This window comes from Mycobacterium sp. 134 (assembly GCF_048282715.1).
GTDB classification, from domain to species: domain Bacteria; phylum Actinomycetota; class Actinomycetes; order Mycobacteriales; family Mycobacteriaceae; genus Mycobacterium; species Mycobacterium septicum.
Genome location: NZ_JBLVUN010000008.1, coordinates 3,912,108 through 3,966,817, shown reverse-complemented (window position 1 = coordinate 3,966,817; position 54,710 = coordinate 3,912,108). Strand labels below are relative to the sequence as shown.

Genomic DNA, 54,710 nt, shown 5'->3' with positions numbered 1-54,710 from the left:
TTGACCGTCGCGGCCAGATCATCGGGAGTGGCCAGGGGATAGGGCACCGACTCGATCTGGTCGCACAGATCGATCGCGATGATGTCGGCCCCGTCGGTGGCCAGTCGCAGGGCCTCGGCCCGACCCTGGCCGCGAGCGGCGCCGGTGATGAAGGCGACCTTCCCGGCCAGGGGAGCTTCGGCCGCCATCAGGATATTTTCTTCGCGCAAGCGCTCATCAGCCGGCCCGCAGCTGTCCCTTGGCGGGGTCACCCGCGACAACGGGCTGCAACATTTTGATATCGGGGGCGCCGTCGAGCAGTTCGCCGATCGAGCCGAACAGGGTGCCGATCGCCGGGGCGGTGCTGTGGGCCTTGAGCGCGTCGGCGTCGGCCCACTGCTCGACGAAGACGAAGGTGCCGTCGGCCTCATGCAGCGAATACAGCTGGCAGCCTGGCTCCTCGTGGACGGCTGCGACCGCGTTGGTGCAGGCCTCTCGCACGGCATCGACGGATTCGGGCTTGGCCTTCATGGTGGCGACGACGACAACAGGCATAGGTGCAGAACTCCTCGATGAGTGCCGAAACTGGACGAGCGTCCACCCTAGGCGATAAGCCGCTGAATTTGGTTCGTATGGCTAAGTGTCATTTGATACCGCTTTGTGACCCGTGTGGCAGATGGTGAATATGGGGCAAATGCGACTAGGCTTGCGGACATGGCTAACAAGACCGCCGGCCGATCCGGAGCGCGTTCGAGCAGGTCGAATGCCAGCTCGCGGGGCGGTTCGCGGCGCCAGGCGCCGGCCCGCAAGGGACGCCCGGCCGCGCCACGGCGCAAGCCCGCGCGCCGGCCTCAGGCCTCGCCCGTCTCCGCTGCCGGCCAGAAGCTCGGCCAGGGGGCCCGCGCCGGCTGGCTGATGCTCGCCAAGGGGGCCGGCTCGACCGCCCGCTCGGTGGGCCGGGCCCGCGACATCGAACCCGGCCATCGTCGTGACGGACTGGCACTCGCCCTCCTGGGCATCGCCGTCGTCGTGGCCGCCAGTTCCTGGTTCCATGCTGCCGGCCCGGTGGGGCAGTGGATCGACACCGCGGTCCGCACCCTCATCGGAGGCCCGGTGGTCCTGGTGCCCGTCGTCCTGGGGGCCGTCGCCGTCGTATTGATGCGCACCGAACCCGATCCGGAAGCGCGCCCCCGGCTGATCCTGGGATCCGCCATGATCGCGTTGCCGATGCTCGGCCTGTGGCACCTGTGGTCGGGCTCGCCGCAGGATCCGATCGCCCGGCAGCATTCCGCCGGATTCGTCGGCTTCGCCATCGGCGGACCCCTGTCGGACGGCCTGACCGAGTGGATCGCCGCGCCGCTGCTGTTCATGGGCGTGCTGTTCGGTCTGTTGCTGGTCACCGGCACGACGATCCGCGAGGTGCCCTCGACCCTGCAGCACATGTTCAGTACGCGGGCATTCCACGACGATGAATATGACGACGAGTACGACTACGACGGCGAGTACGACGGGTCCGATGTCGACGACGACTACGACGACCTGTCCGACGGCTATTACGACGACGACACGTCACGCGGTGACACGAAGGCCCAGACCTGGCCGACAGCCGCGATCGAGGCTCCCAAGGCGCCGACCGGCACCCCGATGGAGAACTACCCGCTGTCCGCCGACGACGCCGACGCACCGACCGTCCCCGAACCCGCGGTCAAGCCGCGCCGCAAGAAGGGCGAAGCCAAATCCGGGTCGAAGCCGGCCAAGGAGACCGACGACACCCTGGTGATCGACCGGGTGATCGAGGGTGATTACACCCTGCCGCCGCTGGACTTGCTGGCCGACGGTGACCCACCGAAACGGGTCGGCCGGGACAACGACCGCATCGTGCACGCCATCACCGAGGTGATGGAGCAGTTCAAGGTCGACGCCACGGTCACCGGTTTCCAGCGCGGCCCGACCGTCACCCGGTACGAGATTGAGCTTGGGCCCGGCGTCCGCGTCGAGCGATTCACCCAGTTGCAGCGCAACCTGGCCTACGCGGTGGCCAACGAGCACATCCGCCTGCTGGCACCGATCCCGGGCAAGTCCGCCGTCGGTGTCGAGGTGCCGAACAGCGACCGCGAGATGGTCCGGCTCAAGGACGTGCTGAGCGCACCGACCACCCGCAAGGACCACCATCCGATGGTGTTCGGCATCGGCAAGGACGTCGAAGGCCACTTCATCAGCTACAACCTGGCCAAGATGCCGCACCTGCTGGTGGCCGGCTCCACCGGTTCGGGTAAGTCGAGCTTCATCAACTCGATGCTTGTGTCGCTGCTGCAGCGGGCCACGCCGGACGAGGTCCGGATGATCCTGGTCGACCCGAAGATGGTGGAGTTCCCGCCCTACCAAGGCATTCCGCACCTGATCACGCCCGTGATCATCGACCCGAAGAAGGCCGCCGCCGCGCTGGCCTGGCTGGTCGAGGAGATGGAGCAGCGCTACCAGGATATGAGCGCCAGCGGTGTCCGGCACATCGACGACTTCAACAAGAAGGTGCGCTCGGGCGAGATTACCGCGCCGCTGGGCAGCGAGCGGGTGTACAAGACCTACCCGTACATCCTGTGCGTCGTCGACGAGCTGGCGGACCTGATGATGCAGGCCCCGCGCGACGTCGAAGACGCGATCGTCCGGATCACCCAGAAGGCCCGCGCCGCGGGTATCCACCTGGTGCTGGCCACCCAGCAGCCGGTGGTGTCGGTGGTCACCGGCCTGATCAAGGCCAACGTGCCGTCCCGCATGGCGTTCGGCGTCACCAACGCCACCAACTCGCGCGTCATCCTCGACCAGATCGGCGCCGAAAAACTCACCGGTAAGGGTGACGGGCTGTTCCAGCCGTCCGAGGCGCCCAAGCCCATCCGCGTGCAGGGTGCCTTCGTCAGCGACGAGGAAATCCAAGCCGTCGTCGCCTACACCAAGGAGCAGGCCCAGCCCGAGTTCATCGACGGCGTCACGGTCAAGACCGTCGAGAAGCGCGACATCGACAGCGACATCGGCGACGACATGGACGTCTTCCTGCAGGCCGTGGAACTGGTCGTGTCGAGCCAGTTCGGGTCGACCTCGATGCTGCAGCGCAAGCTGCGAGTCGGTTTCGCCAAGGCCGGCCGCCTGATGGACCTGATGGAGACCCGGGGCATCGTCGGGCCGTCCGAGGGCTCCAAGGCCCGCGAGGTACTCGTCAAGCCCGATGAGCTGGCCGGCACGCTGATGCTGATCCAGGGCGGCTCGGACGCCAACGGTGCCGACGCCCCCGATGGTCCCGACGAGTTCTGAACCCGCGATTGGTGGAGTCCCACCCGTGACCGGCACGGGTGTGACTCCACAAATCACTCAGAGCGTCAACAACATCCGGGTGTTGCCCAAGGTGTTGGGCTTGACGTAGGACAGGTCGAGGAACTCCGCCACACCGGTGTCGTACGAGCGGCACATCTCCTCGTAGACCTCGGCGGTCACCGGGGTGCCCTCGATCTCCTCGAAACCGTGCTTGCCGAAGAAGTCGATCTCGAAGGTCAGCACGAAGATCCGCCGTAGGTGCAGATCCCTGGCGACATCGAGCAATTGCTCGACCAACACATGACCGACGCCGGTCCCGCGGACCTTCGGATGCACGGCCACCGTGCGTACCTCACCGAGATCGGCCCACAGCACGTGGAGCGCGCCACAACCGACCAGTTCGCCGTCGAGTTCGACCACCCAGAATTCCTGGACTGCCTCGTACAGCGTCACCAGGTTTTTCTCCAGCAGGATCTTGCCCGCATAGACGTCGACCAGGCTCTTGATCGCCGGGACATCGGACGTGCGGGCGCGCCGCACCACAGGGTGTTTGCGCGACTCGACACTGCCTGGGTTCACAGGCGCAAGAGTATCGGTTACGGCAACCGATATTCTGTTGCGGTGCCGGGCCAACCTTCTACCGATCCGGTGGTCCCGCGTGCGCGCGTGGCCAACCTCGCCAACGTGCTCACGGGTGTGCGGATGGTGCTTGTTCCGGTCTTCCTTGTCTTCCTGTTCGCCGGCGACGGCCATGAAACCGGCTGGCGGATCGCCGCTTTCACGGTGTTCGCGGTCGCGGTGATCACCGACCACTTCGACGGGGCCTTGGCCCGCAGCTACGGGATGATCACCGAGTTCGGCACTCTGGCCGATCCGATCGCCGACAAGGCGCTGATCGGAGCCGCTCTGATCGGCCTGTCGATGCTCGGCGATCTGCCGTGGTGGATCACCGTGGTGGTGCTGGTGCGTGAGATCGGGATCACGGTGTTGCGGTTCGCGGTGCTGCGCCACGGTGTGATCCCGGCCAGCCGTGGCGGCAAGCTCAAGACACTGGTGCAGGCCGTGGCCATCGGGCTGTTCGTGCTGCCGCTGCATGCGTGGCCGCCCATCTGGCTCAATGTCGCCTGGGTGATCATGTGGGCCGCCGTGGTCCTGACCGTGCTCACCGGTGCCGACTACGTCATATCTGCGATCAGGGATTCGCGTGGACGATCCGCTGCTCACTGACGACGCCAGGGCCCTGGTCGCCGACCTGACGGTGCGCTCACAGAGCGTGGCCACCGCCGAGTCGCTCACCGGCGGCCTGCTCGCGGCGACGCTGGCCGGGGTGTCCGGGGCCAGCGCCGTCCTACAGGGCGGCCTGGTCACCTACAACGAAGACACCAAGATCTGGCTGGCCGGAGTGGCTCCGCAGGTGCTCGACGCGGTCGGCCCGGTCGCGGCTCCCACCGCACGGGCGCTCGCGGTCGGCGCCCGGCAGCGTTGCGCAGCTACCTGGGGTGTTGGCCTGACCGGTGTGGCCGGGCCGGAACCGCACGGTGGGCACCCGGTGGGCACCGTGTTCATCGGTCTGGCCGGGCCGGTCGACACCGACGTCATCGAGTTGTCGCTGTCCGGCTCACGCTGGGACATCCGCCGCGCCGCCGTCGACGAGGCGATCGCCCGATTGCGCTTCCTGGTCGAGAACCAGTAACCGAAATCTGGTCGACGGTTTCCCTCGGGAACCTTGCGGTCATCCGCGGCGTTGGTCTTTTTAGCGAACCTGTGACAGGCGAGGCGAAGGAGAGCGCGATGACGACATTGCTGCGTGAGGTGATCGGCGACGTGCTGCGTAACGCCCGCACCGAGCAGGGGCGCACGTTGCGCGAAGTGTCCGACGCGGCGCGGGTGAGCCTCGGATACCTCTCGGAGGTGGAGCGGGGCCGCAAGGAGGCTTCCAGCGAACTGCTCAGCGCCATCTGCGACGCCCTGGACGTCCCGCTGTCGCGGGTACTCACCGATGCCGGGGAGAACATGGCCGAGCGTGAACACGCCAGCGCTGCGGCCGCGGTGCCGGCGCACGCCAATGTCGCCCGCATCGACGTGTCGACCAAGGTGGTCATTCCACAGGTCGTGTCGATGGCCGTCGCCTGACATGTGCACGGTTCCGACGCCTGCCTGATTGCGCTGGTCGTGCCTGGCGCGCGAATTTTCGCAAAACACCCATACGAACAGCCTGCGGGGCTGTGGCTGCATGTCCGGAACCGATAAGTTGGCATCAGAGGAAATTGCGGCAACCTGAACGACAAGGCCCCATCAAGGGCCTGACAAGCCCGACAGATAAGGCGGAACGAACTCATGGCCAATCCGTTCGTCAAGGCGTGGAAGTACCTGATGGCGCTGTTCAGCTCCAAGGTCGACGAATACGCCGATCCGAAGGTGCAGATCCAGCAGGCCATCGAGGACGCGCAGCGCCAGCACCAGGCACTCACGCAGCAGGCCGCCCAGGTCATCGGCAACCAGCGCCAGCTGGAGATGCGGCTGAGCCGCCAGCTCGCCGACATCGAGAAGCTGCAGGTCAACGTCCGTCAGGCACTGACGCTGGCTGACCAGGCCACCGCCGCCGGTGACGCGGCCAAGGCCACCGAGTACAACAACGCCGCCGAGGCGTTCGCGGCGCAACTCGTCACCGCCGAGCAGAGCGTCGAGGACCTCAAGGGGCTGCACGACCAGGCCCTCGGGGCGGCCGCGCAAGCCAAGAAGGCAGTCGAGCAGAACGCCATGATGCTGCAGCAGAAGATCGCCGAGCGCACCAAGCTGCTGTCGCAGCTGGAGCAGGCCAAGATGCAGGAGCAGGTCAGTGCCTCGCTCCGGTCGATGAGCGAGGTCGCCGCGCCGGGGAACACCCCGAGTCTCGACGAGGTCCGGGACAAGATCGAGCGCCGCTACGCCAACGCGATCGGCCAGGCCGAGCTGGCCCAGAACTCTGTGCAGGGCCGCATGATGGAGGTGCAGCAGGCCAGCGTCCAGATGGCCGGCCACTCCCGGCTGGAACAGATCCGCGCCTCGATGCGCGGCGACGCCCTGCCCAGCGGTGACGCCGCTCCGGCGACGCCAGCCGCCCCGGCGACCAACCAAACCCCGGCCACTCCCGAAAACCCGCTCGGCCAATAGTGATTCGAGTGTTGTAGATCATGGCTACCAAGACCGGTCGACTGGACGCCTGGAGATCGCTGGCGCAGCGGGTTATCGACACCGCGGCCGATCTGTCCGGTGCTCTGACCGAAAAGCTCAGTGCGGCTGCCGATCCGCGCGCCAAGCTGTTGCGCAAGCGGCGGTGGGCGGTGCGCTTCGGGGTGTTCTTCACCCTGTCCAGCGTGTTCTGGGTTTTGGTCACGGCGCTGTTGGCGTCGTGGAGCACACCGGTCTGGGGCCTGATCATCAGCGGGGCGATCGCAGCCGGCGCGGCTTTCCCCGCGACGTTGTTCTGGCTGCGGTACCGGTGGCTGCGCGCGGAACCGCTTCCGGCGCAGCGACCGGTCTCCGGGCGCCGGTTACCGCCGTGGGGGTCGGCTGCCCGTCAACCCATGGCGGCTCTGGTGGCCTCCGAGCGTGGCATGTTCTCGTTGCTCGGTGTGTTGGAGCGCGGGCGGATGCTTCCGGCCGACGAACTGCGCGAGCTGGCCGCGGTGGCCAACCACACGGCGCGGACCATGGCGGCCACCGCGACCGAGGTGGTCTCGATGGAGCGGGCGATCAGCAACGCCCCGCAGTCGCGCCAGTATCTCGTGCCGACCATCAACGCGTTCACCGCTCAGCTCGGTCAGGGCGTGCGGCAGTACAACGAGATGGTCACTGCCGCAGCACAACTGGTATCGACGGTGAACAGCGGCCAGGGTGCGGCATCGCCGTTGTCCCAGCAGCGCTACCGCAGCGAGCTGACCGGTGCCACCGATCGCCTGGTGGGCTGGGCGCAGGCGTTCGACGAACTCGGCCAGCTGCGCCGCGCCTGAATCGCGGTTACAGCGACGTGCGCAGCGACGGCACGACCACGCCGACCAGGCCACGCACTGTCGCCTTGGTGAAGTCGAACAAGTCGAAATAGTCCCGCCACAGGGTGATTCGGCCCTCATAGACCTCGAACACCCCGCACACCCAGAACTGCACGCGCAGCGGCCCGAACGTCAGGGCATCCGTGCGCTCGGTGATCACCGAGGCACCGTCGGCGGCGATCCGGTGGATCTTCACCTCGAAGCCCATCCGGCTCGGCATCGAGCGGAAGAGTTTGATCGCACGGTTGCGCCCATAGATGGTCGGAAAACCGACGTTCTGATAGACGAGGTTCTGCGCCAGCGCGTTCTCGGCTGTGTCGTAGTCCTGCTCCTGCAACGCGTTGAGGAAGGTCTCGACCGTGCCGGTCTGGGTCGCGGCAGCGGTCGTGGATTGGTCAGCCATGCCCGCAGCCTAATGGTGCAGCGCTGTGGCAGGGTAGGCCGGTGCGCGTAGCTGTGGTCGCCGGACCCGATCCCGGACATGCCTTCCCGGCCCTGGCGTTGTGCCTGAAGTTCCTGGCCGCGGGTGATGTCCCGACGCTGCTGACCGGGGTGCAGTGGCTCGACACCGCGCGGGCGGCCGGCGTCGACGCCGTCGAACTCGTCGGCCTCGATCCGACCGATGTCGACGACGACGCCGATGCCGGGGCCAAGATCCACCAGCGTGCCGGGCGGATGGCGCAGCTCAACGTGCCCGTCCTGAGTGAATTGCGGCCGGATCTCGTGGTCTCCGACGTGATCACGGCCTGTGGCGGGCTGGCTGCCGAGCTGCTGGGGTTGCCGTGGGTCGAGCTCAGTCCGCATCCGCTGTATCTGCCGTCGAAGGGGTTGCCGCCGTTGGGCAGCGGGCTGGCCCCCGGTGTCGGCCTGCGCGGACGGCTGCGCGACACCGTCATGCGGGCGCTGACCGCGAGGTCTGTGCGGTCCGGCGCCGCCGAGCGGGCCGCCGTACGGGTGGACATCGGCCTGTCGGCGCAGGACCCCGGCCCGTTGCGGCGGTTGATCGCCACCCTGCCGGCGTTGGAGGTGCCCCGCCCGGATTGGCCTGCCGAGGCGGTGGTGGTGGGTCCGCTGCATTTCGAGCCCACCGACGCGGTGCTCGCCGTGCCACCGGGTTCGGGGCCGGTGGTGATGGTGGCGCCGTCCACCGCGACCACCGGGACGCAGGGGATGGCCGAACTCGCCCTGGAGTCGCTGCGCCCGGGCGAGACGTTGCCCGAGGGTGCCCGTGTGGTGGTATCGCGACTGGGCGGAGCCGATGTAGAGGTACCACCGTGGGCGGCGGTGGGCCTCGGCCGCCAGGACGAGCTGTTGTCGCACTCCGATCTGGTGATCTGTGGCGGTGGACACGGCTTGGTGTCCAAGGCGCTGCTGGCCGGCGTGCCGATGGTGGTGGTGCCGGGCGGCGGAGATCAGTGGGAGATCGCCAATCGTGTTGTGCGCCAGGGTAGTGCGCAACTGGTGCGGCCGTTATCCGGAGAGGCGCTGACCGCTGCGGTCGGCACCGTGCTCGGGTCTTCGTCCTACCGTGCGGCCGCGCAGCGCGCCGGCTCCTCGCTGGCCGAGGTGGCAGATCCGGTACGGGTGTGCCATGACGCACTTGCCGGCACTCGGTAGGTTGGGCCCGTGCGGTTGACCGAATTCAATGAGCTCGTCGAAGGCCAGTTCGGCGCGATGCGGGGTCGTTCGCTGCTCGTCGACCACGTGCTCAGTGCTCTCGACGGCCGTACGGCCGCACAGGCCATCGAGGATGGGGTGGAGCCGCGCAGTGTGTGGCGGGCGCTGTGCGCGGACTTCGACGTCCCGCGCGATCAGTGGTGAACGGTCACGGGTGACGATGCGCTGAGCCTCACCGGCCGGCCGGGGCTTTTCCCGCCCGTACTTTCGGCGTATACCGGACTTATGGGTCTCGGTGATCATCCGATGCGGACGCCGCTCTACGGCGTTCTGCTGGTGATCGCAGCGGTGCTGCTGTGTTGGCTGGTGGCGTCGACCTTGGCCGGATGGCAGGCGGCGCTGGGATATTTCCTGGCCGTCGCCGTCGGCGCATTCGGGTTCGTGTTGACGCTGCGGGATCTCGACAACTTTCCGAACTGGCGTCGTTGATCCCGTATCGCTAATGCCGCAGCAACAGCTGCGCGGTTTCGCGATGCAATCTGCCGAAGTTGTAGTAGGCCGCGCAGGCGCCCTCGGGGGACACCATGCAGGTACCGATCGGGGTTTCCGGCGTGCAGGCCGTCCCGAACACCTTGCACTCCCACGGTTTGATGACGCCCTTGAGCACCTCACCGCACTGGCAGGCCTTGGGATCGGCCACCCGCACCCCGGGCATCTCGAAGATCAGCTCGGCGTCGTAGCCGGCGTAGTCGGGATGGATCTTGAGCGCGCTCTGCGAGATGAAGCCGAGCCCGCGCCATTCGAAGTGCGGCCGTAGTTCGAAGGTCTCGGCCATCAGTTTCAGTGCCGCCGTGTTGCCTTCCGGCCGGACCACACGGGTGTACTGGTTTTCCACCTCGCAGCGGCCGTCGCGGATCTGGCGCAGCAGCATGTGTACCGAGGCCAGGATGTCGAGCGGTTCGAAGCCCGCCACCACGATCGGCTTGTGGTAGACGGCTGGGACGAAGCGGTAGGGGCGCAAACCCACCACGGTCGAGACGTGACCTGGCCCCAGGAAGCCTGAAAGCCGCAGGTCGGGTGACTCCAGGATGGCCTTGATCGGCGGGACGATCGTGACGTGGTTGCAGAACACGCTGAAGTTGTCGACGCCGAGTGCACGGGCGCGCACCAGCGTGACGGCGGTGGACGGCGCCGTCGTCTCGAACCCGACCGCGAAGAACACCACATGGCGTTCGGGGTTGTCACGGGCGATCTTGAGCGCGTCGAGCGGTGAGTAGACGAACCGGATGTCGGCGCCGCGGGCCTTGGCCTCGATGAGGTTGCCGTTGGACCCGGGCACCCGCATCATGTCGCCGAACGTGGTGAAGATGACGCCGGGCCGTTCGGCCAGCCACATCGCGTCGTCCACCCGGCCCATGGGGATCACGCACACCGGGCATCCGGGCCCGTGGACCAGTTCGATCGATTCCGGGAGCAGATGCTCGATGCCGTGCCGGTAGATGGTGTGGGTGTGGCCGCCGCAGACCTCCATGAACTTGAACTCGTCGCCGTCGGCGAGTTCGGTGATCGCTTTCACCAGGGCACGGGCGGCCGCCGGGTCCCGGAATTCGTCGACGAACTTCATGCGGACACCTCTTTGCGTCAGGCGATTTCGGAGGAATTGAAGGCGTCGATCTCCGTCGTGTAGTCGGCGCCCATTTTCTGGACCTGATCGAGCGTCAGCGTCGCTTCGCGCTCGTCGATCTTGGCCATCGCGAACCCGACGTGCACCAGTACCCAGTCACCGACCCGCAGGTTGTCGTCGGCGAGCAGACGCACGCTGATGACCCGGCGTACCCCGTTGACATCGACCTTGGCGAGGTGGGCCTCGGCGTCGACGATGTCGACGACCTGGCCGGGAATGCCCAGACACATGGGACTGCTCCTTTCACCTAGCAGATCCGGGGGAGCGGATCGCCCACGAGCATGTCGACGATCCGGCTGCCGCCGAAAGCGGTACGCAGCGCGACGATCCCGGGCGGCTCGGCGACGATCTCGCCGACCACCGTGGCCCGGGCGCCCTGTGGATGCGCGCGCAGCGCGGTGACCGCGGCGTCAGCCTCGTCGGCCGGGACGATCGCGAGGAATTTTCCTTCGTTCGCGACGTAGAGGGGGTCGATGCCCAGTAGGTCACAGGCACCCGCGACCTGCGGCTCGATGGGAATGCGGTCCTCGTCGAGGATCACCGCGAACGGTGAGTCCTTGGCCAGCTCGTTGCACACCGTGCCGACACCTCCGCGCGTGGCGTCGCGCATCCAGCGGGTGGATGGCGCGGCGGCCAGCAGGATCTCGACGAGTTCGTGCAGAGGTGCGGTGTCAGAGGCGATGTCGGCGTCGATGGCCAGGTCACCGCGGGCGAGCATGACCGCCATTCCGTGGTCGCCGATCGTGCCCGAGAGCAGGACCCGGTCCCCGGTGCGGACGTGATCCCGCGACAACCGTCTGCCCGCCGGCACGATTCCGACTCCGGCGGTGCAGATGTACATGCCATCGGCGGCGCCCTTACCGACGACTTTCGTGTCCCCCGCGACGATCTGGACTCCGGCCCGCGCGGCGGCCTCGCTCATGTCGGCGACGATCTCACGCAACTCCGCGATGGCGAAGCCCTCCTCGATGACGAAGCCTGCCGAGAGCCATTGCGGGCGGGCGCCGGAGACCGCCAGGTCGTTGATGGTTCCGTGTACGGCGACGTGCCCGATCGAACCGCCCGGGAAGCGATGGGGCGCAACCACATACGAATCGGTGGAGAACGCCAGCGTGTCACCGGACGGGGTGCGCAGCAGGGCGGCGTCCCCGAGCTGTTCGAGCTCGGGGTTGCGGAACGCCTCGACGAAGACCGCATCGACCAGTGCTGCCGACGATTTCCCGCCGGCGCCGTGCGCCAGGGTCACGACCTCGTCGATCAGGCGCGGGCGCCGCTGCCGGAACTTCTCGATTCGGTCCAGCACGCGGTCCTCGCGTTGGGCTGCGGTCGAGGCGGCGACGGTGCTCATGATGCGTACGCCCGTGCCATGTGGTCCTGCACCACTGTCCACAGCCGATAACCGAGCATCGCGTGGCTCTCCTGGATACGGTGAATGCTCTGGCTGTGCACGGTGAAACAGAAGTCCAGATCCCCGGACTCCCCGGCCACGATCGCCATCCGTCCGCCGTCGTGCCCCGAGAATCCGATGGTCAGCACGCCGCGCAACTTGGCCTCGTCGATGGCCGTCATGAGGTCTTCGGAGTTACCCGACGTCGAGAGTGCGATGGCGATGTCGCGATCGCGGGCGTGAGCGATGATCTGGCGTTTGAAGATCAGGTCGAAACCCACGTCGTTGCCCAGCGCGGTGACCACCGCCTCGTCGGCGGCGAGTGACCAGGCCGCCACCGGTCTTCCCCTTGCTGGCCGGCTGAACAGGGAGGCCAGGGTGGCCGCGTCGGTGGAGCTGCCACCGTTTCCCAGGGTGTACAGGCGGCCCCCGCGCAGGAAGCGGTCGGCCATGGCGGCCCCGGCCGCGTTCAGGCCTTCGGTGTACTCCTGTAGTGATTCCTGTTGCAGCCGTGCGCTTTCGGTGGCCTTGCCGCGTGCCGAGGTTGCCAGGTCGTCGAGCAGCGCTCGGACGTCGGTCTCTTCGGATTCGATGAACGGATAGAGGAAGCCGGTGCTCTCGGTGTCGGTCATGACTTCACCTGCCTTCCGGTGGCAGGGCGATCGCTGTCCCCGCGTGTATCAGGATCAGGTCGTTGACGGTGACCTGTTCGAGCATGGCGCTGTCCACCCATTCCTCGCCGGCAGCACTACGGACCAGTGCCCGCCCGCCGGCTTCGGCAGGGGCGATCACGACTTCGGCCAGACGGCCTTCGTCACCGCAGGTGACGCAGGCCGGACCGGTATCCTCGGGCGCGGGCGTCAACAGGCCGGGATGTTCGAAGCACACATGGGTGAGCTCCCACAACAGGTGGTAGATCAGGACGAACCGGCCGGTGGCCGGGACCATCGGGTCGTCGGAATCGACCCACAGGACGTGGTGGGCGGCACCGGCGGGAGGGCGTGGGCCGCAGCCGATCCACACTGTCGTGACACCCCATGCGGCGGCCCGCCGCATGGCATCGACCGCCGCCGGCTGGTCGGCCGAGGCCACCGCCAGGAGCAGATCTCCGGGCTGGCCGGCGACCCTGGCCTGGGCCACCGGATCGGGTTCGACCAGCGCGACCGAGGGCAGCGCGCGCTTGCCGACGATGACCGGGTGGACGAACTCGACGGCCACGTGATGGGCGTGGGGTTCCCATTGGGGCGCAATGACCCAGAGCGTGGCGCCGTCGTGGAACTTTCGGGCCACATCCAGTGCTGCCGCGGCCAGATCGGCGGCCAGGTCCGCGTCCACGAAGGGCGCACCCGGAGGCCCGGTGACGGTCGGTGTGCTGACGGCCGGTGTCGTGGTACTCATGGTCGACCTCCTGTGTTGACCAGGTCGAGGGTGGCCCGGGTGGCGTCGGCCAGCGCCGTGGCCTCGCCGGGCGTCAGCGTGTCGCACACCCAATCCCAGTGCGCGGACACGGTGTCACCCGGTGCGGGCATGTTCGTCAGGGATTTTCCGTCCCGGCTCCACCGGACCCGTTCGGTGACGGGCGCACCGATCGTGAGGCGACCGTCGTCCAGCACCAACGGGCAGGACTCGACGACGACATGCTCATTCTCGATCGCTGCGACTGTGCCCCAACGAATCCGGCAGTTCTGGAGAACCTTCAACGCGGTGCCCGGATCCCGGTCCAGGAACCGGATCCACGGGTACACCACGAACACGTGGAAGCTGTGGTGGGCCAGTACCGCGCCGGCAGTCGTCCCGTCAGCGGACACGCTGTCGAGCCCTCCGGTCACCTGACCCTGGAACGCCGCGTGCAACTGGGTCAGCAGGATGCCCGGATCCACCCGGTCCAGGAGCGCTCCGCCGACCCAATAGCCCCGAACCACCTCGGCGTCCAGCGGGTCGGCCCCGATCGCCTCGGCGATGGCGTGCAGATAGGGCCATGCGCCGTCGAATTCCCTTGCATGTGAGGAAAACTCGGCCGGGTTGTCCCCGGGCTGCGCTTCCGGACCCGCGGGACCGCAGTACCCGAGTTCGTTGGGCGGGAAGGCGTATCGGGCGAACAGCCGGTATCCGGCGGGCAGTTGCTGTGTCGGCAGTGCGGTCATGGCTTCACCCCGCATTCCCGACCAGCAGCTGGCCCAGGGCGATGCCGCCGTCGTTCGGGGGCACCCGGTGATGGGTGATCACTTCCAGGCCATGTCGACGCAGTCCTGCCAAGGTCAGGCGCAGCAGCAGGAGGTTCTGGAAAACCCCGCCGGACAATGCCACGGGCTGCCCCGCGCAGCCGTTCGCATCCACCAGTGCGAGCGCCAGGTCGACGATGAGGCCGGCGACAGCGTGGTGGAATCGGGCACCGATCACCGCCGGTGTCACGCCGGCGCCCAGGTCGGCGATGATCGCCGCCAGCACGGGCGCCGGGTCGATGCCGACGGGTGATGCGCCGGAGTCCACCTCGAACGCATACCGGCGAGCGCCCGCCGCTGCGCCACGCGAGATGCCTTCCAGCTCGATGGCGGCCTGAGCCTCGTAGGCAACCGTCTGTCGCACCCCGATCAACGCCGACACCGCGTCGAACAACCGGCCCATGCTCGACGTCGCGACGCAGCCGGAACCGGTCGCCAGTTGATGCGTCAGGGTCCGGAGTTCGTCGTCGGGACATGCGCGGACCGGCGGCAGGTCGGGATCCCACGGCAGCCCGGCGGCCCACAGGTGGGACAGTGCCATCCGGTAGGGGCGCAGCACGCTGATGTCACCGCCGGCCATCGGGACCTGCGTGAGATGGGCAACCCGCCGAAAGCCCTTGTAGTCGGCGACCAGCACCTCGCCACCCCACACTGTGCCGTCGGGACCGTATCCCGTTCCGTCGAAGGCGAATCCGAGCACCTGCCGCGTGCCGTCCAGGCCGTGTTCGGCCATCACCGAGGCGATATGGGCGTGGTGATGCTGGACCGTCCGCACCGGGTGGGACCCGGCGTTGCGATGCGCCCAGTTGCTGGACCGGTATCCCGGATGCGCGTCGCAGACCAGGGTTTCGGGTTCGACGCCGGCCAGTGCCTCCAGGTGGTGGACTGCGCGCTCGAACGCCGACAACGTGGCCAGACTGTCCATGTCGCCGATGTAGGCGCTCAGCCAGGCGTACCGGTGGTCGGCCACCGCGACGGTGTTCTTGAGGTCGGCGCCGACCGCCAGGGTCGGCGGCACCGCGACCGGCAGGGCGACCGGCAGCGGCGCGTACCCCCGGGATCTGCGGATGGCCAGCTCGTCGCCGTCGGCGACCCGGACCACCGAATCGTCGCAGGGCACCAGGATCTCGCGGTCGTGCATCAGCCGGCCGTCAGCGATGTGTGACAGCCGGCGCCGCGCGTCGTCATCGGAGAAACAGATCGGTTCGCCACTGAGATTGGCCGACGTCATCACCAGAACCCTCGGGCCGGGCGGATCGCCGGGGAGCCCGAACAGCAGGGTGTGCAGTGGCGTGTAGGCGAGCAGGATGCCCAGGTCGGGGTTGCGGGGCGCCACCGATTCGGCGACCGGTGCACCGGTCGCGCGGGGCAGCAGAACGATCGGCCGCTGCGGTCCGCGCAGCACCCGGGCCGCGGTGTCGTCGACCTCGGCGATCTGGCGGGCGGTGGGCAGGTCGGGAACCATCACCGCGAACGGCTTGTCGCCCCGGCGTTTACGCCGGCGAAGTTCAATGACCGTGGCGGCGTTCGCGGCGTCGCAGGCGAGGTGGTAGCCGCCGATGCCCTTGACCGCGAGGATCGCTCCGTCGGTCAGCAGGCGCCTGGCCCGCCGCAGCGCGGCTTCGCCGGTGAGCGCACCGGATTCGTCGTCCCACTGCAACGTCGGGCCGCAGTTCGGGCAGCACACCGGCTGCGCGTGGAAGCGGCGGTCGGCCGGATCGGCATACTCACGGGCACATTCGGCACACATGGCGAAGCGCGCCATCGTGGTGGCACCGCGGTCATACGGCAGTGAGGCGATGATAGTGAACCTGGGCCCGCAGTTGGTGCAGTTGATGAAGGCGTGGCGGTACCGGCGATTGGACGGATCACGTTGCTCGTCAGTACATTCCGGGCACATTGCCACGTCTGGGGAGGCCAGGGTGCGACCGCCGCCGGCCCTGAAGGTATCGGCGATCGTGAATCCGGTGCCGCCGCGGACGGGTATCGGCCGGGTCTCTGTCGACTCGATCACCGCCAGGACGGGCGGGTCGTGGCGCAGCCGGTGCAGGAACGCCTCGAGATCGCCGGGGGCACCTTCGATCTCGATGACGGCGCCGGAACTGTCGTTGCGGACGCACCCGGTCAGCCCGAGCGCGGCCGCCGTGGTGTAGACGAACGGCCGGAAGCCCACGCCCTGCACGACTCCGTGTACGCCGATCCGCAGCCGGCGCCGCGCGGTCACGGTGGTACCTCGGTGGTGCGGCCGCGCCCCAGCAGCTCCAGGCCCTGCATCGCTGCCTCGGCGCCGGCGTGGTCGGTCTTCTCGACCGCGAAACCCATGTGGATGATCACCCAGTCGCCGGGGGAGAAGGTCTCGTCGGGCAGCATGCCGATGTTGACCTTGCGGTGCTCGCCCGCGACGTCGACGAGGGCGAGTTGGTCGCCGTATCCCGGGAGCATCCGGACCACCTGGCCGGGGATTCCGAGGCACATGACTCAACCCTCCCTGACCGGGGCCGACAACCGTGCCACGGCGGCTTCCACCGCCGTCACGGCACCGGGAACCGCGTCCGCGACGGGCTGCGAGAGCCCGATACCGTCAGCTACGGTGGCCACCTCGCAACCGACCACGACGGTGTACGGCGGGCTGCCGCCGAGCGCCCGCATGCTGGCGAACACCGCCGCTGGGTCCATCGCGTGTGCGTCCAGACCCGGAGCGCCCGAGAAGCTTTCACGATCAGCCTCGAACACGTGCAGCGTGCCCGGGCGGCCCCGGCACGGCAACGCGTCGACCAGTACGAGGGCATCCCAGCCGTCGAGCAGATCGTAGGCCAGGTGCACGCCTCGAATCCCGTAGTCGCACAGCCGAATACCCGGACCTGCGAGGCCAGGCGGCACATGCCGCATCACCTCGGGACCGAATCCGTCGTCACCGAGAAAGATATTGCCGATGCCGGCTACCAGAACTGAAGACGTGATCGCACCTCGCCCGTCACATCCGCCGCATCTTCAGGTAACGCCGGGCGTCGGGGATCGACCGGACTCCGACCAGTACCCCTGCGGCCACGACGGCCCCGACGGCGATGACAGCGATCCAACCCACAACTTCCATCTCGAACTCCTCTCACTGCGCCAATGGCTCTACTTCGTCGGCGGCGAAGTACAGATAGCGGCCGTACCACGCGTGCAGATCCGCGGCCGGGTCGTCGTCGAGCACGACGCCGATGTGCCGCTCGCCCTCGACGTCCTCGTGGACCGAGGCCACCTGTGCGATGCGGCCGGCGAAGAAGATGTCCTGAGCGTCGGCGCGCCGCGACGGGTGCAACCGCACCCGGCTGCCGCGGCAGACGCGCACCCCGTTGATCAGGACCGCATCCACGGTGGGATCGACGGCGTTGTCGGCCCGGGGGTCCCACCAGTCGATACCGTCGGGAATCTGCGGAATCAGGCCCTCAGTGGCGGCGTGCGGATCGCGTAGGACACCGTGCAGGTCGAGCATCGCCTCGGGGGACATCGAGTCACAGCGGTCGATGATCGCGGCCGCCCGGGGATCGGTGGCGCGGGCGCTGGCTTTCTCCTCGTCGGTCATCGTCATCACCCTCAGCGTCAGGATCTCGTCGATCTCGCACGAGTCGAAGAGATCGCCCTGGCTCTGTTCGGCGATCTCGGGGTGGTCGTAAAGGATGATCGGCGAAACCAGCATCGTGTCGCGCGTGCCAGGCGGCCCGGCGAGTACCGGGAAGCAGCGGTGCCGCCTGCATCGCGAGACCGGAGCGACGGCCGACTCATCGGGCTCCAGCAATGAGACGAAGTCACCATCGGTCACCTCTGCGATCAGGTGCGTGCCGATCAGCGAGACCGCGATCGCATCGTCCTTGTCCAGCGCCGCTGCGGCACAGTTGCGTACCGTCATCGTGAGCCAGGGCCAAGCCCGCGTCGGCTTCGGCGGCGATGGCGAACTCACCGTGCAACTCGCGACGGCGGCGGACAATCCGGCCACCGTCGACGTTCTCGACATCGGTACCCGGTCGCACCACCATGGGAAGCGTCCGCGGCGCCTCCAGATCGGCGACATCGAAGGGTCCGAAGGTGATCTGGTGTTCTACCGCCTCGTCCCAGCTGAGCCAGGACTGGTCTGCGGTGGTGAGTTGACCGACCGGCTCGAAGCTGCCGTCGTCACGGAGGCGTTCGGCGGTTCGGCGTTGCAGCTGCAGGAACCGGACCATGACCGAGACCGTCGGGCGCCCGTGGCCGCGCACCAGAAGCTGGGCGGACAGCGAGCTGTCTTCTCCGATACCGGTGCGTTCGGCGTCGGTCGGGCCGAGTACGCCGAACTGCCAGCGGGACTGGTTCTTACGCGAGTCGGCACGGTACGGATAGAGCAGGTAGCCCTCGTACAGCACGGCATCGGCGACCGCGAGGACCTGATCCAGATTGCCGCTCATCGGATTTCCTGCCGTGTCAGCAGATTGTCGATCGCTTCCTCGAACGACAACATGCCCCAGCGTGCCTTGTAATTGGCCAGCTCGGTGAGCGTGTCGTGGCGAAGCCGTAGCCAGCCGGTGTCGGGAAAATGCTGCGCCATCAGCTGTTGCCACACCGCAACAGGCATGTCGAAATGGTCTTCGCGGTCCCACGGCACCTGCTGCACCGCGAAGCCGCGCGTACCGCGGGTGAAAACGGTTCCGCTGAACAGGAACTGCAGCGGAACCATGCCGTCATCGAGTGCGTGCAGGTACTTGGCGCCCACCACCTCCAGGTCGTAGGTGCATTCCAGCGGCAGCTCGACCTGGGTGCTGCCGGTGAACCCGGGAATCATGGCGGTGCTGTGCTGCCAGAGGAAGTTGCGCTGCGTGGTGCCCCAGCGTTCGCGGGGGCCGAACAGGTCCAGTACGCCGGCCGCCTCCGCTTCGGTGTAGCTGCGTCGCAGCGGTTCGATGCGCACCTGGCAGCGCAGCGCGATGGCGTGCACCGGATCCTCGCCCACCGCGGCCACACCCACCCTCGCCGTCAAGATCGGCGTCACCGCATACGGTTCCGGCGCGATGTCCAGAACGGCGAACGTCACCGCCGTCGTCGCGGGCCCGGTCATCGTGGCACCAGCTTGCCGCGGCCGTCGAGAATGCCGAAGAACTCGTCGACATAGCTGCGCACATCCTGTCCGCCGTCGAAACCGCGCCACAGTGTTCGCAGCCGGCCGACGAACTCGTAGCAGGCGTCGACCGGCACCAGATGACACGACAGCGACCAGTTTCGGTCGTCCGGGACCCGGACCATCAACGCCTCGGTGTCCTCGGCCAGCAGATCGACCCTGGGGTCGGTGTCGCGGACGGAATTCCAGGTGTCGAGGTCGAGTTCGGATTCGGTGGCTCCCGCCGGACCCGGGTAGAACGCGACCACGCGGCCCAGTGCCGAGTTCCGGAAGAAGAATGCCAGCCCGACCGGGATCTGCAGCGACTCCCATTCCCGTCGTCCCACTGCGAAGTCGGGAAACCTCAGGTAGCGATCGGGGACCGCGCGGTAGCGCAACTCGGCCTGAGTGTCGGTGAACAGGAGATAGCAGCCGCGGCACACGCACAGCAACTGGCGGTCTTCGACATTGACCACGTGCTGGTGTTCGTCGGCGATCGGTTCCGAACACATCTCACACTGCTCGCCGATCGGCTGCGGCGCATCCCGGTTCGCCCGGATGCGGGCCAGCACGTCCAGCGGGCCGGTCACGATGCGACCTCCTCCGCAACCGCCATCGCCGGCACGCCGTCACGGAGCAGCACGGGAACCGGTTCCAGGTGAGGGCCGGTCGCGTCGCCGACCGCCATACCCGCGTGCACCACGTCGAAACCCGAACCGCAATGCGGACAATGCAACACGGTGCCGGTCAGTGTGGCGCCGGCGAACTCGCGGGTGCAATCCGGGCAGCCGTCCCGGTAGGCGAGGATCTCGTCGCCGACCCGGCAGGCCAGCACCGCGGCACCGGCGACAGAGAAACCCCCGACCTCCCCGGGCGCGAGCTCGGCAAGGGTGGGAACGGGTTGCCAGGTGGCGTGCCGACGGCTGTCGTCGTGCAGCCGGGCCAACAACGACTCGGCGGGGATCACATGCGTCGCCGGATCATCGGTGACGACGTCGATCGTCGAGATCTCGGGCGCGGCCGCCATGATCGCGTCCTCGATGGTCAATTCGAGGGTGATCGCCGAGGAAGGGCAGCTCTTACAGCTTCCGGCGAACCGCAGCCGGACGACCGGCGGTGCGACTTCCAGGAGATGGACATCGCCCCCGTGCGATCCGAGATACGGGCGTACGCCGTCGAGCGCATCGGCGATGCGCCGCTCGACCGGATGCGGATGCAGACCGTGCACCAGCAGCAGACTGGCCACCAGATCATCAGCGGCGACGGCATCGGCCACTGCGGGATCGGTGGATGCGGCGATCTGCAGCATCCGGGCCAGGGCGGCGCCGTAGAGATCGGTCACCTCCCGGACAAGTTGTTCGGCGCGATCCAGGGCCACCGAACCGCCTGCGGCGCAGGCCTGCAGCAGGTTCTCGATGCGATCGCCCGCCGTGCGCCATCGTGCGTCTTGCTCGGGGAGGTCCGGGACTGGATCGGCGGCGGGCGTCATATGTCATTCCCCGGTGGCGGATTGAGTGGGGGAGTGCATCAGCTCCAACGACTTTCCGTTGCCCAGGTACATGTGCACCCCACAGGGCAGACACGGATCGAAACTGCGCACCGTCCGCATGACGTCGATGCCCTTGAAATGCTCCCGATCGTTCTCCTCGAAAATCGGCTGGCCCTGCACCGCGTCCTCGTACGGGCCGGGGGTGCCGTAGCTGTCGCGCGGATTGGCGTTCCACGGTGTCGGCGGATACGGGTGGTAGTTCGCGATCTTGCCGTCGCGGATGACCATGTGATGGCTCAGCACCCCGCGCACCGCTTCGGTGAAGCCGCACCCGATGGCCTCGTCGGGAACCTCGAAGGGCTCCCAGGTCTTGGTGCGGCCGGCACGGATCTCGACGAGCGCCTTCTCGCAGAAGTGCAGCGCGCAGGCGGCGGCGTACGCCTGGAAGTACGTGCGGGCCCGATTGCGTTCGATTGTGTTGCTGCCCTTGGCGGGGATCTTCCACTCCAGCTCGACCGGGCCCTTGAGCGCGGTCTTGGGCAGGTTGATCTGGACACTGCTGCCCGTGGCCTTGACGTAGTCGATGTCGACGATGCCCGCCAGCGCGGTGGACCACAGCCGCGCGAGTGGGCCGCCGCCGGTGTCGAGGGCGAGATGGTCCTTGCCGTCGAACCACCGTGGCGACATGACCCAGCTGTAGTTCTCGTCGAAGTCGCGCTTCTGCGGCTTGGGATTGGTGTGCTGGTTCCACGGGTGGCGCCGGTCGATCGGATTGCCGAGCGGATCGGTCTTGACGAACATCTCCTGGTCGGTCCAGTCATCGTAGTAGCTGTGGCCCAACAGAATTCGTATCCCGAGGTTGATGTCGACCAGCGAATGCGTCAGCAACTTGCCATCCACCACCACACCGGGGGTGACGAACATGGCGTCGCCCCAGCGCTCCATGTCCTTGTAGGCGAAGTTGCAGACCTCGGGATCCTGGAAGGATCCCCAGCATCCCAGCAGGGTGCGCCGGAGGCCGACCTTGTCGTAGCCGGGCAGGGCTTCGTAGAAGAAGTCGAAGAGATCGTCGTGCATCGGCACGACCTTCTTCATGAACTCGACATAGCGCATCAGCCGCGTCATGTAGTCGGTCATCAGCTGAATCGTCGCGGTCGTCCCGATGCCGCCCGGGTAGAGCGTCGACGGGTGCACGTGGCGGCCTTCCATCAGGCAGAACATCTCCCGGGTCCACCGGCTGACCTGCAGTGCCTCTCGGTAGAACTCACCGGTGAACGGGTTGAGCGCGCGCATGATGTCGGCGATCGTGCGGTGGCCGTGCGCGTCGGCATGTGGTGCCGCGGTGTTCTCCGCCTTGGCCAGCACGCTCGGGTTGGTCTCGGACACCATCTTCTCGCAGTAGTCCACGCCGACCAGGTTCTCCTGGAAGATGTTGTGGTCGAACATGTATTCCGCGGCCTCGCCGAGGTTGACCAGCCATTCGCCCAGATGCGGGGGTTTGACCCCGTAGGCCATGTTCTGGCAGTAGCACGAACAGGTCGCGTGATTGTCCCCGCAGATACCGCAGATGCGGCTGGTGATGAAGTGCGCGTCGCGAGGGTCCTTGCCCTTCATGAAGATCGAATAACCGCGGAAGATCGACGAGGTGCTGTGGCACTCGACCACCTCGCGGTTCTCGAAGTCGATCTTGGTGTAGATGCCGAGGCTGCCGACGATGCGCGTGATCGGATCCCAGGCCATCTCCACCAGTTGACCGGGCTCGCGCTTCACTTGGGACGGCTCGGGAATTATTGTTCCGGTCATCGAACTTCACTTTCGTGTAAACGTCTGTAAGACAACGGGCTCCGACGTACGCGATGGCGTCGCGGTCGGGTGCTGACGAACCGGCGGTCCGCCCGGTCTACCAGGTGCGGGTGGCTCCGGTTTCGAGCTTCGTACCGCGATGCCGCCACTTGGGCTCTTTGTCGACGGTGTGGCCCGTGACGTGCCGCAGGCTGCGGATGACCGAGCCGTAGAGGCCCGACGCCGCGGTCGACACCTTGCCGCCCGGCGGCTCGTCCATGAACGGCATGAACTTGTCCGGGAATCCCGGCATCGTGCACCCGATGCAGATGCCACCGACATTCGGGCAACCGCCGATGCCGTTGATCCAGCCGCGCTTTGGGACGTTGCATTTGACCACAGGTCCCCAGCAGCCCAGTTTCACAATGCATTTCGGCGATCCGTATTCGGTCGCGAAGTCGCCCTGCTCGTAATAGCCGGCCCGGTCGCATCCCTCGTGGACTGTCTTGCCGAACAGCCACGTAGGGCGTAGCTCTTCGTCCAACGGGATCATCGGGGCCTGGTCGGTGGCCATGTACAGCAGGTAGGTCAGCGTCTCGGCCAGATTGTCCGGCTGGATCGGGCAGCCGGGAACACAGACGATCGGAATGCCCGCCTTGCTCTTCCAGTCCCAACCGAGATAGTCGGGCACGCCCATCGCGCCGGTCGGGTTACCGGCCATCGCGTGGATGCCGCCGTAGGTGGCGCAGGTACCGACCGCGACGACGGCCGTGGCCTTGGGTGTGAGCCGGTCCAGCCATTCGCTGGTGGTCATCGGCTGGTTGGTCGCGGGATTGTTGCCGAACCCGCACCAATAACCCTCTTCTTTGACCTGCTCGTTGGGGATCGATCCCTCGACGACCAGGACGAAGGGCTCCAGTTCATCTCGTTCGGCCTTGAAGAACCACGACAGGAAATCGTCGGCGCCCCCGCTCGGTCCGCACTCGAAGTCGATCAGGGGCCAATGGACGGCGATCTTGGGCAGACCGGGAAGCGCCCCGAGGGCGATCTCCTCGATGCTCGGCTGGGTGGCGGCAGTCAACGCCACCGAATCGCCATCACAACTCAGACCGGCGTTGATCCACAGCACGTGGATCAGTGCCTCTTCTGCTTTGACTGCTGCCTCGGTTGGCATAGGTCACAGCTTTCCGGGGCCAGGGCTGACGGCCCCAATGGCTCGAGCTTAGCCGCGCGCAGCCTGCTTGAGACCTCAAACTCCGGGATAGTTTCCTGGGTGGTTGTCTTGTCAACGGGTTAGCCCGGTGCGGCAGTGTTTACCTGTGCGTCAACCCAGGCATACCAGGCGTCGAGGCCGTCGCCGCGGGTCGCCGACGTCGGCAGGATCGTGACGTCGGGATTGACGGATCGTGCATGGCGGCAACAGATTTCGACGTCGAAGTCGATGTAGGGGAGCAGGTCGATCTTGTTGATGATCACCAGGCCCGCCGCGGCGAACATGTGCGGATACTTCAAGGGTTTGTCGGTGCCTTCGGTGGCCGATACGACTACGACCTTGCTGTGTTCGCCGAGATCGAACAATGCCGGGCAGACCAGGTTGCCGACGTTCTCGATGAACAGCACCGACCCCGGGGTGGGGTCGAGGCTTTCGAGCGCCCGGCGGGTCATCGCCGCGTCCAGGTGGCACCCCGCGCCGGTGTTGACCTGAACCGCGCGTGCTCCCGCGGCCCGGATCCGGTCGGCATCGAGCAGCGTCTCCTGGTCTCCTTCGATCACCGTCACCGTGCGGGTCGCGCCGAGCTCACGGATGGTCCGTTCGAGCAGCGTCGTCTTGCCCGCTCCCGGCGAGCTGGTGACGTTGAGCGCCAGGATGCCGCGTTCGGCCAGCCACTGCCGGTTCTGCTCGGCGATGAGGTCGTTCTTGGCCAGCACCTTCTGTTCCAGCGAGATGGTCTCGGTGTGCTGGTGGTCGCCGTGGTCGTGGTTGCCGTGGTCGTGGTCGCCGTGGGAATGGTCGTGGGGATGCTCGTGATCGTGGGGATGGTCATGACCGGCCAGGGTGATGACGGCTCCGTCCTGACCGCAGCCGCAGGTTGCGCACATGTCAGCTCACTTCCATCGAGAGAATCCGCAGTTCCCGGCCGGCGGTCACCTCGACGTCGGCGCTTCCGCACGGGCACAACAGGATCAGATCGGGCAGGTCGAACTGCGCTCCGCAGCTGCGGCAGTGTGCCGCTCCCGGGTGGATGTCGAGGTCGAGGCGGGCGCCATCGGCCACCGTGCCCTGGGTGACCAGGTCGAAGCAGAAGAGCATGGAGTCCGGGACGACCGCGCACAACGCGCCCACCTCGAGCTTCACGCTGTGCACACGGCGACCTGCGGCGTGCTCACACACCGCGTCGACAACACTCTGGGTGATCGCCATCTCGTGCATCGCTGCCCCGTCTCCGGGCCGGATGCTCCCACGATAGGCCGGTTTGAGTGCACGTACGGCGTGTCTACTTGAATCGAACACGTGTTCGTCTACTGTGGTCGACATGCGATGGCGAGATGCTGGTCAAGCCGACTTGTCAGTGGCTGCCTCTAGCGTCACGGCCAACTGATCGAAACCGATCACCGAACATCACTAGGACGGAGACCCTCATGGCGCCCCAGGCCCCGGATCGCGAAAAAGCGCTCGAACTGGCGATGGCCCAGATCGACAAGAACTTCGGTAAAGGCTCGGTGATGCGCCTCGGCGAGGAGGTGCGCCAGCCGATCTCGGTGATCCCCACCGGTTCGATTTCCCTGGATGTGGCACTCGGCATCGGCGGCCTGCCGCGCGGCCGCGTGGTCGAGATCTACGGCCCGGAATCCTCGGGTAAGACCACTGTGGCGCTGCACGCGGTGGCCAACGCCCAGGCCGCCGGCGGCATCGCGGCGTTCATCGACGCCGAGCATGCCCTGGATCCCGAGTACGCCAAGAAGCTCGGGGTGGACACCGATTCACTGCTGGTTAGCCAGCCCGACACCGGCGAGCAGGCGCTGGAGATCGCCGACATGCTGGTGCGCTCGGGCGCGCTGGACATCCTGGTGATCGACTCGGTGGCAGCCCTGGTGCCCCGCGCCGAGATCGAGGGTGAGATGGGTGACAGCCACGTGGGTCTGCAGGCCCGCCTGATGAGCCAGGCGCTGCGCAAGATGACCGGTGCGCTGAACAACTCGGGCACCACCGCGATCTTCATCAACCAGCTCCGCGAGAAGATCGGCGTGATGTTCGGTTCGCCCGAAACCACCACGGGTGGTAAGGCTTTGAAGTTCTACGCCTCGGTCCGTCTGGACGTCCGGCGCATCGAGACGCTCAAGGACGGCACCGACGCGGTCGGTAACCGGACCCGCGTCAAGGTCGTCAAGAACAAGGTCTCGCCGCCGTTCAAGCAGGCCGAGTTCGACATCCTGTACGGCCACGGCATCAGCCGTGAAGGCTCGCTCATCGACATGGGCGTCGAGCACGGCTTCATCCGCAAGTCCGGGTCCTGGTTCACCTATGAGGGTGAGCAGCTGGGCCAGGGCAAGGAGAACGCCCGCAAGTTCCTGCTGGAGAACATCGATGTCGCCAATGAGATCGAGAAGAAGATCAAGGAAAAGCTCGGCATCGGTGCTGTCGTGACGGCCGAGGCGAAGGCAGATGAAGTCCTTCCCGCCCCGGTTGATTTCTGAGCCGTCGGGTCCGCCCGAGGGGGAGCAGGCGCAAGATCCTCGCAAACGTGAGGAGCAGGCCAAGAATGTCTGCCTGCGCCTGCTCACCGTACGGGCCCGCACCCGCGCCGAGTTGACCGAACAGCTCACCAAACGGGGTTACGAAGAGGACCTCAGTGCCAAGGTGCTCGACCGGCTCACCCAGGTCGGCCTGATCGATGACGAGGACTTCGCCGAGCAGTGGGTGCGGTCCCGGCACGCCAACGCGGGAAAAGGTAAGCGCGCCTTGGCTGTTGAGCTTCGCAAGAAGGGCGTGGACAACGACGTCATCGACGCGGCGCTGGCCGACCTGGACCCGGCTGCCGAACGGCAACGGGCCGAGCAGTTGGTCCGTGACAAACTACGCCGCGAGCGGCTCGACGACGATGACGGCGACGTGAAGGTGACCCGCAGGCTGGTCGGCATGCTGGCTCGCCGCGGCTACAACCAGTCGATGGCCTTCGACGTCGTCAGCGTCGAGCTGGCCGGCGAACGCGAGCGCCGCCGGGTGTGATCAGTCGCGTTGGGTGTGCAACACCTGTGCGCCCGGTGCGCCTTCCTGCTCGACGGCCTCGGCCTCCAGCGGTGCGGGTCCGCGGCTGGAACGACGCAGGCGCCGCTCGATCCTGGTGGCCAACGACGACAACGCCATGTTGACGCTGATCATCAGGATCGCGATGACGATCAGAGCGGGCAGGATGTTGCCGTAGGCCGATCCGATGTTCGTACCCTGACGCACCATCTCCACGAAGGTGATCTGGTAACCGATGGCGGTGTCCTTGAGCACCACGACCAGTTGCGAAACCAGTACCGGCAGCATCGCGGTGATCGCCTGTGGCAACAGGATCAGGCGCATGGTCTGCGTCCACGTCATTCCCAGCGACCACGCGGCCTCCTGCTGCCCACGGGGAAGGGAGTGGACGCCGGCTCGAACGATTTCGGCGATCACCGCCCCGTTGTAGAGCGTCAGTCCGGTGACCACTCCGGCCAGCGCGATGTACTTGGACGGGAACACGTCGTACATGCCGAAGAGGAAGAACGCGAACAGCATCATGATCAGCACCGGCACCGCGCGGAAGAACTCCACGATGACACTGCTGACCCATCGGATCGGAGGAACAGGGGACAGCCGGCCGACGCCGAGCACCATGCCCAGTATCAGGGCAAAAACGATCGACACCGCCGCCGCGGTCAGCGTTCCCTGCACACCGGGCAGGACGTAGGTGATCCACAGATCCGAGGTGAGGAACGGTTTCCACTTCTCGGGCTGGAGTTGATCTCTTTCCCAGAGCCGGTACAGCACGAACACGATCAGTGCGATTGCGCCGAACGCGGCCAGCACAGCCAGGACGAAGTTGCGTGCCCGGGCCCGCGGCCCCGGGGCGTCGAACAGGACCGATGCGTTCATCGTGCTCGTCCGTTCTTCGCGCAAGCGCTCATCACCGCGCCACCGCCAGTCGCTTACCCAACCACCCGAACAGCAGCCCCAGGGGCAATGTCAGCAGGATGAAACCGGCGGCCATGATGGCACCGACGGTGAGCACGGCGGCGGTCGACTCGATCATCTCCTTCATCAACAATGCGGCTTCCGCCACGCCGATCGCCGACGCGATTGTGGTGTTCTTCGTCAACGCGATCAATACCGATCCGAGCGGGATGATCACAGCGCGAAATGCCTGCGGCAGCAGGATCAATCGCAGGTTCTGCCCGAAGGACAAACCCAGCGACCGGGCCGCCTCGGCCTGACCCATCGGCACCGTGTTGACCCCGGAGCGCACCGTCTCGCAAACGAAAGACGCGGTATAGACCGTCAATCCGAGCACCGCCAGGCGAAAGTTGCTGTCGGCGATCGATGTCGGTGAATGCGGGTCGACCAGGGTGATCCGCAGTGTCTGCCCGACCCCGAGTGCACAGAACACGATGATCAGGGTCAGGGGAGTGTTGCGGATGACGTTCACGTACGCGGCGCCGAGCCAGTTGAGCACCGGCACCGGCGCCAGGCGCATGGCGGCCAGCGCCGTGCCCAGGATCAGCGCACCGATCGCGGAGTACACCGTGAGCTGGATGGTGGTCCAGAACGCCGCGAATATCTGATCGCGGTATGCGTCGAATATCTCCACAGTCGGTGCGCTGTCTCCGGATCAGTTGCGGTCGACGGCGGGCGGTGCCGGGGTGGGGATACCGGCGGGGCCGAGGTTGCGCTCGAACGCTTCCTTCCAGGCGCCGCTGGACTCCATCTTCTCGAGCGCGGTATTGATCTTGTTGCGCAACTCGGTGTCGCCCTTCTTCAGGCCGATGCCGTAGCGCTCCTCGGAGAAGGTGTCACCGGCGATCTTGAAGGTGCCCGGGCTCTGCGCGGCGTACCCGGCCAGGATCACCTCATCGGTGGTCAACGCGTCGACGGCACCGCTCTTGAGCGCATCCAGGCACAGCGTGTACGTGTCGTACTGCTGCAACTGCACCTTCGGGTACTCGTCCTTGATCCGCTGGGCCGGGGTCGAACCCGACACCGAGCACAGCTTCTTGTTGTTCTCCAGCGAAGCTGCCCCGGTGATGTCCGTGTTGTCCGCGCGGACCAGCAGGCTCTGCCCGGTGAGCAGGTACGGGCCGGCGAAGTCGACCTTCTCCTTGCGTGCGTCCGTGATGGAGTAGGTCCCCACGATGTACTCGACCTGACCGTTCTGGATCAGCGTCTCGCGCTGCGGCGAGGGGGCTTCTTTCCACTCGATCTTGTCCTCGGGGTAGCCGAGTTCATTGGCCACGTACTTGGCCACGTCGACGTCGAAGCCGGACATCGTGCCGTCGGGCTTCTTCAAGCCGAGCCCGGGCTGGTCGTACTTGGTGCCGATGACAATCTTGCTGGAGTCACCGCCGCCGCCGCCGCAGGCCGTCGCGGCGAAGGGGAGGGCGATCGCGAGCGCGAGGGTACCGACCAACTTGAACGGCACGAATGGCATGTTCGGGTTCCTTTCGGGTGCAGCGTCAGTGCGGAGCGTCAGTGATGGAGAATCTTGCCGAGAAAATCTTTGGCGCGATCGGATTTCGGGTTGTCGAAGAACTCGGCCGGTGGTGCGTCTTCGACGATGGCGCCGTCGGCCATGAACACCACCCGGTCGGATGCCCGGCGGGCGAAGCCCATCTCGTGGGTGATCACCACCATCGTCATGCCCTCGCCGGCCAGCGAGGTCATCACGGCCAGAACCTCGTTGATCATCTCGGGGTCCAGGGCGCTGGTGGGCTCGTCGAACAGCATGACCTTCGGGTTCATGGCCAGTGAGCGCGCGATGGCCACGCGTTGCTGCTGACCACCCGACAGCTGGGCCGGGTACTTGTCGGCCTGATTGGCCACCCCGACGCGATCCAGCAGGGCCATCGCCTTCTCGCGTGCTTCGGCCTTGGACTTCCGGCGCACCTTCACCGGCGCCAGCGTGACGTTCTCCAGGATCGTCTTGTGCGCGAACAGGTTGAAGGACTGGAACACCATGCCGACATCGGAGCGCAGCTGGGCCAATTTGCGGCCCTCGGCCGGCAGCGCCTGACCGTCGATCGCGATGCTGCCGGAGTCGATGGTCTCCAGCCGGTTGATCGTGCGGCACAACGTGGACTTGCCCGAACCCGACGGGCCGAGCACCACGACGACCTGGCCGCGGCCCACTTCGAGGTTGATGTCGTTCAGTACGTGCAGCGGTCCGAAGTGTTTGTTGACTCCCGACAGTGAGATCATCGGCACATCTAGTAGTGCTGCATTGTCGACCTGCGGCTGCTCGCCGGGGCTTCCCATGGCAGGTGACCTTACCCAGGGAACGTCCAGCCTGCCCGGATCTCGTGAATCCGCCGCGTTAACGTTTTGGGCGCCTCCGTACCATTGAGGCCGTGACGACGATGGTGAACCGGGACGCGACGCGCGACGAGCGCTCGCGCGAGGAGTCGACGGCACAGCGCGGCTCCGAACGCACCTATCAGGTCCGTACCTACGGCTGCCAGATGAACGTGCATGACTCCGAGCGCCTGTCGGGCCTGCTGGAGGATGCCGGGTACCGGCGGGCCGAGGACGGCTCCGACGCCGACATCGTGGTGTTCAACACCTGTGCGGTGCGGGAAAACGCCGACAACAAGCTCTACGGCAACCTCAGCCACCTCGCTCCGCGTAAGAACTCCGACCCGAACATGCAGATCGCGGTGGGCGGTTGCCTGGCCCAGAAGGACCGCGACGCCGTTCTGAAGAAGGCCCCGTGGGTCGACGTGGTCTTCGGCACCCACAACATCGGTTCGCTGCCCACGCTGCTGGAGCGGGCCCGCCACAACCGCGCCGCCCAGGTCGAGATCGTCGAGGCGCTGCAGGAGTTTCCGTCGACCCTGCCCGCGACGCGCGAGTCCGCGTATGCGGCGTGGGTGTCGATCTCGGTGGGCTGCAACAACACCTGCACGTTCTGTATCGTGCCGTCGTTGCGCGGCAAAGAGGTGGACCGTCGGCCCGGCGACATCCTGGCAGAGGTGCAGACCCTGGCCGACCAGGGCGTGCTCGAGGTCACCCTGTTGGGACAGAACGTCAATGCCTACGGAGTGTCGTTCGCCGACCCGGATGTACCTCGGGACCGCAGTGCGTTCGCCAAGCTGTTGCGCGCCTGCGGCGACGTGGAGGGGCTGGAGCGGGTCCGGTTCACCTCGCCGCACCCGGCCGAGTTCACCGACGACGTGATCGAGGCGATGGCGCAGACCCCCAACGTGTGCCCCACGCTGCACATGCCGCTGCAGTCCGGTTCGGACCGCATCCTGAAGGCGATGCGCCGTTCGTACCGGGCCGACCGCTACCTGGGCATCATCGACAAGGTCCGGGCGGCGATCCCGGACGCTGCGATCACCACCGACCTCATCGTCGGTTTCCCCGGTGAGACCGAGGAGGATTTCCAGGCCACCCTCGACGTCGTCGAGCGGTCCCGGTTCGCCGCCGCCTTCACCTTCCAGTACTCCATCCGGCCTGGTACCCCGGCCGCCGAGATGCCTGACCAGCTGCCGAAAGCTGTTGTCACCGAACGCTATCAGCGCCTGATCGACCTGCAGGAGCGAATCTCCCTGGAGGAGAACCAGGCTCAGATCGGCCGGACGGTCGAGCTGTTGGTCGCGACGGGCGAGGGACGCAAGGACGCCGCCACGGCTCGCATGTCGGGCCGGGCGCGCGACGGCCGCCTGGTGCACTTCAGCCCAGGCTCCGAAGTAGAGCGGATTCGGCCCGGCGACATCGTGACCACGACTGTGACCGGCGCCGCGCCGCATCATCTGATCGCCGACGCCCCGCTGGCGAGCCATCGGCGCACCCGCGCCGGCGACGCCCACGCGGCCGGGCAGCGCCCCCGTACCGGCGTCGGACTGGGGCTGCCGCGGATCGGTGCGCCGCAGACCCCGCCGTCATCAGGAGGATGTGGCTGTTGAGTAACGAAGGCGACTTCGAGCGGTTCAAGGACGACCTCGCCGCCGTCGAACGCAAGGTCACCCGGGAGTTCGACTCGGGTCCGCGGGCGATGGTGGTGGCGATCCTGGTGTTCGTGGTGCTGCTGTCGTTCGTGCTGCCGCACACCGGCTCCAGCAAGGGCTTCGACGTTCTGGTCGGTGACGCCACGGCCGTGGCCGACGGCATCTCGCTGCCGTCCCGGGTATTCACCTGGTTGGCGCTGGTGTTCTCGGTCGGGTTCTCCACCTTGGCTCTGATCACCCGACGCTGGGCGCTGGCCTGGGTTGCCCTGGCCGGTTCGGCGGTCGCCAGCGCGCTCGGGATGCTCGCGGTGTGGTCGCGTCAGACCGCTGCCGGCCATCCCGGCCCGGGGATCGGGCTGATCCTCGGCTGGCTGGCGGTGATCGTGCTGACCTTCCACTGGGCGCGGGTGGTGTGGTCGCGCACCGCGCTGCAGTTGGCGGCCGAGGAGGATCGTCGCCGCCAGGCCGCGGAGCAGCAGCAGGGCGGCGTGCTCGACGTCACCAAGACCGACTCCACCAAGACCCAGGTCTCGGGCACTGACGCGCCCGAGACCGACGTCACCACGTCCGACACCGCAGGCAAGAAGCCGGACCGGCCGGACCAGGCCTAACTGCGCTTGCCCAGCGCCTCTGCCGCCGCATCGGCCCACTGACGCCACTGTTCGGCGCTCGCCCTGGCCTCGGCCGCATCCTTGGCCCGCCCGGCGGCCTCCGCCTTCTCGGCCTGCTTCTCGAACTGCTCGGCACGTGAGCGGAACTGGTCGGCACGAGCCTGGGCCTCGGGGTCGACGCCGCCGGCCGGAGCGTCGCGGACCTTCTTCTCCACGGCGCGCAGTCGTCGTTCCAGGTCAGCGGAGCGTTCGCGGGGAACCTTGCCGATCGCGTCCCATTTGTCGCCGATGGTCCGCAATGCGGCGCGGGCCGCATCCAGATCGGTCGTGTCGATCTTCTCGGCCTCGGCCAGCAGCGCCTCCTTGGCGGTGGCATTGGCCTTGAACTCGGCGTCGCGTTCGGCGTTTGCGGCGTTGCGGGCCCCGAAGAACGTGTCCTGGGCGGCCTTGAACCGGTGCCACAGCGCGTCGTCGACGTCCTTGGCGGCCCGTCCCGCGGTCTTCCACTCGGACAGCAGGTCGCGGAAGGCCGCGGCGGTGGCGCCCCAGTCGGTCGACCCGGACAGCTGCTCGGCCCGATCGCAGAGCCCCTCCTTGACCTGGCGGGCGCCGACCCGGCCGCGGTCGAGCTCGGCGAAGTGCGAGCCGCGACGGCGGTTGAACGTCTCCCGCGCGGTCGAGTACCGCTTCCACAGGGCGTCGTCGAGTTTGCGGTCCAGCCCGGTGATGGTGCGCCACTCGTCGAGGATCTCGCGCAGGCGGTCACCGGCGGACTTCCACTGGGTGGAGTTCGCGGCCAGATCCTCGGCCTCGGCGGCCAGGGCCTCTTTGCGTGAGGTCTGCGCGGCGCGGTGCTCGTCACGCTGGGCCCGCTCGGTCGCAGCGGCGGCGTCGGCGTGTTCCAGGATCGCCGTCAGTCGCGTGCTCAGGGAATCGACGTCGCCGAGAACCGCTGCAGTGGGCAGACTTTCGGCCAGTGCGGCAGCCGCCGACTTGATCTTGCGGGCATCGCCGGTGCCGGAGGTGAGCCGACGTTCCAGCAGGGCCACCTCGGTGTGCAGATCATCGAAGCGCCGGCCGAAGTGGGCGAACGCCGATTCGGTGTCGCCGGCCTGCCATGAGCCGATGACGCGCTCACCGGATCCGCTGATCAACCACACCGTGCCGTCGTCGTCCACCCGTCCGAACCGGTGTGGATCGCCGGTCGGCGCCACCGCGACCACCGGGGCAACCCGGCTGGGGCGGGGGACGGGGCGGGGTGGGCCCGGCCTTGGGATAGGCGAGGGCGTGGGCTTCGGCGTGGGCCCGGAGGTGGTCGGGGGGGTGGTTCCGCCTGGCTCACTGGTTGTCATATCCGCTCCTCGTACTCCGCGCGGTTGCCCGCGCATCTGCCGCGCGACGCGGCGCCTGATGCTGTCGCTTGTCCGTTATTCAAGCAGGTCGTCCTGGGCCATGCCCATGGCTTTCGGCTCAATGCCCTGACAAACTCCGCCCGGCGGCGACGGATCGACCGGATCCGGCGGTGCCGCCGGTGCCATTCACCAGCACTCCTCGCAGCACAGCGGGGGCGGCGCATTAGTTTGGTGACGTGCTGAGCGCCATCGCGATCGTCCCCGCCACGCCGGTTCTCGTGCCCGAACTCGTGGGTTCGGCCGCGGCCGAGGTGACCGGGTTGCGCGACGCGGTGATCGCCGCGGCGGGTTCGCTACCCGCGCGCTGGCTGGCTGTCGGCGTCGGCCCCCGCGACGAGGTTTACGGGCCCGACTGTGCCGGGACCTTCGCCGGCTACGGCGTCGACGTCCCGGTGGCGCTCGGGCCCGGCCCGGTGGGCGAGCCGGCCGAACTGCCGCTGTGTGTGCTGGTGGCCGGGTGGATCCGGGGCCGGGCTGCCCCCGGTGCCGGGATCGAGGTCCACGCCTACGCCGCGTCGCACCCGGTGGGTGAGGCGCTGGCCCGGGGACGCGCGCTGCGGGCCCGGATCGACGAATCTCCGGAACAGGTCGGCGTCCTGATCGTGGCCGACGGGTTGCACACCCTCACGCCCTCGGCCCCCGGCGGTTACCTGCCCGATTCTCCTGCCACGCAGCAGGATCTCGATGATGCGCTGGCCACCGGTGACCTCGCCGCGCTGGTCGAGCTGCCCGAACCGGTACTCGGCAGGGTGGCCTATCAGGTGCTGGCGGGCCTGACCGGATCCGCTCCCGGCTCGGCACGTGAGATGTACCGCGGTGCGCCCTACGGGGTCGGCTACTTCGTCGGCGAATGGCTGCCATGACGCGGCCGATCGCGATCATCGGGCCCACCGGCACCGGGAAATCGGACCTGGCATTGGCGGTTGCCGAGCAACTGGGCGGCGAAATCGTGAACGCCGACGCGATGCAGTTCTACCGCGGCATGGACATCGGCACTGCCAAGCTGCCCGTCGCCGAGCGGCGCGGCATCCCGCACCACCAGCTCGATGTCCTGGAGGTCACCGAGACCGCCACGGTGGCCCGCTACCAGCAGGACGCCTCCGCCGACGTCGAGGCGATCGCGGCCCGCGGCGCCGTCCCGGTGATCGTCGGCGGCTCGATGCTCTACATCCAGTCGCTGCTGGACGAATGGACATTTCCGGCGACCGATCCAGCTGTGCGGGCCAGGTGGGAAGCCGGCTGGCCGAGGTGGGGGTGGCCGCCTTGCATGTCGAGCTGACCCGGGTGGACCCTGCCGCAGGGTCATCGATCCTGCCCACCGACGGTCGGCGGATCGTGCGGGCCCTGGAGGTCGTCGAGCTCACCGGCCGGCCGTTCGCCGCCTCGGCGCCGAGTATCGGTACCCCCCGCTGGGATACGGCGATCATCGGATTGGATTGGGAGACAACCATTCTCGATGAGCGTCTGGAGCGGCGCACCGACCTCATGTTCACCGGCGGCCTGGTGGACGAGGTGCGGACACTGATCGGCCGCGGGCTGCGTGACGGGGTCACCGCCGCACGTGCCCTCGGTTACGCGCAGGTCCTGGCCGACCTCGACGACGGGGGAGACGGCGCCGCGGCACGGGAACCGACGTTCGTCGGCACCCGCCGCTATGTACGCCGCCAGCGCTCCTGGTTCCGGCGCGATCATCGGGTGGTGTGGCTGGACGGGGCGGCCGACGGGCTGGTGCACGACGCGTTGCGGGTGTGGCGGCACGTATCCTGAACAGGTGATCTTCGCTAAAGGGCACGGCACGCAGAACGATTTCGTGGTGCTGCCCGACCTCGACGCCGCGCTGTCGCTGACGCCGGCCGCCGTGGCCGCGCTGTGCGACCGCCGCCGCGGCCTCGGTGCCGACGGCGTGCTTCGGGTGACGACCGCCGGCGCGGCGCAGGCCGTAGGCGTTTTCGAGCGACTTCCCGACGGGGTCGCCGCCTCCGACTGGTACATGGACTACCGCAACGCCGACGGCTCGATCGCCCAGATGTGCGGCAACGGGGTGCGGGTTTTCGCTCATTACCTGCGCGCCTCCGGGCTGGAATCCGCCGACGAGTTCGTGGTCGGCTCGCTGGCCGGGCCACGTCCGGTGGTGCTGCACGACGTCGACGACACCACCGCCGACGTCACCGTCGAGATGGGTAAGGCCAACCGGTTCGGCTCGGGAACCGCAGTGGTCGGTGGCCGCAGCGTCAGCGGTGTGGCCGTTGACGTGGGCAATCCGCATCTGGCCTGTGTCGGGCTGACCGAGGGCGAGTTGGCGGCCCTCGATGTGGGTGCGCCGGTGTCCTTCGACGAGCAGCTGTTCCCCGAGGGCGTCAACGTCGAGGTCCTCACCGTTCCGGTCGACGGCGCGGTGTCGATGCGCGTGCACGAGCGCGGCGTCGGCGAGACCCGTTCCTGCGGCACCGGCACCGTCGCGGCCACGCTCGCGGCCCTGGCGCACGAGGGCGCGGACACCGGGACGTTGCGGGTGCGGATCCCCGGCGGTGAGGTCACCGTGACCATCACCGAGTCCACGAGCTATCTGCGTGGCCCCTCGGTGCTGGTGGCCCGCGGCGAGCTGAGCGACGACTGGTGGAACGCTGCGCACGCCTAATTGGGGTGCGCGCGGCCCGATCCACGTGACAACCTGTAAGTACATATGACTCATCCAGAACATCCCGTCACTCCCAGCACCGGTGAGCTGGCCCTCGAAGACCGCGCCTCGCTGCGCCGCGTCGCCGGGCTGTCCACCGAACTCACCGACGTCACCGAGGTCGAATACCGCCAGCTGAGGCTGGAGCGCGTGGTCCTGGTCGGCGTGTGGACCGAGGGCAGCGCAGCCGATGCCGATGCCAGCCTGGCCGAGTTGGCGGCGCTGGCCGAAACCGCCGGCTCGGAAGTGCTCGAGGGGCTCATCCAGCGCCGCGACAAGCCCGACCCGGCCACGTACATCGGCTCGGGCAAGGCCGTCGAGCTGCGCGAGGTGGTGCTCGCGACCGGGGCCGACACCGTCATCTGCGACGGCGAGCTGTCACCCGCGCAGCTCAACTCGCTGGAGAAGGTGGTCAAGGTCAAGGTCATCGATCGCACCGCGCTGATCCTCGACATCTTCGCCCAGCACGCCACGAGCCGGGAGGGCAAGGCACAGGTGTCGCTGGCCCAGATGGAGTACATGCTGCCCCGGCTGCGCGGCTGGGGTGAATCGATGTCGCGCCAGGCCGGCGGTCGCGCCGGCGGCGCCGGTGGCGGCGTGGGAACCCGCGGTCCCGGTGAGACCAAGATCGAAACCGACCGCCGCCGCATCCGTGAACGGATGGCCAAGCTACGCCGCGAGATTCGCGATATGAAGAAGATCCGCGACACTCAGCGCAGCCGGCGGCTGTCCTCGGATTCCGCTTCGGTGGCCATCGTCGGCTACACCAACGCCGGCAAGTCCAGCCTGCTCAACGCTTTGACCGGGGCTGGTGTGCTGGTGGAGAACGCCCTGTTCGCAACGCTCGAACCCACCACGCGGCGTGGAGAATTCGACGACGGGCGGCCATTCGTGCTGACCGATACCGTCGGCTTCGTCCGGCACCTGCCCACCCAGCTGGTCGAGGCGTTCCGGTCCACCCTCGAAGAGGTGGTGGACGCGGACCTGCTGGTGCACGTGGTGGACGGCTCCGACGAGCATCCGCTGGCACAGATCAACGCCGTCCGTCAGGTGATCAATGATGTGGTCGCCGAGTACGACATCGCCCCACCGCCGGAGTTGTTGGTGGTCAACAAGATCGACGCTGCCACCGGCCTGGGACTGGCCGCGCTGCGGCGCGCCCTGCCCGACGCCGTGTTCGTCTCGGCGCACACCGGTGACGGGCTGGACCGGCTGCGGGCCCGGATGGCGGAGATGATCCCGCCCACCGACGCCACGGTGGACGTGACGATTCCCTACGACCGTGGGGACCTGGTTGCGCGGGTGCACGCCGAGGGCCGGGTGGACGCCACCGAGCACACCACCGAGGGCACCCGGATCAAGGCGCGGGTACCCATGGCACTCGCGGCGAGCCTGAGCGAGTTCGCCACCTTCTGATCCGGCTCGTCGGCCGTGCGGCGGGTCTCAGGCCGCGGGCTTCTTCTCGGTGGTGTTGGCCGCCTTGACCTTGGCCGTGCCCTTGGCGCCCTCTGTGCTGTTCTGGCCACCCAGGGCCTTGCGCACGGTGCTGCGGATCGACTTCGCCAGGTCACGCGCCGGGTGAATATCGCCGGCCCGCAGCTTGGGCCGCTTGATCTCGGGGGCCGGCGTGTCTTCGCCGTCGGTGGTCGTCTCGGCCAGCGGGTTCACCTTGAGCACATTGAGTTTGGGTGGTGCGGGGAGCTTGGGCGACTCGGGTGCGATGGCGGTGGTGTCCGAAACCTTCACGGCCTCTGGCGCGTTGGCGGTATCGGCGGATTGGGTCGGGTCGGACCAGCCCGGCAGTGGGTCGAGGCCGGGGTTGCGCGCTGCCTGGATTCCCTCGGGAATGTCGTTGATGAGGTCGGTGACGAGCTTCACCGGGTTGACCCTCGGCACCAGCTGGAACGGCGTCGGGCTCCCGTAATCGCCACGGTCATAGCCGGTTTCGATCAGCGTCTGCATCGCCGGTGAGACCAGATCGACGAGCGGGATCACCACCGCGGATGTTCCGGTCGCCGCACCGAGGTCGATCAGCGGCTGCATGATCGGCAGATACTTCGCAGGCAGCGTGATGTAGCGGGTGTCGCCGTGCACCTGGCAGTGGGTGGCCTCCGAGCAGTTGGCCTGGGCATTCGCGACCGCGGCCTGCACTTGCTCCGGTGTGTAGCCGTAAGGCGTCGCGCCGGCCTCGTCATTGCCTTTCGGGGCCAGGTAGGTGCCGTGCACGTATTCGAACCCGGCGAGCGCATTGACCAGGGACAACGGGTTCAGCACCCAGGATGGTGCGTCGGCGACGCCGTCGTACTGCAGCGCGATGTCATCGGTGTTGATCACCCCGTCGGGCGCGGTGTCGGTGGGCGTCGGATTGCCGAACGTCGCGTCCAGGACGGGCACGGTGCCCAGCGCCGCGAGACGCTCGAACAAGCCGCCGTTGGGCCGGTTCGGGTTGCCGATCAGGACGAACGAGACGTTGGTGGGCAACGTCGGGTCGGTGGGGTTGTTGAGATATGCGAGGTCGCGCTTGTAGATGCCGGCGACGGTGGCGCCCTGCGAATATCCGAAGATCACGACCTCGTGGTCCGGGTTGTAATTCTGCTCCTGGCCGGGAGCCGGCGGGGTCAGCTGCGCACCGTAGGCGGTGGCCAGACTCGAGACGCCGCTCTGCACCGAGACGTTCCACTTGGCGCCCTCCAGCCCGCCCCACCCCGCGAACGGGAACGGCCAGAACTGGGCGATGTAGGGAACACCGACGCACGTCACGTCGGTGCAGGTGCTGCCCGGTGCCACGTAGTACTGGACCGCGTGATCCTCGTAGTTCTGCGACAACGCCGGGTTCGGTGTGCCGGTACCCGGAACCACCAGCACCGTGGCGCTGAGCACAACGTCGGCGGTGAAGGTCGTGGTGACCGCTATCGCGGCGGAACCGGACAGGGCCACGGCGCCGACCAGCAGCGATCTGGCGGCAGAACGGGGTGAGAATCGCATCGGCCAGGATCTCCTTCTGCTGACGCCGCGGTCAGCGCTGAAGGGGATCTTTGCACCGGCACACAACCGCTACCGTAGAAACGGCCGAAGTGGCGGCCGCCCAACGGTTTCAGCGTGTGCGGATCACCGGTGGCTCGTGTGCCCGTACCGGGGGTAGCGCGCGGGTGAACTTCTCGACCTGCACCAGGACGTGCGCGCCGGTGCAGCCACGGGCCAGGGAAGAGGTCCCGACGTCCTCGGTGAGCACGTTGGGATTGCCGTGGACGCACATCGAATCGGGGTCGGCCGGGTCCGCCGGGTCGAACCAGGCCCCGGTCGACAGTTGCACCACGGCCGGGCGCAGCCGGTCGTCGATCACCACCCCGGCCAGGCACGCCCCGCGGTCGTTGAACACTCGTACCACGTCGCCATCGGCGAGCCCGCGGTCCGCCGCGTCATCGGGGTGGATCCGGATCGGTTCGCGCCCTTGAACTTTCGATGACTGACTGGTGGCGCCGCCGTCGAGCTGGCTGTGCAGACGGGTCGCGGGCTGATTGGCCAGCAGGTGCAACGGATATGCCTGGGCGCGCCGCCCGCCGAGCCACTCCGTCGGCTCGTACCAGCGGGGGTGGCCCGTGCAGTCGTCGTAGCCGAACCCGTCGATCTCGGCCGAGAAGATCTCGATGCGGCCGCTCGGTGTGGCCAGCCGGCGCCCGACCGGGTCGCCGCGGAAATCGGCGAGCAGCGTCAGCCCCGGTTCGGTGGGAAGCCGCACCTGTCCGGCGGCCCAGAACTCGTCGAATTCGGGCACCTCGAAATCCAGCCCGGCAGACCACTTTTCGTACATGTGGACCAGCCACTCGCGCGCTGTACGGCCCTCGGTGAACCGCTGGCCGAAGCCGAGCCGCTCGGCCAGGGCGGTGAACGTGGTGTAGTCGTCGCGGGAGTCGGCATACGGTTGCGCCAGCGCGGGCATGGCCACGAGCAGCGGGTCGTTACGCGAACCCGAGTAGTCCTCCCGCTCGTAGGCGGTGGTCGAGGGCACCACGATGTCGGCATGCTTGGCCATCGCGGTCCAGTACGGGTCGTGTACCACGATGGTGTCGACGCGGGACAGGCCGCGGCGCAGTCTCGGGATGTTCTGGTGATGGTGGAACGGATTGCCGCCGGCCCAGTACACGCACTTGATGTCGGGATAGGTCAGCTGCAGGCCGTTGTAGTCGAACGGCCGGCCTGGGCGCAGCAGCATGTCGGTGATCGCCGCGACCGGGATGAACGTCTGCACCGGGTTGGGCCCCTGCGGCAGGGCGGGCAGGCCGCAGCGCAGCGGTGGCAGCCCCGGCTCGTTCATCGAGCCATAGCCGTGCCCGAAACCTCCTCCGGGGAGCCCGATCTGGCCGAGCATCGCGGCCAGGGTCATTCCCATCCACGGAGCCTGTTCGCCGTGCCGGACCCGCTGCAGCGACCAGCTGACGGTGACCAGGGTGCGCGAGGCGGCCATCCGCCGGGCCAGTGTGGTCAGTTCCTCGGCGGGCAGCCCGCTGATCGCCGACGCCCACTGCGGGCTCTTGGCGACGCCGTCGTCGCGGCCCAGCAGGTACCGCTCGAACCGCTGGTACCCGGTGCAGTGCGTGTCGAGGAAATCGAGATCGGCCAGGCCTTCGGTGGCCAGAACGTGGGCCAGCGCGAGCATCACCGCCACGTCGGTGCCGGGAACCGGGGCCAGCCAGTGGCAGTCGCCGTCCACGTCGTCGCGCAACGGGCTCAACGACACGATCTGCCCGCCGCGGTCACGCAACCGGCGCAGCGCGTCGCGCGCCGGATGTGCCGTGGTGCCACCGTGATTGATGCCGGTGTTCTTCAGTGCGACACCGCCGAAGCACACCAGCAGGTCGGTGTTCTCGGCGATGACGTCCCAGTCGGTGGAGCGTTTGAACAGGTCGTCGTGGGTCCCGACCACCCGTGGCATGATCACCCCGGTCGCGCCCAGGCTGTAGGAATGGCGGGAAAAAGTATATCCGCCAAGCATTTTCAGAAAGCGGTGCACCTGACTCTGGGCGTGGTGGAAGCGTCCGGCGCTGGCCCAGCCGTAGGAGCCGCCGTAGATCGCCTCGTTGCCGTAGGTGTCGACGACCCGGCGCAGCTCGCCGGCCAACAATTCGGTGAGCTCGTCCCAGGACACCGCGACGTACTCGTCGGCGCCCCGCTCCGCGCTGGGGCCGGGGCCGTCGCGCAGCCAGCCGCGGCGCACCGCGGGTCCGGCGACCCGGGAGCGGTGCCGGATCGAGCCGGCCAGATTGCCCAGCAAGGGCGAGGGGTCGGCGTCGCCGGCCAGCGGGGTCACGGCGCTGATGTCGCCGTCGGCGAGGTCGGCGGTGAAGGCACCCCAGTGCGCGAGGCTCGCGGGGGACTGGGGCATGTCCCGAGTTTACGGGCGGCAGGCACCCACCCCGGGCTGACCAACCACCCGGTTGGTATAGGTTGGCCCCAAATCCGTAACCCAGTACCGGAGGTCACACCATGAGCAGTGTTGTGAAGTACGACCGCACGTTGTTCGAGCCCGAGCACGACTTGTTCCGCGAGTCCTACCGGGCGTTTCTGGACAAGCACGTGGCGCCGTTCCACGACCAGTGGGAAAAGGACAAGATCGTCGACCGCGGCGTCTGGCTCGAGGCGGGGAAGCAGGGCTTTCTCGGGATGGCGGTGCCCGAGGAGTACGGGGGCGGCGGCAACGACGACTTCCGGTACAACACGATCGTGTGCGAGGAGACCGTCGCCGGCCGCTACAGCGGCATCGGCTTCAGCCTGCACAACGACGTCTGTGCGCCCTACCTGCTGAGGTTGGCCAACGAGGAGCAGAAGCAGCGCTGGCTGCCCAAGTTCTGCACGGGCGAATTGATCACGGCGATCGCAATGACCGAACCCGGTACCGGCAGCGATCTGCAGGGCATCAAGACCCGGGCGGTCCGCGACGGCGACCACTACGTCCTCAACGGGTCCAAGACCTTCATCACCAACGGCATCAACTCCGATCTGGTGATCGTCGTGGCCCAGACCGACGCGGAGAAGGGCGCCTTGGGCTTCTCGCTGCTGGTGGTGGAGCGCGGAATGGAGGGCTTCGAGCGCGGCAGGCACCTGGACAAGATCGGCCTGGACGCCCAGGACACCGCCGAACTGTCGTTCACCGACGTCAAGGTGCCGGTCGAGAACCTGCTCGGGGAGGAAGGTCAGGGATTCGTCTACCTGATGCAGAACCTGCCGCAGGAACGCATCTCGATCGCCATCATGGCCGCCGCGGCGATGGAGGCGGTGCTGGAGCAGACGGTGCAGTACACCAAGGAACGCAAGGCATTCGGCAAGCCCATCGGCAGTTTCCAGAACAGCCGGTTCCTGCTTGCCGAACTGGCCACCGAGGCCACCGTGGTGCGGATGATGGTCGACGAGTTCATCCGGCTGCACCTCGACGAGAAGCTCACCGTGGAGCAGGCCGCGATGGCCAAGTGGTACTCCACCGAGAAGCAGGTCGAACTCATCGACCGCTGCCTGCAGCTGCACGGCGGCTACGGCTACATGCGGGAGTACCCGGTCGCGCGGGCGTACCTGGATGCCCGGGTGCAGACCATCTACGGCGGCACCACCGAGATCATGAAGGAGATCATCGGCCGCAGTCTGGGTGTCTGACGCACCGGAATCACCCAGCGTGACGCCCCGAGAAGCCCAAATCTGGGTCGTCGGACCCAGATATTGGGGCTTTTTTGGTCATGATCGGCCGCGTTAGTTGGTTATCGTCACCTGCTGAAGCAAAGTTGTCGGGGCGGGACATTTCTGAGAAAACTTTGCCGAACGAGCGGGGAGAGCGCATGACTAGGCCTGGAGCGAGGCTGAGCGCGGCCGTGTGGCGGTTGGCGGTCGGCCTGCTCGCACTCGTGGTCGCTGGTTTGATGGTGCCTGCGGTGGCTTCGGCCACCCCGGAGTCGGACGCCGACGCCGCGGTAACCGCGGCCTGGGATGCCAGCGGCGGCGACGGTGGCCCATTGGGACCGCGTCAGGGCGGCGTGTACGCAGCGGGTTCGGGCTTCGCGCAGAACTTCGCCGGCGGCAAGATGTTCTTCACCCCGGCGACCGGCGCTCATTTCATGCAGGGTGCAATTCTGGAGAAATACGAGTCGTTGGGTGGCCCGGCCGAAGGCGACCTGGGATTCCCCACCATCGACGAAGGCGCCGGGCGTGCTCCCGACAGCCGCAACTCGACGTTGAGCGCGCCTGACAATCCCGTCATCTTCTGGACCCCGGCGACCGGTGCCCGGGTGGTCCGGGGCGCCATCAACGCCGCATGGGACAAGCTCGGCGGTTCTGCCGGTGTACTGGGTGTCCCGGCCGAAGACGAGTCGTTCGACGGCGACGTGAGCTCTCAGAAGTTCACCGGCGGCGAGATCTCCTGGAACCGCAAGACCAAGGCGTTCACGACAGTGCCGCCGGAGCTGGCCGACCAGCTCGCCGACCTGGACATACCGTCGGATCCCGCCGCGGCGATCGCGGCGGCGCGGCGTGCGGCGGGCGGGGCGATGGGTCCGCTGGGAGCCAAGGACGGCGATCAGTATCCGATCGGTGACGGCGGGTTCGGCCAGAACTACGCCGGCGGCAAGATCTTCTACACCCCGGCCACCGGGGCCAACGCCATCACCGGCCAGCTGCTGGAGAAGTACGAGAGCGTCGGCGGTCCCGAGGGCGATCTGGGCTTCCCGACCGCCAGCGAGTCCGAGGGCGGGCTGGGCCCGAACAGCCGGATCAGCACCTTCGCCGCGGCCGACAACCCCGTCATCTTCTGGACTCCCGACTACGGCGCGGTGATCGTCCGCGGCGCGATGAAGGCGGCCTGGGACAAGCTCGGCGGGGCGAAGGGCGCACTGGGTGCCCCGATGGCCGACCAGACCGAAGACGGCACCGTCATCAGTCAGCGATTCAGCGGGGGAGCGATCTCCTGGGACCGCGACGCCAACAAGTTCACCACCGAGCCCTCCAAACTCGCCTCCGAGCTGAGCGGGCTGGAGGTTCCGGGTGTGGGACAGCCGCACGCCACCGGTCCGCAGCCTTCCGGCCCGGACGCCAAGAAGCCGTTCTCCTGGCATTGGAGCTGGTGGTGGCTGATCGCGGTGGTCCCGGTTCTGCTGCTCGCCGGCCTGATCGTGGGGGCAGCGCTCTGGCACCGCCGCCGGGCCGGTGACGATGACGACTTCGACCACGATCCGTTCGACGATGACTACGACGGCGACCACGGCGAACCGCACTATGACGAGGGCGGGTACGACGACACGCGCTACGAATCGCGTGGGTACGACGACGAGTTGGGTGACGAGCGCGGGGCACGGGAGGCGGGTTACGCGCCGACTTCCGCCTACGGTGCCGGTGAGGCCACGACGGCGCGATTCGCCGGCCCGGGCGAGGAATCGGCGGGCGGCGCGGCGGCGTCCCCGTACGACGGCCCTACCGACATCGCGATGCCCGTCAGTCAATGGGCCGCTCCGCACGGATCGCCAGGCGGCTATGGAGCGCCGGGCGAGGAGGAGGAGCCACCCGAGGATTCCTCGCAGCTGGCCGGTCCGGAGCCCCAACAGCGCTACGACAGCTACGACGACGGCGGCTACCAGGACGACGACTTCGATGACGACGACGACTTCGAAGAAGATGACTTCGAGGACGACGATTTCGACGAGGACGAGGATCTCGACGCGCCAATAGATGCCGAATTCGAGGAAGTCGCCGAAGGCGATGACGCCGAAGGCGAGATCGAAGCGGATCTCGTGGACGAGGACCTGACAGATACCCGGGCGCTCGCGAGCCCGGCCGGCGGAGTGCGCGAAGCGGTAGGTTTCGCGGCGGCGGGCTTGGCCGTGCCGAGCGATCAGGACAACGTCGACACCGCTCCGACGCGGGTCATCACCGAGGCCGAGGCCTACAGCAGCAGCGAGGCCTACAGCAGCGAGGCTCACAGTGGGCGCCATGCGGCCATCGAACTCGATGAGATCCCCAGCGCCACGGCCATTCACCTACCGCTGGACGACCCGAACCGCGCACCGGAGGGTTACCCGATCAAGGCCGACACGAAGTCCGGCCGGTACTGGGCACCCGACAGCAGCGAGTACGACGACGCGACAGCCGAGATCTGGTTCGCCAGTGAGGAATTCGCTCGCACGAACGGATTTGTGCGAGCCGACTGAATTTGAAGGCCCGGCCACATCGAGGTGCGGCCGGGCCCGATCTCGGTCGGTCAGATCTTGCGGATCACCGTGACGACCTTGCCGAGCACCGCGGCGTCGTTGCCCGGGATCGGGTCGTACGCCGGGTTGTGCGGCATGAGCCAGACCTGACCGCGCGTCCGCTTGAAGGTCTTGACGGTAGCTTCGCCGTCGATCATGGCCGCCACGATGTCGCCGTTGTCGGCCACGCTCTGCTGGCGCACCACCACCCAGTCGCCGTCGCAGATCGCGGCGTCGACCATCGAGTCTCCGACGACCTTGAGCAGGAACAGCGAGCCCTCGCCGACCAGTTCGCGGGGCAGCGGGAAGACGTCCTCGACGGCCTGCTCGGCCAGGATGGGACCGCCCGCGGCGATACGCCCGAGCACCGGTACGAAGGTCGGTTCGGGTAACGCGTCGGAGCCGGCCACATCGGTGGACACCACTGCGGCCGCCGGATCGTCGGCGCCGCGCACGTCGACGGCACGCGGCCGGTTGGGGTCGCGCCGCAAGTAGCCCTTGCGTTCGAGGGTGCGCAACTGGTGGGCGACCGATGAGGTCGAGGTCAAGCCGACCGCGTCGCCGATCTCGCGGATACTGGGCGGGTAGCCGCGACTGGTCACCGACGCTCGGATCACGTCGAGGATGGTCCGTTGCCGGTCGGTGAGGCCGCCCTCGGCCCGGCGTGGGCCCGCGCTGTCCGATCCGGCCGGGCTGTCGATGCTGCCGTCCCTGCTGCGGTCGTCGCTCATGAGGCCGAATGTAGTCGCTGGTCGAACATTAATCAAACATGTGTTCGACGCGTGTTGCGCGCGTGTCCGCTGGTGGGGTGCGCGAGGGGCTCACGGGGGGCCTGGAGCGGGTGGTGTGCGGCTTCGCGGCCCGAACTTGTCGGTGGTCCGTTCTATCGTTTGGCAACAGTTCGATCACATGTTCTATCCATCGAACACTTGAGCGACTATGTTCGAACACAAGAGCGAATACGACCCACCGAAAGGCAGTCAGATGGCGATCATCGATATCCCCGCCGATAGCCGTTCCAGCGCTGTTCGGGCCACGCAGAAGTCACAGCCGCCCCGCGCCCGCGCCCAGTTCGGCGCCGCCGCACCCCGGCCGGTGCGCCGGGTCCAGCGGCCTGCACCCTCCCGTCCCGACACCGGTGGGGTCCGATACCGCGGAACCGGCGTGCTGATGTCGCGGGCGTCCCATCGCAGCCGGCCCATCACGCCGTTGACCACGGTCCTGTTGGCGCTCGTCGCCGCAGGCATCACCGTGTGGCTCGGGTTGGTGGCCCAACTCGGCGGGGTCGTGGGCGCCGAGACGCCGACGCCGACCGAACTGGCTGTGGTCCAGGTGAAGTCGGGGGAGACTCTGCAGCAGGTGGCCCGACGGGTCGCCCCTGATGCCCCGGTGGCCCGGGTCGTCGAGCAGATCCGCGATCTCAACCAGCTCGACTCAGTGGCGGTCGACGCAGGGCAGACGCTGCTCGCCCCGGTTGGCTGAGCAGTGCGATGTCCGCTGAATCGTCCTGGCTGCCAGCCACACTGGCCGGCGTCGGCTTGAGCACCTACACCCCACTGGACCCGGCGGTGAGTCTCCCGCGGGCAACGCGGGTACGCTCAAGGGCGCTCGAGCTAGTTGTCCGGCGGCATGACGAAGGAGCGGTAATGCATTGTCCGTTCTGCCGTCACCCTGATTCGCGTGTGGTTGATTCCCGCGAGACCGACGAGGGGCAGGCCATCCGGCGCCGGCGGTCCTGCCCGGAATGCGGCCGCCGGTTCACCACCGTTGAGACGGCCGTGCTGGCCGTGGTGAAGCGCAGCGGGGTGACCGAGCCGTTCAGTCGCGAGAAGGTCATCCGCGGGGTGCGTCGGTCCTGTCAGGGCAGGCAGGTCGACGACGACGCCCTCAACGTGCTGGCGCAGAAGGTCGAGGACGCCGTCCGCGGCCTCGGCACACCCGAGATCCCCAGTCACGAGGTCGGCTTGGCGATCCTCGGACCGCTTCGCGAACTGGACGAGGTCGCCTACTTGAGATTCGCCTCGGTGTACCGGTCATTTTCGTCAGCCGAAGACTTCGAGCGCGAGATCGAGGCGCTTCGCGCCCACCGCGCCGAGGCGTAATCCGGCCCGGGTTCGGTCCCCGGTTCAGTCCAGGCGGGAGGTGCCGTCGTTGACGACGCGGCCGGCCAGGCGCACCCAGCCCTCCGGACTCCAGCGGGTCTCGATCACCGAGCCCTTGCCCTGGATGATCGTCAGATCGCGGCTGAGATAGTCGGTCATCCGTACCGCCGCCGCGCCGGTGGCCTCATCCTCGGGGATTCCCAGGTGCGGGGCGAACGACCTCGATCGCAAGGTGCCGTTCGCCTCGTCGATCCAGGCCCACAGGTAGTTCTCCTCCGCATCGGTGAAATCGTCGGGGTCGGCGGCAAGCAAATCGTCGACCGAGGCCAGGTCGTGGATGGCGAACTCCGGTGCCCACTCCGAACGCGCGTTGACGATGGCGCGATCGTCGTCGTACTCCACCTGGAGGATTCCTGCGGGCACCAGCAGGGTATGGACCGGCAGCCCTGTTTCGCGCAGCCACCACGACGCACCGACGGTCGGGTGCCCGGCGAACGGCAACTCGGCGACCGGGGTGAAGATGTGGGCACTGGCCGAGTTGCCGCCGGGCTGCGGCAGATCGATGAATACGGTTTCGCTGTAACCCAATTCGGTCGCGATCCGTTGCCGGTCGTCGGGGGCGACGGTGCTGTTGTCGACGACGCCGAGCGGATTGCCGTACTTGCCGTCGGAGTCGGTGAACACGCGTAACACGGTGACGTCGATGGCCATGATCCGATGCTACGTCGCAGCCGACCGTCTCCGGGTGGACCGCCCGGAGACCCATACGGGTGAGAAGGTCAGGTCGCGCTGCGTTCGTCGGCGTCCATCGCGTCGAGCACCGCGATCTGGGTGTCGAACGGCCCGGACATCGTCGATTCGGTCCGCCCGCTGCGCAGAAGGTCGCGAAGCCGATCCTGGTCGTAGACCGACGGTTCTGTCGTGTCGATGAAGCGCTCGACCACCTCGACGAAGCGCTCGGGATCGTCATGGAACGGAAAATGCCCGGATCCCTTGAAGATCTCCAGCTGGGAACCGGGCATCGCGGCGTGGGCCATCCGAGCGTGGCTGACCGGGATCACCGAGTCGGAGTCGCCCCAGATCAGTTGCACGGGAACGGATTCGGTCAAATAACAGCGGTCCAGCATGGTGACGACCTGGCCACGCCAGTCCACCACCGCACGCAGGGTCCGGGCGAATGCCGACGATGCCGTCGGCTCCGGCAGATCGGCCAGGATGCGCAGCATGTCCGGAATGTCGTGCCCGAGGCCGGTCGATCCCAGCACCGCGCCCGCGGCGCGGCCGGCCAGCTGCAACGCCGGCAGTACCAGGGGGAGCCGCAGCAGCGCCAGGGCCTCACTGCCCATCGGTAGGGAGGCGACCCGCAACGCCATGTTGACGTCCTTGGTGACCCCGCCGGCGCCGACCAGGATGAGGCGGTCGACCAACTGCGGGAACTGGTAGGCGAATTGCATGGCCACGCCGCCGCCCAGGGAATGGCCGACCACGGTCACCCGGTCGATGTCGAGCACGCTGAGCAGGTCCCGCATGCCGTTGGAGTAGGCCGCCACCGAGTAGTCCGCACGCGGCTTGTCGGAGCTGCCGTGACCGAGCAGATCCGGGGCGATCACGGTGAACCGCTGCGCCAGCGCCGACTGCACGGTGTGCCAGGTGGTGGAGTTGTCGCCGATGCCGTGGATCAGCAGGATCGCCGGACCGGACCCGGCGACCCGGAAGGCCCGCCGGTAACCGTGGATCGTGCGGTACTCGAGCGTCGGGGTGAGCTCGCGAACGGTCCGCAGATGGGGTTTGCGCTCGGTCATGCTGGTCAACCTCGCTCTCGGCCCGCCATCGGGCTCCTATGAGTGGTTGTCGCCGTTCGGGAATCCGTCCCCGAAGCCGTCTCGTCCGTCTTTGTACTTGTCGTCTTTGTACTTGTCACCGGTCTGCTGGGCGAGGAACCGTTCGAACTCGGCTCCCAGCTCGTCACCGCTGGGCAGTTCCTCGTCACGCGCGAGCAGAGACCGATTCTCCTGTGCGGCAACGAACGCATCGTACTGGCGCTCCAACCCGGTCACCACTTGGGCGACCTCTGCGCTGGCCTCTACCTGCTCATTGATCTTGCTGTACACCTCGGCACCGGCCTCGGAAAGTTTCTCCAGCGGCAGTTGTAGCGAACCGGTCCGGGCCACCTCGGCCAGCAGGGCCTCGGCCGCCGGCGGATAGGCCGTCTGGGCCAGGTAGTGCGGGACGTGCACGGTGTAACCCACCACCTCGTGGCCGTGCTGGGCCATCCGGAACTCGAGCAGGTTGGAGACGCTCGCCGGAACCTGGACTTCACCGACCCAGGGGGTGTGGTCGGCGATCAGTTCCTTGTTGTTGGCGTGCGCGGTGAGCATGACGGGGCGGGTATGCGGCACTGCCATCGGGATGGTGCCGAGGCCGATCACGCGCCGCACCGCGAGCTGCTCGGAGAGCAGTCGCACCGCGGTGATGAACCGCTCCCACCTCAGGTCCGGTTCCAGGCCGGCCAGCAGCAGAAACGGCGTGCCGATGTCGTCGTGCAGCGCGTACAGGTTCAGCTCGGGTTCCTCGTAGCTGGTGAAGTGGTCGGTCTTGAACGTCATCAACGGCCTGCGGGACCGGTAGTCGAGCAGCTCGTCGATGGCGAAGGAGGCCACCAGCTCGGTGTCGAGGGTGTCCTTGAGGTGCTCGGCGGCGAGCCGGATGGCGTGACCGGCGTCCGAGAACCCCTCCAGGGCATGGATCAGCACCGGGCCACTGCCATCCGAGGAGGACAGCTGCGGCGCCGGGAACTCAAGCTCGTACATACCGCTCTGATCGGGCTGGTAGTGCTGGTCGGGGGTGTCGGTGCTGTCAGTCATCTCGCTTCGTCTCCTCGCTGCGGCAGGACGCTGTGACGGCCTACCGCCATGTCATCTAGTGTCCCGCATACCCGGGCCGCGGGTCGTTCCGGCCCGCTAGTGCGTGCGAACGCGCCGGGACGGGTTCGGCATTCCGGCGGATATCCCCACGATCAGGCAAAATCGTGATGATGCAGGTGACCCGGATGGTGAAGCTCACAGTCGCGGCGGCAGCGATGACCGCCGGGGTGGCGGCATGCACCGGGCCCGGCGCCGTGACCGCGGGCGGCGGGACCGCGGCCCCCGCCCCGGCCCCGGCGAGCAGTCCACCGGTGGCAGCCAGCCCGTTGTCGCAGGCCGGGGCCGAGTCGGTGACACCGGACCGGCGGGTCGGTGCGTTGTTCCTGGGCGACACCACGACGCACACCTGTAGCGGATCGGTGCTGGCCAGCGCGTCCGGCAATCTGATCCTGACGGCCGCGCACTGTCTACTCGACGGCGTCGACACCACATTCGTCCCCGGGTTCGACACCAGCGGTGGTGATACCTGGCACGTCAGCACGGTGTATCTGGACCCGCGGTGGCTCGCCGAGCAGGATCCGCAAGCCGACTACGCCATCGTGCGGGTCACCGGCGGCTCCGGTGCGAGTCTGCTCGCGGCGGCCGGCGGCGGGCTGACACTGGGTTCGGCACCCGCGCCCGGTGTTCCGGTGACGGTGACCGGCTATCCGATGGGCGAGGGCGGCAGCCCACTGGCGTGCCGCGGCGCGACCGAATGGTCACCCCAGGGGTACCCGTCTCTGGCCTGTGCGGGCCTGACCGACGGTTTCAGTGGTTCCCCGTGGGTTTCCGGGTCGACGGTGACCGGTCTGGTCGGCGGACTCGACGGGGGAGGATGCGACGACGACGTGTCCTATTCGCCGCACTTCGACGACCGGATCGCCCGGTTGCTGGTCCGGGCCGAGGCAGGCGGACCCGGCGACGCGGCGCCCGCCGCACTCGAATCCGACTGCTAGAACCGGAACTGGTTGAGCGCGCGCAGCTTGTTCATCACGTCGAGCGCCGCGACCTTGTAGGCCTCTGAGAACGTCGGATAGTTGAACACCGCATCGACGAGGTATTCGACGGTGCCGCCGCAGCCCATCACCGCCTGCCCGATGTGCACCATCTCGGTGGCGTTCGTGCCGAAGATGTGCACGCCCAGCACCCGCAGGTCCTCGGTGGACACCAGCAGCTTGAGCATCCCGTAGGAGTCCCCGGCGATCTGGCCGCGGGCCAGTTCGCGGTACCGGGACACACCCACCTCATAAGGGATCGAATCCTTGGTCAGTTCGACCTCGGTGGCCCCGACGAAGGACACCTCCGGGATCGAGTAGATGCCGATCGGTTGCAGGCTCATCATGGCCTTGGTGGGCTCGCCGAAGGCATGGTAGGCGGCCAACCGGCCCTGCTCCATCGATGTCGCGGCCAGCGCCGGGAAGCCGATGACATCGCCGACCGCGTAGATGTGGTCCACCTTGGTGGTGAAGTTGTCGTCGACATAGATGCGGCCGCGGTTGTCGGCTTCCAGGCCTGCGTTGGCCAGATCGAGGTGATCGGTCTGCCCCTGGCGTCCGGCCGAGTACATCACGGTCTCGGCGGGGATCTTCTTGCCGCTGGCCAGGGTGGTCACCGTGCCCGAGGTGCCGATGTCGACAGCGGTCACCTCTTCGCCGAACCGGAACGTCACCGCCAGGTCGCGGAGGTGGAAGCGCAGGGATTCGATGATCTCGGGATCGCAGAACTCCAGCATGTCGTCGCGTTTCTCGACGACGGTGACCTTGGTGCCCAGCGCCGCGAACATCGACGCGTATTCGATGCCGATGACCCCTGCCCCGACCACCACCATCGAGGTCGGCAGGGTCGCGAGATTGAGGATGCCGTCGGAATCGAGCACCCGCGCCTCGTCGAATGTCACCCCCGCCGGCCGGGCCGGTTTGGTCCCGGTGGCGATGACGATGAAACGTCCACGGACAGTGACGAGTTCGGCGCGGCCAGGATCCTCGACGACGATCGTGTGGTCGTCGGAGAACCGGCCGTGGCCGGTGTAGAGCTCGATGCGGTTGCGCATCAGCTGGGACCGCACGACGTCGATCTCCTTGCCGATGACGTGCTGGGTGCGCGACAGCAGATCGGCCGGGGTGATCTTGTCCTTGACGCGGTAACTGGCGCCGTAGAGCTCGCGCTGGCTCATGCCGGTCAGGTAGACGACCGCCTCCCGCAGCGTCTTGGACGGGATGGTGCCGGTGTTGACGCACACCCCGCCCAGCATCATGCCCCGCTCGATCACCGCAACGGACTTGCCGAGCTTGGCTGCGGCGATGGCGGCGCGTTGACCGCCGGGACCCGAACCGATGACGACGAGGTCATACTCCTGCATCGAACCCATGGGAAAACTGTTTACGCCGGTTGGGCCCTTCTCGCATGTCGGCGAGACCGAATACCGGATGAACAAATGCCTCGGGTTATCCCCAGCGCAGAATCCATCCCCAGCCGGCCGCAACCGGCGGGTTCGGGTGAGGGCCCGTGACGGCCCCGGTTGGCACGGTCGGGCCATGACAACGCCATCGCCATCCTCGCCGGAGTTCGACTTCCACCTCACGCGTCCCGGTGCGCTGATCGCCGCGCTACCCGCAGTGCTCGGATTCGTGCCGCACCGCAGCCTCGTCCTGGTCACCGTCGACCGGGGCGAGTTGGGCTGCGTCATGCGCGCCGACCTGGCGGACGACATGACCGAACGCGTCCAGCATCTGGTCGGCCTCGCGGCAGCGGCCGGCGTGGACGCGGTCATCGCGGTAGTCGTGGACGGGGACAGCCCGGACTGCCGGGCATGCGACGACCGCTATCGCGACCTGGCGTCGATGCTGGACCAGGCGCTGGCCGCCGACGGCATCGAGCTCTACGCCGCGCACGTCGTGGACAAGGTGGCCGCCGGTGGTTCCTGGCGCTGTGCCGACGGCTGCGGTGAACACGGGAGGGTGGACGACCCGGGTGCGTCGCCGCTGGCGGCGGCCGCGGTGCTGGACGGCCGCCGGCTCTACGCCAGCCGTGACGAACTGCTGCAGGTGATCCAGCCGGACCCGGTCGCCAATGACGCGATGAGGCGCCCGCTGGCGCTCGTGACACAGCGGCCCGGGTGCCCGGAGGCGCGCCCCGATGCCGAGGTGCGCCGGGATGTCGAGGCCGCGATGACAGCGGCCCTGCACGTGGCGGAAGGCGGTGCACCCGGTGTGGCCGAATTGGCGCAGCTGGCCGTGGGGCTGGCCGATCCGCGGGTCCGCGACACGCTCTACGCGCTGGCGGTCGGGGAGTGCGCCGATCAGGCCGAAGCCTTGTGGGCCCTGCTGGCGCGCAATCTTCCCGACCCGTGGCGAGTGGAAGCCCTTGTCCTGCTGGCTTTTTCGGCGTACGCGCGTGGTGACGGCCCGCTGGCCGGCGTTTCGCTGGATGCGGCGTTGCGGGCGCGGCCGACACACCGGATGGCCGGCATGCTCGACACCGCACTGCAATCGGGGATGCGCCCGGAGCGGATCCGGGAGCTGGCGGTCACCGGATATCGGCTGGCCGAGCAGCTGGGCTTGCGGTTACCGCCACGCAGGACGTGGCGGCGCAAGGCCGGTTGAGTGGCTAGACCTTCTCGACGCGGACCGCGTGCGCCATGTGATGGGGAAGCTCGACCTGTTCGTGCCCGGGGATCACGATCATCACGCCGCCGTGGTCGTTGGCCTCCACGGTGACCCTGGCGTTCGGAACAACGCCGGCATCCTTGAGTCGGCCGATGAGCTCGGTGTCGCCCTGCACGTGCTCGGTGAGCTGGCGCACCACCACCGCCACCGGCAGCCCGACGGGGAGTTCGGTGAGCCGGACCAGGCTGACATCGTCATAGCCGGCCGCGCCGACCCCGAGATCCGACAGACCCGGGATGGGGTTGCCGAACGGTGAGGTGGTGGGGTTGTCGAGCACCTGGACCAGGCGCCGCTCGACATCCTCGCTCATCACGTGTTCCCAG

The 54,710-nt window shown here is 67.6% G+C and carries 56 protein-coding genes and 2 pseudogenes (2 of these 58 cut by a window edge); 23 read left to right on the top strand and 35 right to left on the bottom strand.

The genetic code is table 11. The features are described 5' to 3' along the window. Both ACNQVK_RS23670 and ACNQVK_RS23665 read right to left on the bottom strand, forming a co-directional pair. Positions 1 to 188: the beginning of a mycofactocin-coupled SDR family oxidoreductase gene (locus tag ACNQVK_RS23670; RefSeq protein WP_418031463.1), read on the bottom strand. It extends 640 nt beyond the left edge of the window; 188 of the gene's 828 nt are visible here — the first part of the coding sequence; it begins with the start codon at positions 186 to 188; its stop codon lies beyond the left edge, outside the window. A 28-nt stretch (positions 189 to 216) separates the two neighbouring features. Further along, the gene (locus tag ACNQVK_RS23665) at positions 217 to 534 is read right to left on the bottom strand and encodes a putative quinol monooxygenase (protein ID WP_205263432.1); all 318 of its coding nucleotides are present in this window, start codon (positions 532 to 534) and stop codon (positions 217 to 219) included. Positions 535 to 693: 159 nt separating this feature from the next. Here ACNQVK_RS23665 and ACNQVK_RS23660 point away from each other — a divergent pair, with 159 nt between their 5' ends. Further along, positions 694 to 3,285: a DNA translocase FtsK gene (locus tag ACNQVK_RS23660; protein ID WP_418031462.1), complete on the top strand. Its 2,592-nt coding sequence runs from the start codon at positions 694 to 696 to the stop codon at positions 3,283 to 3,285. A 57-nt stretch (positions 3,286 to 3,342) separates the two neighbouring features. Here ACNQVK_RS23660 and ACNQVK_RS23655 read toward each other — a convergent pair whose 3' ends face one another. Beyond that, complete coding sequence (locus ACNQVK_RS23655) at positions 3,343 to 3,864, bottom strand: amino-acid N-acetyltransferase (protein ID WP_418031461.1); 522 nt, start codon at positions 3,862 to 3,864, stop codon at positions 3,343 to 3,345. Between the two features lie 42 nt (positions 3,865 to 3,906). On the opposite strand from ACNQVK_RS23655, the gene pgsA reads away from it, so the two are divergent. The 5 genes from pgsA (at position 3,907) to pspM (ending at position 7,277) form a co-directional block, all read left to right on the top strand. Continuing rightward, positions 3,907 to 4,512, top strand: coding sequence for a CDP-diacylglycerol--glycerol-3-phosphate 3-phosphatidyltransferase (gene pgsA / locus ACNQVK_RS23650; protein ID WP_110917948.1), 606 nt, complete (start codon positions 3,907 to 3,909; stop codon positions 4,510 to 4,512). Continuing rightward, positions 4,490 to 4,978 (top strand): CinA family protein, encoded by a 489-nt coding sequence (locus tag ACNQVK_RS23645; protein WP_044517776.1) that lies wholly within the window; start codon positions 4,490 to 4,492, stop codon positions 4,976 to 4,978. The genes pgsA and ACNQVK_RS23645 overlap by 23 nt, the downstream gene beginning before the upstream one ends. Positions 4,979 to 5,076: 98 nt before the next feature. Beyond that, entirely contained in the window at positions 5,077 to 5,418 is a 342-nt protein-coding gene (gene clgR, locus ACNQVK_RS23640) for a transcriptional regulator ClgR (protein ID WP_409552292.1), read from the top strand. A 204-nt stretch (positions 5,419 to 5,622) separates the two neighbouring features. Beyond that, positions 5,623 to 6,438 (top strand): phage shock protein PspA, encoded by an 816-nt coding sequence (pspA, locus tag ACNQVK_RS23635; RefSeq protein ID WP_418031460.1) that lies wholly within the window; start codon positions 5,623 to 5,625, stop codon positions 6,436 to 6,438. Positions 6,439 to 6,458: 20 nt separating this feature from the next. Beyond that, positions 6,459 to 7,277, top strand: coding sequence for a phage shock envelope stress response protein PspM (gene pspM / locus ACNQVK_RS23630; RefSeq protein WP_418031459.1), 819 nt, complete (start codon positions 6,459 to 6,461; stop codon positions 7,275 to 7,277). 7 nt (positions 7,278 to 7,284) lie between these two features. Here pspM and ACNQVK_RS23625 read toward each other — a convergent pair whose 3' ends face one another. Beyond that, the gene (locus ACNQVK_RS23625; protein WP_418031458.1) at positions 7,285 to 7,719 is read right to left on the bottom strand and encodes a limonene-1,2-epoxide hydrolase family protein; all 435 of its coding nucleotides are present in this window, start codon (positions 7,717 to 7,719) and stop codon (positions 7,285 to 7,287) included. 41 nt (positions 7,720 to 7,760) lie between these two features. Between ACNQVK_RS23625 and ACNQVK_RS23620 the strand changes: the two genes are divergently transcribed. From ACNQVK_RS23620 to ACNQVK_RS23610, 3 genes are all read left to right on the top strand, one after another. Further along, positions 7,761 to 8,933 carry a glycosyltransferase gene (locus tag ACNQVK_RS23620; protein WP_418031457.1) on the top strand — a complete coding sequence of 391 codons (1,173 nt, stop codon included), beginning with the start codon at positions 7,761 to 7,763 and terminating at the stop codon, positions 8,931 to 8,933. Between the two features lie 9 nt (positions 8,934 to 8,942). Next, positions 8,943 to 9,137: a DUF3046 domain-containing protein gene (locus ACNQVK_RS23615; protein WP_090425263.1), complete on the top strand. Its 195-nt coding sequence runs from the start codon at positions 8,943 to 8,945 to the stop codon at positions 9,135 to 9,137. Between the two features lie 81 nt (positions 9,138 to 9,218). Continuing rightward, positions 9,219 to 9,422 carry a hypothetical protein gene (locus ACNQVK_RS23610; RefSeq protein WP_090425264.1) on the top strand — a complete coding sequence of 68 codons (204 nt, stop codon included), beginning with the start codon at positions 9,219 to 9,221 and terminating at the stop codon, positions 9,420 to 9,422. A gap of 10 nt (positions 9,423 to 9,432) precedes the next feature. Here the strand turns inward: ACNQVK_RS23610 and hypD are convergent, their stop codons facing one another. The 18 genes and pseudogenes from hypD to ACNQVK_RS23520 form a co-directional block, all read right to left on the bottom strand. Next, positions 9,433 to 10,557 carry a hydrogenase formation protein HypD gene (gene hypD, locus ACNQVK_RS23605; protein ID WP_418031456.1) on the bottom strand — a complete coding sequence of 375 codons (1,125 nt, stop codon included), beginning with the start codon at positions 10,555 to 10,557 and terminating at the stop codon, positions 9,433 to 9,435. 17 nt (positions 10,558 to 10,574) lie between these two features. Further along, complete coding sequence (locus tag ACNQVK_RS23600; RefSeq protein ID WP_044517788.1) at positions 10,575 to 10,847, bottom strand: HypC/HybG/HupF family hydrogenase formation chaperone; 273 nt, start codon at positions 10,845 to 10,847, stop codon at positions 10,575 to 10,577. 17 nt (positions 10,848 to 10,864) lie between these two features. After that, positions 10,865 to 11,965 (bottom strand): hydrogenase expression/formation protein HypE, encoded by a 1,101-nt coding sequence (hypE, locus tag ACNQVK_RS23595; protein ID WP_418031455.1) that lies wholly within the window; start codon positions 11,963 to 11,965, stop codon positions 10,865 to 10,867. After that, positions 11,962 to 12,636: a D-sedoheptulose-7-phosphate isomerase gene (locus ACNQVK_RS23590; protein WP_418031454.1), complete on the bottom strand. Its 675-nt coding sequence runs from the start codon at positions 12,634 to 12,636 to the stop codon at positions 11,962 to 11,964. The genes hypE and ACNQVK_RS23590 overlap by 4 nt, the downstream gene beginning before the upstream one ends. A 4-nt stretch (positions 12,637 to 12,640) precedes the next feature. Continuing rightward, entirely contained in the window at positions 12,641 to 13,402 is a 762-nt protein-coding gene (locus ACNQVK_RS23585) for a hydrogenase assembly protein HupF (protein ID WP_418031453.1), read from the bottom strand. Next, a complete protein-coding gene (locus ACNQVK_RS23580) occupies positions 13,399 to 14,148 on the bottom strand; it encodes a DUF6390 family protein (protein WP_418031452.1) in 750 nt (249 codons plus the stop codon). The genes ACNQVK_RS23585 and ACNQVK_RS23580 overlap by 4 nt, the downstream gene beginning before the upstream one ends. Positions 14,149 to 14,152: 4 nt before the next feature. Continuing rightward, entirely contained in the window at positions 14,153 to 16,450 is a 2,298-nt protein-coding gene (gene hypF / locus ACNQVK_RS23575) for a carbamoyltransferase HypF (RefSeq protein ID WP_418031451.1), read from the bottom strand. Further along, complete coding sequence (locus ACNQVK_RS23570) at positions 16,447 to 16,701, bottom strand: HypC/HybG/HupF family hydrogenase formation chaperone (RefSeq protein ID WP_044517794.1); 255 nt, start codon at positions 16,699 to 16,701, stop codon at positions 16,447 to 16,449. Before ACNQVK_RS23570 ends, hypF begins: the two co-directional genes overlap by 4 nt. A gap of 3 nt (positions 16,702 to 16,704) precedes the next feature. Beyond that, complete coding sequence (locus tag ACNQVK_RS23565) at positions 16,705 to 17,187, bottom strand: hydrogenase maturation protease (protein ID WP_418034284.1); 483 nt, start codon at positions 17,185 to 17,187, stop codon at positions 16,705 to 16,707. Between the two features lie 13 nt (positions 17,188 to 17,200). Continuing rightward, on the bottom strand, positions 17,201 to 17,320 hold the full coding sequence (locus tag ACNQVK_RS23560) for a DUF6893 family small protein (protein WP_418031450.1): 120 nt from the start codon (positions 17,318 to 17,320) through the stop codon (positions 17,201 to 17,203). A 12-nt stretch (positions 17,321 to 17,332) separates the two neighbouring features. Next, positions 17,333 to 18,653 (bottom strand): annotated as a pseudogene (locus tag ACNQVK_RS23555) (hypothetical protein). After that, positions 18,650 to 19,300 carry a DUF6084 family protein gene (locus ACNQVK_RS23550; RefSeq protein ID WP_418031449.1) on the bottom strand — a complete coding sequence of 217 codons (651 nt, stop codon included), beginning with the start codon at positions 19,298 to 19,300 and terminating at the stop codon, positions 18,650 to 18,652. The pseudogene ACNQVK_RS23555 and the gene ACNQVK_RS23550 overlap by 4 nt, the downstream one beginning before the upstream one ends. After that, positions 19,297 to 19,929: a DUF5947 family protein gene (locus tag ACNQVK_RS23545; protein ID WP_418031448.1), complete on the bottom strand. Its 633-nt coding sequence runs from the start codon at positions 19,927 to 19,929 to the stop codon at positions 19,297 to 19,299. Before ACNQVK_RS23545 ends, ACNQVK_RS23550 begins: the two co-directional genes overlap by 4 nt. Then, positions 19,926 to 20,828, bottom strand: a complete 903-nt coding sequence (locus ACNQVK_RS23540) for a NifU family protein (RefSeq protein WP_418031447.1) — start codon at positions 20,826 to 20,828, stop codon at positions 19,926 to 19,928. Before ACNQVK_RS23540 ends, ACNQVK_RS23545 begins: the two co-directional genes overlap by 4 nt. A gap of 3 nt (positions 20,829 to 20,831) precedes the next feature. After that, positions 20,832 to 22,631 carry a nickel-dependent hydrogenase large subunit gene (locus ACNQVK_RS23535; protein ID WP_044517803.1) on the bottom strand — a complete coding sequence of 600 codons (1,800 nt, stop codon included), beginning with the start codon at positions 22,629 to 22,631 and terminating at the stop codon, positions 20,832 to 20,834. 97 nt (positions 22,632 to 22,728) lie between these two features. Beyond that, the gene (locus ACNQVK_RS23530) at positions 22,729 to 23,784 is read right to left on the bottom strand and encodes a hydrogenase expression protein HypE (protein ID WP_090425278.1); all 1,056 of its coding nucleotides are present in this window, start codon (positions 23,782 to 23,784) and stop codon (positions 22,729 to 22,731) included. Between the two features lie 119 nt (positions 23,785 to 23,903). Beyond that, positions 23,904 to 24,710: a hydrogenase nickel incorporation protein HypB gene (hypB, locus tag ACNQVK_RS23525; protein ID WP_418031446.1), complete on the bottom strand. Its 807-nt coding sequence runs from the start codon at positions 24,708 to 24,710 to the stop codon at positions 23,904 to 23,906. 1 nt (position 24,711) lies between these two features. Next, the gene (locus ACNQVK_RS23520; protein WP_418034282.1) at positions 24,712 to 25,041 is read right to left on the bottom strand and encodes a hydrogenase maturation nickel metallochaperone HypA; all 330 of its coding nucleotides are present in this window, start codon (positions 25,039 to 25,041) and stop codon (positions 24,712 to 24,714) included. Between the two features lie 209 nt (positions 25,042 to 25,250). Here ACNQVK_RS23520 and recA point away from each other — a divergent pair, with 209 nt between their 5' ends. Both recA and recX read left to right on the top strand, forming a co-directional pair. Further along, positions 25,251 to 26,306, top strand: a complete 1,056-nt coding sequence (gene recA, locus ACNQVK_RS23515; protein WP_044517810.1) for a recombinase RecA — start codon at positions 25,251 to 25,253, stop codon at positions 26,304 to 26,306. Further along, complete coding sequence (gene recX / locus ACNQVK_RS23510) at positions 26,275 to 26,838, top strand: recombination regulator RecX (RefSeq protein WP_273732181.1); 564 nt, start codon at positions 26,275 to 26,277, stop codon at positions 26,836 to 26,838. The genes recA and recX overlap by 32 nt, the downstream gene beginning before the upstream one ends. Here the strand turns inward: recX and ACNQVK_RS23505 are convergent, their stop codons facing one another. From ACNQVK_RS23505 to ACNQVK_RS23490, 4 genes are read right to left on the bottom strand one after another with little or no spacing between them, the layout of a single operon-like run. Further along, a complete protein-coding gene (locus ACNQVK_RS23505) occupies positions 26,839 to 27,732 on the bottom strand; it encodes an amino acid ABC transporter permease (protein WP_418031445.1) in 894 nt (297 codons plus the stop codon). A 31-nt stretch (positions 27,733 to 27,763) separates the two neighbouring features. Then, positions 27,764 to 28,444 carry an amino acid ABC transporter permease gene (locus ACNQVK_RS23500; protein ID WP_273732179.1) on the bottom strand — a complete coding sequence of 227 codons (681 nt, stop codon included), beginning with the start codon at positions 28,442 to 28,444 and terminating at the stop codon, positions 27,764 to 27,766. Positions 28,445 to 28,465: 21 nt separating this feature from the next. Further along, the gene (locus tag ACNQVK_RS23495; RefSeq protein WP_368574257.1) at positions 28,466 to 29,281 is read right to left on the bottom strand and encodes a glutamate ABC transporter substrate-binding protein; all 816 of its coding nucleotides are present in this window, start codon (positions 29,279 to 29,281) and stop codon (positions 28,466 to 28,468) included. A 38-nt stretch (positions 29,282 to 29,319) separates the two neighbouring features. Beyond that, positions 29,320 to 30,048, bottom strand: coding sequence for an amino acid ABC transporter ATP-binding protein (locus tag ACNQVK_RS23490; RefSeq protein ID WP_044517819.1), 729 nt, complete (start codon positions 30,046 to 30,048; stop codon positions 29,320 to 29,322). Between the two features lie 158 nt (positions 30,049 to 30,206). Between ACNQVK_RS23490 and miaB the strand changes: the two genes are divergently transcribed. Then, on the top strand, positions 30,207 to 31,754 hold the full coding sequence (gene miaB / locus ACNQVK_RS23485; RefSeq protein WP_418034280.1) for a tRNA (N6-isopentenyl adenosine(37)-C2)-methylthiotransferase MiaB: 1,548 nt from the start codon (positions 30,207 to 30,209) through the stop codon (positions 31,752 to 31,754). After that, positions 31,742 to 32,407: a hypothetical protein gene (locus ACNQVK_RS23480; RefSeq protein ID WP_418031444.1), complete on the top strand. Its 666-nt coding sequence runs from the start codon at positions 31,742 to 31,744 to the stop codon at positions 32,405 to 32,407. Before miaB ends, ACNQVK_RS23480 begins: the two co-directional genes overlap by 13 nt. On the opposite strand, the gene ACNQVK_RS23475 is transcribed toward ACNQVK_RS23480, so the two are convergent. Further along, complete coding sequence (locus ACNQVK_RS23475) at positions 32,404 to 33,759, bottom strand: DUF349 domain-containing protein (RefSeq protein ID WP_418031443.1); 1,356 nt, start codon at positions 33,757 to 33,759, stop codon at positions 32,404 to 32,406. The genes ACNQVK_RS23480 and ACNQVK_RS23475 overlap by 4 nt on opposite strands. 236 nt (positions 33,760 to 33,995) lie before the next feature. On the opposite strand from ACNQVK_RS23475, the gene ACNQVK_RS23470 reads away from it, so the two are divergent. The 4 genes and pseudogenes from ACNQVK_RS23470 to hflX all read left to right on the top strand — a co-directional run bounded on the left by ACNQVK_RS23470 (position 33,996) and on the right by hflX (position 37,912). Next, a complete protein-coding gene (locus ACNQVK_RS23470) occupies positions 33,996 to 34,682 on the top strand; it encodes a hypothetical protein (protein ID WP_418031442.1) in 687 nt (228 codons plus the stop codon). Further along, positions 34,679 to 35,586 (top strand): annotated as a pseudogene (gene miaA, locus ACNQVK_RS23465) (tRNA (adenosine(37)-N6)-dimethylallyltransferase MiaA). Before ACNQVK_RS23470 ends, miaA begins: the two are co-directional and overlap by 4 nt. A gap of 4 nt (positions 35,587 to 35,590) precedes the next feature. Beyond that, on the top strand, positions 35,591 to 36,457 hold the full coding sequence (gene dapF, locus ACNQVK_RS23460; RefSeq protein ID WP_418031441.1) for a diaminopimelate epimerase: 867 nt from the start codon (positions 35,591 to 35,593) through the stop codon (positions 36,455 to 36,457). Between the two features lie 45 nt (positions 36,458 to 36,502). Further along, positions 36,503 to 37,912 carry a GTPase HflX gene (gene hflX / locus ACNQVK_RS23455; protein WP_418031440.1) on the top strand — a complete coding sequence of 470 codons (1,410 nt, stop codon included), beginning with the start codon at positions 36,503 to 36,505 and terminating at the stop codon, positions 37,910 to 37,912. A 27-nt stretch (positions 37,913 to 37,939) separates the two neighbouring features. Here hflX and ACNQVK_RS23450 read toward each other — a convergent pair whose 3' ends face one another. Both ACNQVK_RS23450 and ACNQVK_RS23445 read right to left on the bottom strand, forming a co-directional pair. Continuing rightward, positions 37,940 to 39,481: a PE-PPE domain-containing protein gene (locus ACNQVK_RS23450; RefSeq protein WP_418031439.1), complete on the bottom strand. Its 1,542-nt coding sequence runs from the start codon at positions 39,479 to 39,481 to the stop codon at positions 37,940 to 37,942. A gap of 109 nt (positions 39,482 to 39,590) precedes the next feature. After that, entirely contained in the window at positions 39,591 to 41,879 is a 2,289-nt protein-coding gene (locus tag ACNQVK_RS23445; RefSeq protein ID WP_418031438.1) for a molybdopterin-dependent oxidoreductase, read from the bottom strand. A gap of 101 nt (positions 41,880 to 41,980) precedes the next feature. Here ACNQVK_RS23445 and ACNQVK_RS23440 point away from each other — a divergent pair, with 101 nt between their 5' ends. After that, the gene (locus tag ACNQVK_RS23440) at positions 41,981 to 43,141 is read left to right on the top strand and encodes an acyl-CoA dehydrogenase family protein (protein WP_418031437.1); all 1,161 of its coding nucleotides are present in this window, start codon (positions 41,981 to 41,983) and stop codon (positions 43,139 to 43,141) included. Positions 43,142 to 43,320: 179 nt separating this feature from the next. Further along, the gene (locus ACNQVK_RS23435) at positions 43,321 to 45,678 is read left to right on the top strand and encodes an LGFP repeat-containing protein (protein WP_418031436.1); all 2,358 of its coding nucleotides are present in this window, start codon (positions 43,321 to 43,323) and stop codon (positions 45,676 to 45,678) included. 50 nt (positions 45,679 to 45,728) lie between these two features. Here ACNQVK_RS23435 and lexA read toward each other — a convergent pair whose 3' ends face one another. Further along, positions 45,729 to 46,448 carry a transcriptional repressor LexA gene (gene lexA / locus ACNQVK_RS23430; protein ID WP_211154016.1) on the bottom strand — a complete coding sequence of 240 codons (720 nt, stop codon included), beginning with the start codon at positions 46,446 to 46,448 and terminating at the stop codon, positions 45,729 to 45,731. A gap of 253 nt (positions 46,449 to 46,701) precedes the next feature. Between lexA and ACNQVK_RS23425 the strand changes: the two genes are divergently transcribed. Both ACNQVK_RS23425 and nrdR read left to right on the top strand, forming a co-directional pair. Next, positions 46,702 to 47,199 carry a LysM peptidoglycan-binding domain-containing protein gene (locus tag ACNQVK_RS23425; protein WP_418031435.1) on the top strand — a complete coding sequence of 166 codons (498 nt, stop codon included), beginning with the start codon at positions 46,702 to 46,704 and terminating at the stop codon, positions 47,197 to 47,199. 164 nt (positions 47,200 to 47,363) lie between these two features. Next, positions 47,364 to 47,819, top strand: a complete 456-nt coding sequence (gene nrdR / locus ACNQVK_RS23420) for a transcriptional regulator NrdR (protein WP_019348288.1) — start codon at positions 47,364 to 47,366, stop codon at positions 47,817 to 47,819. Between the two features lie 24 nt (positions 47,820 to 47,843). On the opposite strand, the gene ACNQVK_RS23415 is transcribed toward nrdR, so the two are convergent. The 3 genes from ACNQVK_RS23415 to ACNQVK_RS23405 form a co-directional block, all read right to left on the bottom strand. Next, complete coding sequence (locus ACNQVK_RS23415; RefSeq protein ID WP_418031434.1) at positions 47,844 to 48,530, bottom strand: PhzF family phenazine biosynthesis protein; 687 nt, start codon at positions 48,528 to 48,530, stop codon at positions 47,844 to 47,846. Positions 48,531 to 48,598: 68 nt separating this feature from the next. Then, entirely contained in the window at positions 48,599 to 49,621 is a 1,023-nt protein-coding gene (locus ACNQVK_RS23410; protein WP_418031433.1) for an alpha/beta fold hydrolase, read from the bottom strand. Positions 49,622 to 49,657: 36 nt separating this feature from the next. Next, positions 49,658 to 50,683, bottom strand: a complete 1,026-nt coding sequence (locus ACNQVK_RS23405; RefSeq protein WP_418031432.1) for a proteasome assembly chaperone family protein — start codon at positions 50,681 to 50,683, stop codon at positions 49,658 to 49,660. A 185-nt stretch (positions 50,684 to 50,868) separates the two neighbouring features. On the opposite strand from ACNQVK_RS23405, the gene ACNQVK_RS23400 reads away from it, so the two are divergent. Further along, on the top strand, positions 50,869 to 51,678 hold the full coding sequence (locus ACNQVK_RS23400) for a trypsin-like serine peptidase (RefSeq protein ID WP_418031431.1): 810 nt from the start codon (positions 50,869 to 50,871) through the stop codon (positions 51,676 to 51,678). Here ACNQVK_RS23400 and sthA read toward each other — a convergent pair. After that, the gene (gene sthA, locus ACNQVK_RS23395) at positions 51,675 to 53,081 is read right to left on the bottom strand and encodes a Si-specific NAD(P)(+) transhydrogenase (protein ID WP_418034278.1); all 1,407 of its coding nucleotides are present in this window, start codon (positions 53,079 to 53,081) and stop codon (positions 51,675 to 51,677) included. The two genes, ACNQVK_RS23400 and sthA, sit on opposite strands and share 4 nt — an antisense overlap. A 175-nt stretch (positions 53,082 to 53,256) precedes the next feature. On the opposite strand from sthA, the gene ACNQVK_RS23390 reads away from it, so the two are divergent. Further along, the gene (locus ACNQVK_RS23390) at positions 53,257 to 54,324 is read left to right on the top strand and encodes a DUF4192 domain-containing protein (protein ID WP_418031430.1); all 1,068 of its coding nucleotides are present in this window, start codon (positions 53,257 to 53,259) and stop codon (positions 54,322 to 54,324) included. A gap of 4 nt (positions 54,325 to 54,328) precedes the next feature. Here the strand turns inward: ACNQVK_RS23390 and ACNQVK_RS23385 are convergent, their stop codons facing one another. Further along, on the bottom strand, positions 54,329 to 54,710 hold the 3' portion of the coding sequence (locus ACNQVK_RS23385; RefSeq protein WP_055113255.1) for a metal-dependent transcriptional regulator. Its footprint extends 308 nt past the window's final position; only the last 382 of its 690 coding nucleotides appear in the window; its start codon lies off the right edge, out of view; the stop codon is at positions 54,329 to 54,331.

Excerpts from the sequence above, each read along its gene's own strand:
- ACNQVK_RS23445 (WP_418031438.1), bottom strand. The coding sequence starts at position 41,879 with ATGCCCCAGTCCCCCGCGAGCCTCGCGCACTGGGGTGCCTTCACCGCC.
- ACNQVK_RS23440 (WP_418031437.1), top strand. The coding sequence starts at position 41,981 with ATGAGCAGTGTTGTGAAGTACGACCGCACGTTGTTCGAGCCCGAGCAC.
- ACNQVK_RS23610 (WP_090425264.1), top strand. The coding sequence starts at position 9,219 with ATGGGTCTCGGTGATCATCCGATGCGGACGCCGCTCTACGGCGTTCTG.
- ACNQVK_RS23390 (WP_418031430.1), top strand. The coding sequence starts at position 53,257 with ATGACAACGCCATCGCCATCCTCGCCGGAGTTCGACTTCCACCTCACG.
- ACNQVK_RS23625 (WP_418031458.1), bottom strand. The coding sequence starts at position 7,719 with ATGGCTGACCAATCCACGACCGCTGCCGCGACCCAGACCGGCACGGTC.
- sthA (WP_418034278.1), bottom strand. The coding sequence starts at position 53,081 with ATGCAGGAGTATGACCTCGTCGTCATCGGTTCGGGTCCCGGCGGTCAA.
- ACNQVK_RS23530 (WP_090425278.1), bottom strand. The coding sequence starts at position 23,784 with ATGCCAACCGAGGCAGCAGTCAAAGCAGAAGAGGCACTGATCCACGTG.
- ACNQVK_RS23450 (WP_418031439.1), bottom strand. The coding sequence starts at position 39,481 with ATGCGATTCTCACCCCGTTCTGCCGCCAGATCGCTGCTGGTCGGCGCC.
- ACNQVK_RS23535 (WP_044517803.1), bottom strand. The coding sequence starts at position 22,631 with ATGACCGGAACAATAATTCCCGAGCCGTCCCAAGTGAAGCGCGAGCCC.
- ACNQVK_RS23600 (WP_044517788.1), bottom strand. The coding sequence starts at position 10,847 with ATGTGTCTGGGCATTCCCGGCCAGGTCGTCGACATCGTCGACGCCGAG.
- ACNQVK_RS23550 (WP_418031449.1), bottom strand. The coding sequence starts at position 19,300 with ATGACCGGGCCCGCGACGACGGCGGTGACGTTCGCCGTTCTGGACATC.
- recA (WP_044517810.1), top strand. The coding sequence starts at position 25,251 with ATGGCGCCCCAGGCCCCGGATCGCGAAAAAGCGCTCGAACTGGCGATG.
- ACNQVK_RS23665 (WP_205263432.1), bottom strand. The coding sequence starts at position 534 with ATGCCTGTTGTCGTCGTCGCCACCATGAAGGCCAAGCCCGAATCCGTC.
- ACNQVK_RS23410 (WP_418031433.1), bottom strand. The coding sequence starts at position 49,621 with ATGACCGAGCGCAAACCCCATCTGCGGACCGTTCGCGAGCTCACCCCG.
- ACNQVK_RS23520 (WP_418034282.1), bottom strand. The coding sequence starts at position 25,041 with ATGCACGAGATGGCGATCACCCAGAGTGTTGTCGACGCGGTGTGTGAG.
- hypB (WP_418031446.1), bottom strand. The coding sequence starts at position 24,710 with ATGTGCGCAACCTGCGGCTGCGGTCAGGACGGAGCCGTCATCACCCTG.
- ACNQVK_RS23435 (WP_418031436.1), top strand. The coding sequence starts at position 43,321 with ATGACTAGGCCTGGAGCGAGGCTGAGCGCGGCCGTGTGGCGGTTGGCG.
- miaB (WP_418034280.1), top strand. The coding sequence starts at position 30,207 with ATGGTGAACCGGGACGCGACGCGCGACGAGCGCTCGCGCGAGGAGTCG.
- ACNQVK_RS23425 (WP_418031435.1), top strand. The coding sequence starts at position 46,702 with ATGGCGATCATCGATATCCCCGCCGATAGCCGTTCCAGCGCTGTTCGG.
- nrdR (WP_019348288.1), top strand. The coding sequence starts at position 47,364 with ATGCATTGTCCGTTCTGCCGTCACCCTGATTCGCGTGTGGTTGATTCC.
- pspA (WP_418031460.1), top strand. The coding sequence starts at position 5,623 with ATGGCCAATCCGTTCGTCAAGGCGTGGAAGTACCTGATGGCGCTGTTC.
- ACNQVK_RS23570 (WP_044517794.1), bottom strand. The coding sequence starts at position 16,701 with ATGTGCCTCGGAATCCCCGGCCAGGTGGTCCGGATGCTCCCGGGATAC.
- ACNQVK_RS23560 (WP_418031450.1), bottom strand. The coding sequence starts at position 17,320 with ATGGAAGTTGTGGGTTGGATCGCTGTCATCGCCGTCGGGGCCGTCGTG.
- recX (WP_273732181.1), top strand. The coding sequence starts at position 26,275 with ATGAAGTCCTTCCCGCCCCGGTTGATTTCTGAGCCGTCGGGTCCGCCC.
- ACNQVK_RS23505 (WP_418031445.1), bottom strand. The coding sequence starts at position 27,732 with ATGAACGCATCGGTCCTGTTCGACGCCCCGGGGCCGCGGGCCCGGGCA.
- ACNQVK_RS23400 (WP_418031431.1), top strand. The coding sequence starts at position 50,869 with ATGGTGAAGCTCACAGTCGCGGCGGCAGCGATGACCGCCGGGGTGGCG.
- hypD (WP_418031456.1), bottom strand. The coding sequence starts at position 10,557 with ATGAAGTTCGTCGACGAATTCCGGGACCCGGCGGCCGCCCGTGCCCTG.
- ACNQVK_RS23490 (WP_044517819.1), bottom strand. The coding sequence starts at position 30,048 with ATGATCTCACTGTCGGGAGTCAACAAACACTTCGGACCGCTGCACGTA.
- ACNQVK_RS23590 (WP_418031454.1), bottom strand. The coding sequence starts at position 12,636 with ATGACCGACACCGAGAGCACCGGCTTCCTCTATCCGTTCATCGAATCC.
- hypE (WP_418031455.1), bottom strand. The coding sequence starts at position 11,965 with ATGAGCACCGTCGCCGCCTCGACCGCAGCCCAACGCGAGGACCGCGTG.
- hflX (WP_418031440.1), top strand. The coding sequence starts at position 36,503 with ATGACTCATCCAGAACATCCCGTCACTCCCAGCACCGGTGAGCTGGCC.
- pspM (WP_418031459.1), top strand. The coding sequence starts at position 6,459 with ATGGCTACCAAGACCGGTCGACTGGACGCCTGGAGATCGCTGGCGCAG.
- ACNQVK_RS23480 (WP_418031444.1), top strand. The coding sequence starts at position 31,742 with ATGTGGCTGTTGAGTAACGAAGGCGACTTCGAGCGGTTCAAGGACGAC.
- ACNQVK_RS23495 (WP_368574257.1), bottom strand. The coding sequence starts at position 29,281 with ATGCCATTCGTGCCGTTCAAGTTGGTCGGTACCCTCGCGCTCGCGATC.
- lexA (WP_211154016.1), bottom strand. The coding sequence starts at position 46,448 with ATGAGCGACGACCGCAGCAGGGACGGCAGCATCGACAGCCCGGCCGGA.
- ACNQVK_RS23660 (WP_418031462.1), top strand. The coding sequence starts at position 694 with ATGGCTAACAAGACCGCCGGCCGATCCGGAGCGCGTTCGAGCAGGTCG.
- ACNQVK_RS23540 (WP_418031447.1), bottom strand. The coding sequence starts at position 20,828 with ATGACGCCCGCCGCCGATCCAGTCCCGGACCTCCCCGAGCAAGACGCA.
- clgR (WP_409552292.1), top strand. The coding sequence starts at position 5,077 with ATGACGACATTGCTGCGTGAGGTGATCGGCGACGTGCTGCGTAACGCC.
- ACNQVK_RS23405 (WP_418031432.1), bottom strand. The coding sequence starts at position 50,683 with ATGACTGACAGCACCGACACCCCCGACCAGCACTACCAGCCCGATCAG.
- ACNQVK_RS23585 (WP_418031453.1), bottom strand. The coding sequence starts at position 13,402 with ATGAGTACCACGACACCGGCCGTCAGCACACCGACCGTCACCGGGCCT.
- ACNQVK_RS23580 (WP_418031452.1), bottom strand. The coding sequence starts at position 14,148 with ATGACCGCACTGCCGACACAGCAACTGCCCGCCGGATACCGGCTGTTC.
- ACNQVK_RS23415 (WP_418031434.1), bottom strand. The coding sequence starts at position 48,530 with ATGGCCATCGACGTCACCGTGTTACGCGTGTTCACCGACTCCGACGGC.
- ACNQVK_RS23475 (WP_418031443.1), bottom strand. The coding sequence starts at position 33,759 with ATGACAACCAGTGAGCCAGGCGGAACCACCCCCCCGACCACCTCCGGG.